Annotated in this window: 58 protein-coding genes, 1 tRNA gene and 2 pseudogenes (1 of these 61 running past the window's edge); 22 read left to right on the forward strand and 39 right to left on the reverse strand. The window is 68.6% G+C overall.

The features are described 5' to 3' along the window. Nucleotides 1-144: 144 nt before the first annotated feature. Nucleotides 145-1,500 (forward strand): FAD-binding oxidoreductase, encoded by a 1,356-nt coding sequence (locus tag HUJ41_RS07135; protein WP_179871972.1) that lies wholly within the window; start codon nt 145-147, stop codon nt 1,498-1,500. Nucleotides 1,501-1,512: 12 nt separating this feature from the next. On the opposite strand, the gene HUJ41_RS07140 is transcribed toward HUJ41_RS07135, so the two are convergent. Both HUJ41_RS07140 and HUJ41_RS07145 read right to left on the reverse strand, forming a co-directional pair. Further along, entirely contained in the window at nt 1,513-2,226 is a 714-nt protein-coding gene (locus tag HUJ41_RS07140; protein ID WP_179871973.1) for a polyamine aminopropyltransferase, read from the reverse strand. 40 nt (nt 2,227-2,266) lie between these two features. Further along, nucleotides 2,267-3,640, reverse strand: coding sequence for an NAD-dependent succinate-semialdehyde dehydrogenase (locus tag HUJ41_RS07145; protein WP_179871974.1), 1,374 nt, complete (start codon nt 3,638-3,640; stop codon nt 2,267-2,269). 227 nt (nt 3,641-3,867) lie between these two features. Between HUJ41_RS07145 and HUJ41_RS07150 the strand changes: the two genes are divergently transcribed. Beyond that, entirely contained in the window at nt 3,868-6,108 is a 2,241-nt protein-coding gene (locus tag HUJ41_RS07150) for a glycoside hydrolase domain-containing protein (RefSeq protein WP_179871975.1), read from the forward strand. After that, on the forward strand, nt 6,105-7,388 hold the full coding sequence (locus tag HUJ41_RS07155; RefSeq protein WP_179871976.1) for a glycosyltransferase family 4 protein: 1,284 nt from the start codon (nt 6,105-6,107) through the stop codon (nt 7,386-7,388). The genes HUJ41_RS07150 and HUJ41_RS07155 overlap by 4 nt, the downstream gene beginning before the upstream one ends. A gap of 25 nt (nt 7,389-7,413) precedes the next feature. On the opposite strand, the gene HUJ41_RS07160 is transcribed toward HUJ41_RS07155, so the two are convergent. Continuing rightward, on the reverse strand, nt 7,414-8,607 hold the full coding sequence (locus HUJ41_RS07160; RefSeq protein WP_179871977.1) for a M20/M25/M40 family metallo-hydrolase: 1,194 nt from the start codon (nt 8,605-8,607) through the stop codon (nt 7,414-7,416). 65 nt (nt 8,608-8,672) lie between these two features. Here HUJ41_RS07160 and HUJ41_RS07165 point away from each other — a divergent pair, with 65 nt between their 5' ends. Next, complete coding sequence (locus tag HUJ41_RS07165; protein ID WP_179871978.1) at nt 8,673-9,473, forward strand: EI24 domain-containing protein; 801 nt, start codon at nt 8,673-8,675, stop codon at nt 9,471-9,473. Here HUJ41_RS07165 and HUJ41_RS07170 read toward each other — a convergent pair. From HUJ41_RS07170 to HUJ41_RS07195, 6 genes are all read right to left on the reverse strand, one after another. Continuing rightward, nucleotides 9,466-9,834, reverse strand: coding sequence for a DUF5615 family PIN-like protein (locus HUJ41_RS07170; protein ID WP_179871979.1), 369 nt, complete (start codon nt 9,832-9,834; stop codon nt 9,466-9,468). The genes HUJ41_RS07165 and HUJ41_RS07170 overlap by 8 nt on opposite strands. Further along, nucleotides 9,831-10,055, reverse strand: a complete 225-nt coding sequence (locus tag HUJ41_RS07175) for a DUF433 domain-containing protein (RefSeq protein ID WP_179871980.1) — start codon at nt 10,053-10,055, stop codon at nt 9,831-9,833. Before HUJ41_RS07175 ends, HUJ41_RS07170 begins: the two co-directional genes overlap by 4 nt. A 48-nt stretch (nt 10,056-10,103) precedes the next feature. Continuing rightward, the gene (locus HUJ41_RS07180) at nt 10,104-11,651 is read right to left on the reverse strand and encodes an SPFH domain-containing protein (RefSeq protein WP_179871981.1); all 1,548 of its coding nucleotides are present in this window, start codon (nt 11,649-11,651) and stop codon (nt 10,104-10,106) included. A 43-nt stretch (nt 11,652-11,694) separates the two neighbouring features. Further along, entirely contained in the window at nt 11,695-12,918 is a 1,224-nt protein-coding gene (rlmN, locus tag HUJ41_RS07185; RefSeq protein ID WP_179871982.1) for a dual-specificity RNA methyltransferase RlmN, read from the reverse strand. Nucleotides 12,919-12,984: 66 nt separating this feature from the next. Next, complete coding sequence (locus tag HUJ41_RS07190) at nt 12,985-13,764, reverse strand: hypothetical protein (RefSeq protein WP_246299185.1); 780 nt, start codon at nt 13,762-13,764, stop codon at nt 12,985-12,987. Further along, nucleotides 13,761-14,402: a SatD family protein gene (locus HUJ41_RS07195; protein WP_179871983.1), complete on the reverse strand. Its 642-nt coding sequence runs from the start codon at nt 14,400-14,402 to the stop codon at nt 13,761-13,763. The genes HUJ41_RS07190 and HUJ41_RS07195 overlap by 4 nt, the downstream gene beginning before the upstream one ends. 77 nt (nt 14,403-14,479) lie before the next feature. Here HUJ41_RS07195 and HUJ41_RS07200 point away from each other — a divergent pair, with 77 nt between their 5' ends. After that, nucleotides 14,480-16,225: a DEAD/DEAH box helicase gene (locus HUJ41_RS07200; protein ID WP_179871984.1), complete on the forward strand. Its 1,746-nt coding sequence runs from the start codon at nt 14,480-14,482 to the stop codon at nt 16,223-16,225. 3 nt (nt 16,226-16,228) lie between these two features. On the opposite strand, the gene HUJ41_RS07205 is transcribed toward HUJ41_RS07200, so the two are convergent. From HUJ41_RS07205 to HUJ41_RS07215, 3 genes are read right to left on the reverse strand one after another with little or no spacing between them, the layout of a single operon-like run. Then, nucleotides 16,229-16,633, reverse strand: a complete 405-nt coding sequence (locus HUJ41_RS07205) for a GAF domain-containing protein (protein ID WP_179871985.1) — start codon at nt 16,631-16,633, stop codon at nt 16,229-16,231. A gap of 29 nt (nt 16,634-16,662) precedes the next feature. Beyond that, complete coding sequence (locus tag HUJ41_RS07210) at nt 16,663-17,178, reverse strand: CinA family protein (RefSeq protein WP_179871986.1); 516 nt, start codon at nt 17,176-17,178, stop codon at nt 16,663-16,665. Then, nucleotides 17,178-17,501: a hypothetical protein gene (locus HUJ41_RS07215; protein WP_179871987.1), complete on the reverse strand. Its 324-nt coding sequence runs from the start codon at nt 17,499-17,501 to the stop codon at nt 17,178-17,180. The genes HUJ41_RS07210 and HUJ41_RS07215 overlap by 1 nt, the downstream gene beginning before the upstream one ends. A gap of 268 nt (nt 17,502-17,769) precedes the next feature. Between HUJ41_RS07215 and HUJ41_RS07220 the strand changes: the two genes are divergently transcribed. After that, nucleotides 17,770-18,015, forward strand: a complete 246-nt coding sequence (locus HUJ41_RS07220) for a hypothetical protein (protein ID WP_179871988.1) — start codon at nt 17,770-17,772, stop codon at nt 18,013-18,015. Between the two features lie 60 nt (nt 18,016-18,075). Here the strand turns inward: HUJ41_RS07220 and argG are convergent, their stop codons facing one another. Both argG and HUJ41_RS07230 read right to left on the reverse strand, forming a co-directional pair. Beyond that, a complete protein-coding gene (gene argG, locus HUJ41_RS07225; protein ID WP_179871989.1) occupies nt 18,076-19,512 on the reverse strand; it encodes an argininosuccinate synthase in 1,437 nt (478 codons plus the stop codon). A gap of 10 nt (nt 19,513-19,522) precedes the next feature. After that, on the reverse strand, nt 19,523-20,221 hold the full coding sequence (locus tag HUJ41_RS07230; RefSeq protein WP_246299186.1) for a CPBP family intramembrane glutamic endopeptidase: 699 nt from the start codon (nt 20,219-20,221) through the stop codon (nt 19,523-19,525). Between the two features lie 552 nt (nt 20,222-20,773). Here HUJ41_RS07230 and HUJ41_RS07235 point away from each other — a divergent pair. The 4 genes from HUJ41_RS07235 (at nt 20,774) to HUJ41_RS07250 (ending at nt 25,839) form a co-directional block, all read left to right on the forward strand. Further along, nucleotides 20,774-22,069, forward strand: a complete 1,296-nt coding sequence (locus HUJ41_RS07235) for a quaternary amine ABC transporter ATP-binding protein (RefSeq protein ID WP_224744405.1) — start codon at nt 20,774-20,776, stop codon at nt 22,067-22,069. After that, entirely contained in the window at nt 22,066-23,031 is a 966-nt protein-coding gene (locus HUJ41_RS07240) for an ABC transporter permease (RefSeq protein WP_179871991.1), read from the forward strand. The genes HUJ41_RS07235 and HUJ41_RS07240 overlap by 4 nt, the downstream gene beginning before the upstream one ends. A 113-nt stretch (nt 23,032-23,144) precedes the next feature. After that, on the forward strand, nt 23,145-24,050 hold the full coding sequence (locus HUJ41_RS07245) for a glycine betaine ABC transporter substrate-binding protein (RefSeq protein ID WP_179871992.1): 906 nt from the start codon (nt 23,145-23,147) through the stop codon (nt 24,048-24,050). A gap of 154 nt (nt 24,051-24,204) precedes the next feature. After that, nucleotides 24,205-25,839 carry a hypothetical protein gene (locus HUJ41_RS07250; protein ID WP_179871993.1) on the forward strand — a complete coding sequence of 545 codons (1,635 nt, stop codon included), beginning with the start codon at nt 24,205-24,207 and terminating at the stop codon, nt 25,837-25,839. Here HUJ41_RS07250 and HUJ41_RS07255 read toward each other — a convergent pair. Further along, nucleotides 25,829-26,407 (reverse strand): HhH-GPD-type base excision DNA repair protein, encoded by a 579-nt coding sequence (locus HUJ41_RS07255; protein WP_179871994.1) that lies wholly within the window; start codon nt 26,405-26,407, stop codon nt 25,829-25,831. The two genes, HUJ41_RS07250 and HUJ41_RS07255, sit on opposite strands and share 11 nt — an antisense overlap. Nucleotides 26,408-26,492: 85 nt before the next feature. Between HUJ41_RS07255 and HUJ41_RS07260 the strand changes: the two genes are divergently transcribed. Continuing rightward, complete coding sequence (locus HUJ41_RS07260) at nt 26,493-26,762, forward strand: DUF7218 family protein (RefSeq protein ID WP_179871995.1); 270 nt, start codon at nt 26,493-26,495, stop codon at nt 26,760-26,762. A 15-nt stretch (nt 26,763-26,777) separates the two neighbouring features. On the opposite strand, the gene HUJ41_RS07265 is transcribed toward HUJ41_RS07260, so the two are convergent. The 7 genes from HUJ41_RS07265 to HUJ41_RS07295 form a co-directional block, all read right to left on the reverse strand. Continuing rightward, nucleotides 26,778-27,782: a hemolysin family protein gene (locus HUJ41_RS07265; protein ID WP_179871996.1), complete on the reverse strand. Its 1,005-nt coding sequence runs from the start codon at nt 27,780-27,782 to the stop codon at nt 26,778-26,780. After that, nucleotides 27,779-29,209: a hemolysin family protein gene (locus HUJ41_RS07270; RefSeq protein WP_179871997.1), complete on the reverse strand. Its 1,431-nt coding sequence runs from the start codon at nt 29,207-29,209 to the stop codon at nt 27,779-27,781. Before HUJ41_RS07270 ends, HUJ41_RS07265 begins: the two co-directional genes overlap by 4 nt. A 363-nt stretch (nt 29,210-29,572) precedes the next feature. Further along, on the reverse strand, nt 29,573-30,064 hold the full coding sequence (locus tag HUJ41_RS07275; protein WP_179871998.1) for an SRPBCC family protein: 492 nt from the start codon (nt 30,062-30,064) through the stop codon (nt 29,573-29,575). Further along, the gene (locus HUJ41_RS07280) at nt 30,061-30,558 is read right to left on the reverse strand and encodes an SRPBCC family protein (RefSeq protein WP_179871999.1); all 498 of its coding nucleotides are present in this window, start codon (nt 30,556-30,558) and stop codon (nt 30,061-30,063) included. The genes HUJ41_RS07275 and HUJ41_RS07280 overlap by 4 nt, the downstream gene beginning before the upstream one ends. A gap of 3 nt (nt 30,559-30,561) precedes the next feature. Continuing rightward, nucleotides 30,562-30,906 (reverse strand): ArsR/SmtB family transcription factor, encoded by a 345-nt coding sequence (locus tag HUJ41_RS07285; RefSeq protein WP_179872000.1) that lies wholly within the window; start codon nt 30,904-30,906, stop codon nt 30,562-30,564. A gap of 56 nt (nt 30,907-30,962) precedes the next feature. Then, nucleotides 30,963-31,610, reverse strand: coding sequence for a hypothetical protein (locus HUJ41_RS07290; protein ID WP_179872001.1), 648 nt, complete (start codon nt 31,608-31,610; stop codon nt 30,963-30,965). A gap of 42 nt (nt 31,611-31,652) precedes the next feature. Further along, a complete protein-coding gene (locus tag HUJ41_RS07295) occupies nt 31,653-32,003 on the reverse strand; it encodes a hypothetical protein (RefSeq protein WP_152583569.1) in 351 nt (116 codons plus the stop codon). A gap of 90 nt (nt 32,004-32,093) precedes the next feature. On the opposite strand from HUJ41_RS07295, the gene HUJ41_RS07300 reads away from it, so the two are divergent. Continuing rightward, nucleotides 32,094-32,795 (forward strand): NAD(P)H-hydrate epimerase, encoded by a 702-nt coding sequence (locus tag HUJ41_RS07300; protein WP_179872002.1) that lies wholly within the window; start codon nt 32,094-32,096, stop codon nt 32,793-32,795. Here HUJ41_RS07300 and HUJ41_RS07305 read toward each other — a convergent pair. Next, nucleotides 32,775-33,152, reverse strand: a complete 378-nt coding sequence (locus HUJ41_RS07305; protein WP_246299187.1) for an HNH endonuclease — start codon at nt 33,150-33,152, stop codon at nt 32,775-32,777. The two genes, HUJ41_RS07300 and HUJ41_RS07305, sit on opposite strands and share 21 nt — an antisense overlap. Before the next feature lie 30 nt (nt 33,153-33,182). After that, nucleotides 33,183-33,977 (reverse strand): transglutaminase-like domain-containing protein, encoded by a 795-nt coding sequence (locus HUJ41_RS07310; protein ID WP_179872003.1) that lies wholly within the window; start codon nt 33,975-33,977, stop codon nt 33,183-33,185. A gap of 146 nt (nt 33,978-34,123) precedes the next feature. On the opposite strand from HUJ41_RS07310, the gene msrB reads away from it, so the two are divergent. Next, entirely contained in the window at nt 34,124-34,567 is a 444-nt protein-coding gene (gene msrB, locus HUJ41_RS07315; RefSeq protein WP_179872004.1) for a peptide-methionine (R)-S-oxide reductase MsrB, read from the forward strand. A gap of 14 nt (nt 34,568-34,581) precedes the next feature. On the opposite strand, the gene HUJ41_RS07320 is transcribed toward msrB, so the two are convergent. Both HUJ41_RS07320 and HUJ41_RS07325 read right to left on the reverse strand, forming a co-directional pair. Beyond that, nucleotides 34,582-35,439 carry an NADH:ubiquinone oxidoreductase subunit 4 (chain M) gene (locus tag HUJ41_RS07320; protein ID WP_179872005.1) on the reverse strand — a complete coding sequence of 286 codons (858 nt, stop codon included), beginning with the start codon at nt 35,437-35,439 and terminating at the stop codon, nt 34,582-34,584. 39 nt (nt 35,440-35,478) lie between these two features. Continuing rightward, nucleotides 35,479-36,165 (reverse strand): TetR/AcrR family transcriptional regulator, encoded by a 687-nt coding sequence (locus HUJ41_RS07325; protein ID WP_179872006.1) that lies wholly within the window; start codon nt 36,163-36,165, stop codon nt 35,479-35,481. 89 nt (nt 36,166-36,254) lie between these two features. Between HUJ41_RS07325 and HUJ41_RS07330 the strand changes: the two genes are divergently transcribed. From HUJ41_RS07330 to HUJ41_RS07340, 3 genes are read left to right on the forward strand one after another with little or no spacing between them, the layout of a single operon-like run. Further along, on the forward strand, nt 36,255-36,962 hold the full coding sequence (locus tag HUJ41_RS07330) for an NAD(P)-dependent oxidoreductase (protein WP_179872007.1): 708 nt from the start codon (nt 36,255-36,257) through the stop codon (nt 36,960-36,962). After that, nucleotides 36,959-37,597 (forward strand): LLM class flavin-dependent oxidoreductase, encoded by a 639-nt coding sequence (locus tag HUJ41_RS07335; RefSeq protein ID WP_179872008.1) that lies wholly within the window; start codon nt 36,959-36,961, stop codon nt 37,595-37,597. Before HUJ41_RS07330 ends, HUJ41_RS07335 begins: the two co-directional genes overlap by 4 nt. Before the next feature lie 9 nt (nt 37,598-37,606). Further along, nucleotides 37,607-38,215 (forward strand): pentapeptide repeat-containing protein, encoded by a 609-nt coding sequence (locus HUJ41_RS07340; protein ID WP_179872009.1) that lies wholly within the window; start codon nt 37,607-37,609, stop codon nt 38,213-38,215. A gap of 41 nt (nt 38,216-38,256) precedes the next feature. Here the strand turns inward: HUJ41_RS07340 and HUJ41_RS07345 are convergent, their stop codons facing one another. After that, nucleotides 38,257-38,712 carry a DUF5997 family protein gene (locus HUJ41_RS07345; RefSeq protein WP_179872010.1) on the reverse strand — a complete coding sequence of 152 codons (456 nt, stop codon included), beginning with the start codon at nt 38,710-38,712 and terminating at the stop codon, nt 38,257-38,259. 68 nt (nt 38,713-38,780) lie between these two features. On the opposite strand from HUJ41_RS07345, the gene HUJ41_RS07350 reads away from it, so the two are divergent. Continuing rightward, nucleotides 38,781-39,335 (forward strand): LysR substrate-binding domain-containing protein, encoded by a 555-nt coding sequence (locus HUJ41_RS07350; RefSeq protein ID WP_218925587.1) that lies wholly within the window; start codon nt 38,781-38,783, stop codon nt 39,333-39,335. Nucleotides 39,336-39,394: 59 nt separating this feature from the next. On the opposite strand, the gene HUJ41_RS07355 is transcribed toward HUJ41_RS07350, so the two are convergent. The 6 genes from HUJ41_RS07355 to HUJ41_RS07380 form a co-directional block, all read right to left on the reverse strand. Continuing rightward, complete coding sequence (locus HUJ41_RS07355; protein WP_348531829.1) at nt 39,395-39,901, reverse strand: nucleotidyl transferase AbiEii/AbiGii toxin family protein; 507 nt, start codon at nt 39,899-39,901, stop codon at nt 39,395-39,397. A gap of 83 nt (nt 39,902-39,984) precedes the next feature. Next, on the reverse strand, nt 39,985-40,611 hold the full coding sequence (locus HUJ41_RS07360; RefSeq protein ID WP_246299188.1) for a helix-turn-helix domain-containing protein: 627 nt from the start codon (nt 40,609-40,611) through the stop codon (nt 39,985-39,987). A gap of 61 nt (nt 40,612-40,672) precedes the next feature. Further along, nucleotides 40,673-42,121: a threonine/serine exporter family protein gene (locus tag HUJ41_RS07365; protein ID WP_224744408.1), complete on the reverse strand. Its 1,449-nt coding sequence runs from the start codon at nt 42,119-42,121 to the stop codon at nt 40,673-40,675. A 128-nt stretch (nt 42,122-42,249) separates the two neighbouring features. Beyond that, nucleotides 42,250-42,741 carry a DUF4411 family protein gene (locus HUJ41_RS07370; protein WP_224744610.1) on the reverse strand — a complete coding sequence of 164 codons (492 nt, stop codon included), beginning with the start codon at nt 42,739-42,741 and terminating at the stop codon, nt 42,250-42,252. Next, entirely contained in the window at nt 42,741-43,898 is a 1,158-nt protein-coding gene (locus HUJ41_RS07375) for an ImmA/IrrE family metallo-endopeptidase (protein WP_179872013.1), read from the reverse strand. The genes HUJ41_RS07370 and HUJ41_RS07375 overlap by 1 nt, the downstream gene beginning before the upstream one ends. Before the next feature lie 242 nt (nt 43,899-44,140). Further along, nucleotides 44,141-44,791: a nuclease-related domain-containing protein gene (locus tag HUJ41_RS07380; protein ID WP_179872014.1), complete on the reverse strand. Its 651-nt coding sequence runs from the start codon at nt 44,789-44,791 to the stop codon at nt 44,141-44,143. A gap of 98 nt (nt 44,792-44,889) precedes the next feature. Here HUJ41_RS07380 and HUJ41_RS12935 point away from each other — a divergent pair. The 5 genes and pseudogenes from HUJ41_RS12935 to HUJ41_RS07400 form a co-directional block, all read left to right on the forward strand. Next, a pseudogene (locus HUJ41_RS12935) lies at nt 44,890-44,994 on the forward strand (DUF2510 domain-containing protein); the annotation flags it as partial. A 78-nt stretch (nt 44,995-45,072) separates the two neighbouring features. Beyond that, nucleotides 45,073-45,294 carry a hypothetical protein gene (locus tag HUJ41_RS12770; protein ID WP_224744642.1) on the forward strand — a complete coding sequence of 74 codons (222 nt, stop codon included), beginning with the start codon at nt 45,073-45,075 and terminating at the stop codon, nt 45,292-45,294. A gap of 34 nt (nt 45,295-45,328) precedes the next feature. Further along, the gene (locus HUJ41_RS07390; protein WP_179872016.1) at nt 45,329-45,646 is read left to right on the forward strand and encodes a nucleotide pyrophosphohydrolase; all 318 of its coding nucleotides are present in this window, start codon (nt 45,329-45,331) and stop codon (nt 45,644-45,646) included. Further along, nucleotides 45,633-47,438 (forward strand): DUF2075 domain-containing protein, encoded by a 1,806-nt coding sequence (locus tag HUJ41_RS07395; protein ID WP_179872017.1) that lies wholly within the window; start codon nt 45,633-45,635, stop codon nt 47,436-47,438. Before HUJ41_RS07390 ends, HUJ41_RS07395 begins: the two co-directional genes overlap by 14 nt. A gap of 627 nt (nt 47,439-48,065) precedes the next feature. Next, a complete protein-coding gene (locus HUJ41_RS07400; RefSeq protein WP_179872018.1) occupies nt 48,066-49,367 on the forward strand; it encodes an ISL3 family transposase in 1,302 nt (433 codons plus the stop codon). On the opposite strand, the gene HUJ41_RS07405 is transcribed toward HUJ41_RS07400, so the two are convergent. From HUJ41_RS07405 to HUJ41_RS07430, 6 genes and pseudogenes are all read right to left on the reverse strand, one after another. Next, nucleotides 49,345-50,142: a UvrD-helicase domain-containing protein gene (locus HUJ41_RS07405; protein WP_179872019.1), complete on the reverse strand. Its 798-nt coding sequence runs from the start codon at nt 50,140-50,142 to the stop codon at nt 49,345-49,347. The genes HUJ41_RS07400 and HUJ41_RS07405 overlap by 23 nt on opposite strands. A 267-nt stretch (nt 50,143-50,409) precedes the next feature. Further along, nucleotides 50,410-51,555: pseudogene (locus HUJ41_RS07410) on the reverse strand (IS3 family transposase); the annotation flags it as partial. Continuing rightward, nucleotides 51,494-51,838, reverse strand: a complete 345-nt coding sequence (locus HUJ41_RS12940; protein ID WP_179872021.1) for a UvrD-helicase domain-containing protein — start codon at nt 51,836-51,838, stop codon at nt 51,494-51,496. The gene HUJ41_RS12940 and the pseudogene HUJ41_RS07410, both read right to left, overlap by 62 nt. Continuing rightward, nucleotides 51,835-53,145 (reverse strand): ATP-dependent nuclease, encoded by a 1,311-nt coding sequence (locus tag HUJ41_RS07420; protein WP_179872022.1) that lies wholly within the window; start codon nt 53,143-53,145, stop codon nt 51,835-51,837. Before HUJ41_RS07420 ends, HUJ41_RS12940 begins: the two co-directional genes overlap by 4 nt. 966 nt (nt 53,146-54,111) lie before the next feature. Then, nucleotides 54,112-54,188, reverse strand: a tRNA-Pro gene (locus HUJ41_RS07425). 93 nt (nt 54,189-54,281) lie between these two features. Then, nucleotides 54,282-54,513 carry the end of an MBL fold metallo-hydrolase gene (locus HUJ41_RS07430; protein WP_179872023.1) on the reverse strand. The gene runs 653 nt beyond the window's last position, so 232 of the gene's 885 nt are visible here — the last part of the coding sequence; the start codon falls outside the window, past its right edge — the gene reads right to left on this strand; it ends in the stop codon at nt 54,282-54,284.

Genomic DNA, 54,513 nt, shown 5'->3' on the forward strand with positions numbered 1-54,513 from the left:
GTCAACCGCGGGGCCGGTTCTCCCAGGCCTCTCCCACGAAACGGTGGGGCGATTGTGCGGTCAGCCCGCGCGTGTCGCCGGTCATAGCAGGCACTCCCTCCCTGCCTGCGCCGACGACGTCGCGCGCTCGCGTACCATCGGCACATGGCCGATCTGCCTGCGCTCCTGCGCGCCGAGCTCGGCGACGCCGTCGTCACGGACCCGGCGGCCCTCGAGGCGGCGCGCGGGGACTACTCGGGGCAGCGCAGCGACTCCGCGCCGCTCGCTATCGTCGAGGCGCGCACGGTCGCCGACGTGCAGACGGCGTTGCGCTTCGCCCACGCGCATCGGCTGCCCGTCGTGCCGCGCGGTGCGGGTACCGGGCTCACGGGCGGCGCGACGGCCTCGGCGGGGCAGCTCGTGGTCAGCACGAGCCGGCTCACGAGCATCCTCGAGATCAACACGGCCGACCAGCTCGCGGTCGTGCAGGCGGGCGTGCTCAACGCCGATCTGAGGCGCGCGGTCGAGCCACACGGACTCCTCTTCGCCCCCGACCCGGCGAGCAAGGAGATCTCGACGATCGGCGGCAACATCGCCACGAACGCAGGCGGGTTGCTGTGCGCAAAGTACGGCGTCACGCGCGAGTCTGTTCTCGGCCTGACGGTCGTGCTCGCCGACGGGTCGCTACTCGCGCTCGGGCACCGCACCGTCAAGGGAGTCACGGGGCTCGACCTCACGGCACTCATGATCGGCAGCGAGGGCACGCTCGGCATCGTCGTCGACGCCACGGTGCGCCTGCTGCCGCTGCCGACGGGCAACCCCGCCACACTCAGCGCGACCTTCGTCGACGTCGTCGCGGCGGCGGCCGCCTCCTCCGGGATCACCGCCGCTCGCCTGCGGCCGGCGGCGATGGAGCTCATCGACGCGCGTGCGCTGCACGGCATCCATGAGCACCTCGACCTGCCGAGGCCCGCGCCGGAGTCGGTGCAGCTGCTCGTGCAGTTCGACGGCGCCTCGGCCGCGGCCGATGCGGGGGTCGCGCTCGCGATCCTGCGCGAGCTCGGTGCGGAGGTCGCCATGACGATCGACGCGGAGGAGGGCGAGAGGATGCTCGCCGTGCGCCGCGCGTTCCACCCCGCCATGGCGGCCCGCGGCTCGGTGCTCATCGAGGACATCGCCGTGCCGCGCTCGGCGCTCCCGGCGATGGTCGCCGAGATCCGCGCCATCGAGGAGCGCTTCGGGCTCGAGATTCCCACCGTCGCGCACGCGGGCGACGGCAATCTGCACCCCAACCTCATCTACACGGGCGACACCGTGCCGGCCGAGATCTGGCAGTCGGCGGACGAGATGTTCCGTGCCGCGCTCGCCCTCGGCGGCACCCTCACCGGCGAGCACGGCGTCGGCACGCTCAAGCGGCGCTGGCTCGAAGAGGAGCTCGGCACGCCGCAGCTCGACCTGCAGCGCCGCATCAAGGAGGTCTTCGACCCGCTCGGCATCATGAACCCCGGGAAGGTCTTCTGACCGTCGGGCGGCTCAGGCGCGTCGGGCGACGTACACGCCGTTGCGCGAGGTGCCTTCGGTGAGCGGGTTCGCGAACTCGACCGTGTGACCCTCGACCGCCTCGAACACCTCGTGCAGCACGGCGAGGAACGACGCCTCGGGCGGGTCGTCCGACCACAGGGCGAAGACGCCGCCTGGGCGCAGGTGGCGCGCGAGCCGGCGCATCCCGTCGACCGTGTAGAGGTCGGCGTGGCTCGCGTCGAGCGTGAAGGTCGGCGTGTGGTCGACATCGAGCAGGATGGCGTCGAGCGCGGCCGGCACGGTCGGCTCGGCGCCGGGCTCCCCGCGCATGACGGCGAAGAAGTCGGCGTGGACGAGCCGCGTGCGCGTGTCGCCGACGAGCGACTCGCTCACCGGCAGCAGGCGCTGCTCGTGCCAGCGGATGACCTCGGGCAGAGCATCCACGACGGCCAGGGTGCCCACGCGCCCGTCGGCCAGTGCCGTGACCGCCGTGTAGCCGAGGCCGAGGCCCCCCACGACGACGTCGAGCGGGCCGGCAGCCTCGACCGCGGCGAGTCCCAGCCGAGCGAGCTCCTCCTCGGCGACCGTGAAGAGGCTCGACATGAGGTACTCCTCGCCGAGCTTGACCTCGTACACATCCGTGCCAGCGGCTGCGATGTGGCGGCGACGCAGCGTGAGCTCGCCCATGGGGGTCGACTCGTAGGCGAGCTCCTCGAAACGCAGCATGCCGCCCAGCCTACGGAGCCGGGCGGCATGCGGTGGACGATCAGGCGATGCGGATCATCTTCTTGTTGACGAACTCGTCGATGCCGAGAGTGCCCAGCTCGCGGCCCGAGCCGGAGCGCTTGATGCCGCCGAAGGGAAGCTCGGCGCTGTCGGCGAGCACGCAGTTGACGTAGACCATGCCAGCCTCGATGCGGTCGGCGACGCGGGCCGCCTGCTGCTCGTCGGTCGTGAACAGGTACGAGCCGAGTCCGAAGGGCGTGTCGTTCGCGAGCTCGACCGCGGCGTCCTCGTCCGCCACGCGGAACACCTGGGCGACCGGCCCGAAGAACTCCTCGTAGTACGCGTCGTTGCCGGGCGCGACGCCCGTGAGCACGGTGGGCGCGAAGAACGTGCCCTCGCGGGTGCCTCCCGTCGCGACCGTCGCACCGCCGGCGACCGCGCGCGTGACCTGGTCCTCGAGGTTCTCCGCGGCCGTCGACGACGAGAGCGGGCCGAGCGGGCCGCTGCCCTCACCCATGGGGTCGCTCGGCGAGACCTCCGCCATCGCGGCCGTGAACTTCTCCACGAACGCGTCGTACAGGTCGTCGATGACGATGAAGCGCTTGGCGCCGTTGCAGGACTGCCCGCTGTTGTCGAGGCGCGCGTCGACCGCCATCTGCACGGTCGCGTCGAGGTCGTCGGTGCTCAGCACGATGAAGGGGTCGCTGCCGCCGAGCTCGAGCACCACCTTCTTGAGGTGCCGCCCCGCCTGCTCGGCGACCGCGGCGCCGGCGCGCTCCGAGCCCGTGAGCGAGACGCCCTGCACGCGCGGGTCGGCGATGATGTCGGCCACCTGCTCGTTCGTCGCGTAGATGTTCGTGTACGCGCCGACCGGGAAGCCGGCGTCGGCGAAGATCTGGTGGATCGCGGCCGCCGACTCGGGGCACTGCGCGGCGTGCTTGAGCAGGATGGTGTTGCCGAGCATGAGGTTCGGGCCCGCGAAGCGCGCGACCTGGTAGTACGGGAAGTTCCACGGCATGATGCCGATGAGCACGCCCATGGGGCTCTTGCGGATGACCGCGGAGCCCTCGCTGCCCTCCGCCAGGTCGATCGGCTCGTCCTCGAGCAGCTCGGGGCCGTGGTCGGCGTAGTACTGGTAGATGTCTGCCGAGAAGTCGACCTCGCCGAGGGCGTCGCCGATCGGCTTGCCCATCTCGCGCACGATGATCTCGGCGAGGTGCTGACGGCGTTCGCGGTGCAGCTCGGCCACCTTCGTGATGAGGGCGGAACGGTCATCCGGCGTCGTCGTGCGCGACCAGTCGCGGTAGGCGGCAGCAGCGCCGTCGACGGCCGCGGCGATGTCGGCGTCGCTCGCGGTCGGATACGTGGAGAGCGTCTCCCCGGTCGCGGGGTTGACGACTGCGTACTTGCTCATGAGGCTCCTCGTGGGTTCGCTCGGTGCACCTCGGGCCGCGCCGATGGGCGCGACGGTGGCGGCGGTGCACGCCTGGACAACAGCCTATGGCGCGGGTGCCGCGCATCGGAAGCCGACTGGCTCAGCATCCCCTGAACGTGCCCGTCGCACGATTCGTCACGAGCCCGTAATCCGGGTGACACAGTGCGCTCGTAGCGTGAGGCCATGGCGAGACCGGGGCGGGCATCGTGATCGAGTGGGTCGACCCGTTCATCGGCACGAGCGAGACGCGGCTTCCCGAGCGCACGGGCCTCGCGGCCTCCTGGTGGTCGCCCAAGCCGCAGATCGGCAACACCCACCCCGGGGCGACGCACCCCTTCGGCATGGTCTCGGCCTGCGCGTACTCTGGCGCCTACCCCACGGGATACGGGCAGTACGACCTCAGCACCGAGGGCCTGCCGCCCCGCCTCTACGACGAGCCCCTCGCGAGCGGCTTCACGCACTTCCAGCAGAGCGGCACGGGGGCGATTCGCAAGTACTACAACTACTTCCGCGTCACGCCCATGCTCGAGCCGCTCGACGCGCTCGGCCGCTCGTGGTCGGTGAGCGACGAGGAGGCCTCCCCCGGCCGCTACGCCGCCACGCTCGGCTCCGGCGTGCGCGCCGAGCTCACGGTGGGGCCCAAGAGCGCCGTGCACCGCTATACCTTCCCCCGGCACCGCGACGCGCGCCTCGTGATCGACTTCTCGCTCGGCGGCCTCGCCATCCCGCACGGCGAGACGATTCCGCTGCGCGCCCAGCTGCACTCCATCGCCCCCGGCGTCGCGCAGGGCGAGATCGTCGTGGAGGGCACGCCGCTCGCCGTGCACATCGAGTGCGATGCGCGGCACTGGCGGCAGCTGCTCTGGTACGACCGACGGCTCATGCACGGCGGCACGCGCCTCGACTTCGACTCGATACGCCCCACGACCCTGCGCTCCTTCGGGCTCATGTGGGCGGGACCCGTGAGCGAGGGTGAGACGATCGAGCTGCGTTTCGGCTTCTCGATGCGCGGCGTCGAGCAGGCCGAGCGCAACCTGCGCGCCGACTGCGGCGACGGGCCCGCCCGCTTCGCCGACCGGCACGAGGCGACCGAGCAGACCTGGCGCGAGCACCTCGGTCGCATCGAGGTCGCCACGCCGAGCGCCGAGCGCCGCACGGTCTTCTCGACGGCGCTCTACCACTCGCTCATCAAGCCGAGCCTCGCCCTGAACGAGAGCCCGTTCTGGCCGGTCGACGGCCCCTTCGCCTTCGACATCAGCACCATGTGGGACATCTACCGCACGCAACTGCCGCTCATCACGACGCTCTTCCCCGAGCGCAGCGTCGAGCTCGCGAACGCCATGCTCACGATCTGCGCCGAGGAGGGAAACTTCCCGATCGGGTACCGCATGGCGAAGGGCAGCGACCGGTTCTCGCGGCAGGCGAGCGCGCTCGCGCACACCTTCCTCGCCGACCTGAACCAGCTGGGCCTGCCCGGCATCGACTGGGACTGGGCCCTCGTGCACATGCACAACGACCTGCGGCGCACCTACGGGGAGGACTTCCTGCAGCGCGGCATCGTCGACCCCGTGAGCCACACCCTCGACCTCGCGTTCGGCTACTGGTGCACGGCCCGCGTCGCGCAGAGCCTCGGCGACACCGCGCTCGTCGAGGAATTCGCCCCGCTCGCCGAGCGCTGGCGCACCGCGTTCGACCCCGCGACAGGGCTACTGCGCGACTCGACCTTCTACGAAGGCACGACGTGGAACTACTCGTTCCGCCTCCTGCACGACATGGCCTCCCGCATCGCCGACGTCGGCGGCGACGACGCCTTCGTCGCGCTCCTCGACCGGTTCTTCGGCATCGGTGCACCGCCAGCGGCTCAGCCGGGCCTCGCGCCGAGCCTCGAGGAGCTCGCGGCGGGGTACGCCCTCGGGCGCTTCGAGGGCCTCAACAACGAGCCAGACATGGAGGCGCCGTGGGCGTACCACTACGCCGGCCGCCCCGACCGCACGGCTGAGATCGTGCACGCTGCGGTGCACCAGCAGTTCGGTATCGGGCCCGGCGGTCTGCCCGGCAACGACGACTCCGGCGGCCTGAGCTCGTGGTACGTATGGGCCTCGCTCGGCCTCTTCCCCGTCGCCGGCCAGAACCTGCTGCTGCTCAGCACCCCCTCGTTCGAGGAGGCGACGCTCGATCTGGGTGACGCACGCTTCGAGATCGTCACGCGCGGATTTCGTGAGCCGCATCGGGATGCCCCACCGCAGTACGTGCAGGGCGTGCAGCTCGACGGCGCGAGCCTCGAGCGGCCCTGGCTCACGGGTCACGAACTGCACCGCGGCGGCCAGCTCGTGGTGCAGCTCGGTGATGCTCCGAGCGCCTGGGGCACGAGCATCCGGCCGCCGTCTCTGCCGCACCCCGCCCACGTACCGACGCCCGCCGACCACCCTCGAAGGAGCACCTCATGACCGATTCGTTGCGCCGCCTCGTCATCGTCGTGCGGGCAGATCCGGTCATCTGCGGCCACTCCGTGGAGGCGCGCAACCTCGCCGAAGCTGCCCTGCTGCGCGGCTTCACCGAGGTGCGCATCGTCACGTGGCCGCTCGAGCAGCTCGAGCGCAGCGGCCTGCCGCTCAAGCCTGCCGAGAGCATCACGCCGTACAGCCCCGGCATCACCGTCGAGCGGCCCGACGATGTCGGCGACTACAAGGTCATCGACGGGCGCTACCTGGCCGGCATCACCGGGCGCCTCGTCGAGCTATTCACCGACGGCGTGCCGACCGTGTGCATGTCGCTCTACCTGAGCCCGCACACCCTCGCGGTCTCCGACGCCGTGCGCGTCGCCTGGAGCACGGGCCTGCCCGTCGACGTGACGACGATCGCCGAGGCGGTCGGCAGCGATGTGACGAACGTCGTGCGCAGCTGCGTCGAGTCCGGCCAGTACGGCGCGGCGGCGCACGTGCTCGCGAGCTACCTCAGCAGCGACCGGTGCGTCGCCGTCTCGGAGTACACGCGCGACCTCATCGTCGACTCGGCGAGCCTCATCGACGAGCGCCACGGCACGAGCTTCGCGCAGCAGTGCCGCGAGCGCATCACGATCTCGTACCCCGCGATCGACACGAGCGCGTACCTCGAGCTCGATGAGGGCGAGCTCGAGCGCCGGCTGGCCGCGCGCGGCCTCGCTCGAGACGGCTACGTGCTGTTCCTCTCGCGCCTGACGAAGGCGAAGGGCGTCGACGACCTCATCGCGGGCTTCGCACGCAGTCGCGCCCACGCGGGGCTCACGCTCGTCATCGCGGGCCGCGGGCCGGAGGAGGCGGCGCTGCGCGAGGCCGCAGCACGCTCGGGGGTCGCCGACCGCATCGTCTTCGCGAACGATGTCTCCGACACCGAGAAGCCCTACCTCATGGCCGGGTGTGCCGCCTACGTGCTGCCCAGCAAGCCGCGCCCCGAGTTCGTCGAGACCTTCGGCATCGCGCTCGCCGAGGCGATGCTCGCCGGGTCGGGCCCCGTCATCACGGCCGACACGGGCGGCATCATCGAGGCGGTCGGCGACACGGCGATGATCGTGCCGGTCGATGACCCGGATGCGATCGCGGCCGCGATCGACCGCGCCGTGCTCGAGCTCACCGCGGAGGAGCGCCGGGAGTGGTCGCGCCGCGCCCGCGACTACGCGCTGCAGTTCGACCGGCTCGCGGTGTTCGACAAGCTCTTCGACGGGCTCGTCGTCGATCGCGTGCCGGGCTGAGCGCCGAGCTGAGCGACAGCAGTCGTCAGCGGCAGACTTGTCGGATCGTGCCCTCGATGACGTCGGTGAGGGCGACCACGGAGGCGGCGTCGGCCCACTCGAGGTCAGCGTGCGCTCCCCCGCCGTCGGCACCGATGACGACGCACGGAATGCCCGCCTCCTGCACGAGGCGCGCATCCGTCCAGAACGGCTCCCCCCGCAGCCGCGCCGGGCGGCCAAGAGCGCGCTCGACCTGCTCCGCCACTGTGGCGACAATCGCCGAGTCGGGCTCGACGGCAAAAGCCGCTCGCGCCACCTGACGGCGCACGGCGCCGAGCGCGCCGGGCACGCGCGCGACGGCGCTCGCGGCGAGGTCGTGCAGCTGCTGCTCGACAGCGTCGAGGTCGTCGCCGGGGAGGGTGCGGCGCTCTACGGTGAGCACGCAGCGGTCGGCGACCGTGGCTTCATCGGTGCCACCGGAGATCGTGGAGACCCGCACGGTGCCGTGCCCCAGCAGCGGATGCGGCGGGGTGCTCGCAAGCTCGGCACGCATGTCGTCGAGCCCGCGCAGGAACGCGCCGGCCGCCGCGATCGCGTCGACACCCTGCTCGGGCATCGAGCCGTGGGCGGCGACCCCGGCGAACTCCACCGTGAACCACGCGAACCCGCGGTGGGCGACGGTCAGCTCGAGGGCGGAGGGCTCGACGACGATGCCCGCCGCCGGTCGCACGCCGGTCGCGGCGAGGTGGGCGAGGGTCTCGAGAGTGCCGTTGCTGCCGAACTCCTCGTCGGCGACGAGCGTGAGCACGGCATCCCCGCGCAGGGCGCCGTCGGCGAGGGCGCGCGCGGCGGCGCCTATGACGGCAGCGACGCCACTCTTCGTGTCGAAGGCGCCGCGGCCCACCACCCGCTCCGCGTCGTCGACCGTCTCGCGCGCGCCCGAGAACGGGTCGCCGTCGTAGCCCGCGACTCCGACGGTGTCGAGGTGGCCGTTGAGCAGGAGCGTCGCGCCGCCTCCGGTGCCGCGCGCGATCGCGACGAGAGAGGGATGCCCGGCTCGGGTTTCGAGGCGTGTCACCTCGAGGCCGTGGTCGGTGAGCCACGCGGCGCACCAGTCGGCGATCGCCGACTCCCCCGCTCCCCCGGGCACGAGGTCGCTGTTGACGGAGTCGATCGCGATGAGCTGCGCGAGCACCTCGAGGGCGTCGAGCGAGGCGGGGGCGGCGGGCGTGTGGCTCACGCGAGCCAAGCGTAGACGGCGGGCCGCCCGAGCGGGCGCAGTGCGGCGCCTCTACTCTGGAGGGCATGGCGAGACGGGCGGGCGGCGGGCGCGGAGCATCCCGTGCTGGAAGCATCGTGCGCGAGTTCCTCGCGGGCGCCTCCCTCGTCTTCCGCGGCTTCGCGACGTGGCGGCGGCGCCCCGGTCTCATGCTGTTCGGCATGCTGCCGGCCGTCATCGCGGCCGCGATCATCACCACCGTGCTCATCGTCATGGGCCTGAATGCACAGGACCTGTCGGCGGTGCTCACGGGCTTCGCCGAGGAGTGGGACGCCGGGTGGCGGGACGCCTTGCGCGCGGTCGTCGCGATCCTGCTCGTGGCGGGGGTCATCATCGCCGCCGTCTACACGTTCACCGCGCTCACGCTGCTCATCGGCGACCCCTTCTACGAGCGGGTGTGGCGCCGCACCGAGGAAGATCTCGGTGGCTTCGCGCCGACGCCGCTGACGTTCTGGCGGTCGTTCGGCGGGGGCATCCTGCTCGTGCTGCGCGCGATCAGCTACGGCCTCCTGACGTTTCTCGCCGGCCTCCTACCCGTCGTGGGCGCGGTCACGGGTCCCGTGACGGGCGTGCTGCTGGGCGGCCACCTCATTCAGCGCGAGCTCACGACGCGGCCGCTCGAGGCGCGCGGCATCGACGGTGCGGCGCGCGCTCGACTCATCCGCGGTTCGCGGGCGCGCGCGCTCGGCTTCGGCGTCGCGACCCAGCTGCTCTACCTCGTGCCGGGCGGCGCGATCGTCGTCATGCCCGCCGCGGTCGTCGGCGCGACCCTGCTCGCGCGCGACGCGCTCGCCCGTGCGGAGTTCGACGACGGCGACGTCACCTGAGGGGCAACCGGCGCACTCGCACGTGTTCTCGAACGATGGAGACAACCGCGCCCTCACTCAGGTCTGACTCGACCGCGGAAAGGTTCGAGATCAAGATCTCCGCCTGGACAGCGGGGGCCAGGTGATCCGACGAACGCAGCAGCACGAGTGACGGAGCACTGCCTCGAGATAGGGCCAGGAGCGTCGCGAAGTCGCTGTCGGCAGAGACGACGACCGCCCCAGTCTCCGCAGCGAACTCGGCTATCTCAATGTCACTCGCCTTGACCAAACCGACATCGCGAACATGAGTTGCCTCGAACCCCGCGGCGGTCAGCGCAACCGACACCGCTGGTGAGAGGTTCGCATCAACGAGCAACTTCATGCTGCGACGAACGGTAGCTCTCGTTGAACGTTGTCGGCGGCAAAGGCAAGAACCGCAAAGATGTCATCGCGCTCAAGGTACGGAAAGTCGTCCAGCACCTGATCGATCGTGCGACCAGCAGCCAACTGGCCCAAGACCGAGGCAACGGTCACACGAGTGTCGCGCACGGTCGGAGCCCCAGCCATGCGGCCAGGATTCACTGAGATGCGGTCGTAGCCCATGCCCGCTATTCTACCGGCACGACGCGAGAGATCGACGGTAGTTGCGCGCTAGCTCGAACCGGAGCCTTTGCCCGCCGAGCGGCGCCCGCTCGAGGTGGAGGCCGCGCCCTTCGCCACTGCAGCACCCGTCGTCTCGCCGACGACCTTGCCGTTGATGAGCTCGCCGATGTCGATGCCGACGAGATCTTTGATGATCTTCGTCGAGGTCGCGAGCTGGCCGGCGACGTTCTCGCCGAGCTGGTTGGTGCCCGTGCCGTCGGAGGAGATGACCGTCATCTGCGAGATGGCGCTCAGCGGCTCGGCGGCGGCGCGCACGATCTCGGGCAGCTGGTCGATGACGCGCTGCTTGAGCAGGGCCTCTGCGCGCTCGGCGAGGGCCTCGGCCTGCGCCCGGGTCGAGTCGGCCTCGGCGGTTCCCTTGACGCGGATCGCCGATGCTTCGGCCTCACCCTCGGCGGCGAGGGCTTCGGCGGCGGCGATGCGGCGAGCCCGCTCGGCGATGCCCTCCGCCTCGACGGCTTCGGCGGCGCTGCGGCGGCGGTTGCGCTCGGCGAGACCTTCGGCCTCGATGGCTTCGGCGGAGGCCTTGCGGGCATCCCTCTCAGCGTTCGCGTTGGCGACGGAGGCGAGGGCGGCCGCGTCGGCGCGCTTCTCGACCGCGTAGGCCTCGGCGTCGGCGACGGCGCGCACCTCGGCGTCGAGCTCCTGCTTGCGCAGGCCGACGCGCTTCTGGGCGGTGACCTCCTGCTGGCTCACGACCTCCTGCTGCGCGATCGCCTCGGCGAGCGGCGCGGCGGCGGCGGCTTCGGCGCGCGCCTTGTCGGTCTCCTTCTGAATCTCGGCGTTGCGCAGGTCGAGGGCCCGCTGGCTCTCGGCGATCTTCTGCGCGGCCGAGATGCGCGCCTCCTCAGAGGCCTGCTGGGCCTGCGCCTCGGCGATCTCCGCGACCTGCTTGACGCGCGCCGCCTCGGCGCGGCCGAGGTCGCGGATGTAGTTGTTGTCGTCGTCGATCTCCTTGATCTGCAGCGTGTCGATCTGCAGCCCCTGGATGTCGAGGGCCTCGCGCACCGCCTCCAGCACCTGCTCCTGCAGGGCCGAGCGGTTGGTGATGATCTCAGTCACGGTGAGCTGGCCGACGATCGAGCGCACCGAGCCGCTCAGCACCTCTTCGGTGGAGGATTCGATCTGGTCCTGCTGGTTGAGGAAGCGCTGCGCGGCGGCGCGCACCATGGGCTCGGAGCCGCCGACCTTGACCACGGCGACGGCGTTGACACGGATCGTGATGGCGTCGCGCGTCTGCGCGGTCGCCTGCACGTTGAGCTGGCGCGAGCGCAGGCTGAGCTTGAAGTAGGCCTCGACGATCGGCTTGACGAAGACGCGCGAGCCGAAGACGACCTTCTGGCCGACGTTCTCCTTCTCGTGGTTCTGCTCGCGCTCCTTCGGGGTGCGCTGGCGCGAGGTGACGATGATCGCCTCGTCGGGCTTCGCCACCTTGATGGAGCGGAGGATCACGACGATCACGATGAGGACGAGCAGAGCGAGCACGCCGATGATCACCCAGAGAGTGAGGTCGCCGCTGAAGGAGTCGAGGGTCATAGTCGACAGTATGTCGGAACCCGAAGACCCGCGGGTGAACAGTTCAGGCGTCGGTCGCGGCGAGCTGCCCGCAGGCCCCGTCGATCTCCTTGCCGCGCGTGTCGCGCAGGGTCGTGGGGATGCCGGCGTCGTCGATGCGGCGCACGAACTCGCGCATGACGGCGGGCTCCGAGCTCGTCCAGATGGAGCCGGGCGTCGGGTTGAGCGGGATCGGGTTGACGTGCACCCAGCCGCGCCCACGCTCGTTGAGCTTCTCGGCGAGCAGGTCGGCGCGCCAGGCGTGGTCGTTCATGTCTTTGATGAGCGCGTACTCGATCGACACCCGCCGACCGGTCTTCTCGAAGTACTCGCGCGCCGCGTCGAGCGCCTCGTCGACCTTCCAGCGCGAGTTGACGGGGATCAGCTCGTCGCGCAGCGCATCGTCGGGCGCGTGCAGAGACAGGGCGAACGTCACGGGCAGGTTCTCGTCGGCAAGCTTGCGAATCGCCGGCACGAGACCGACGGTGCTGATCGTCACGTTGCGCGCGGACATCCCGAGCCCCGTCGGCTGCGGCGCCACCATCGTGCGCACCGCGCTCATGAGGCGGTTGTAGTTGGCGAGCGGCTCGCCCATGCCCATGAACACGATGTTGCTCACGCGCTCGGGAGTCGTCTCGCCGCGCTTCTTGCCGCCGAGCTCCCCCGCCGCGATCGCCGCGTTGGCGCGCACCACCTGGTCGACGATCTCGGCCGCCGACATGTTGCGCGTGAGCCCCGCCTGGCCGGTCGCGCAGAACGGGCAGTTCATGCCGCAGCCGGCCTGGCTCGACACGCACAGCGTGATGCGGCCCGGGTAGCGCATGAGCACGCTCTCGACGAGAGCGCCGTCGTGCAACTTCCACAAGAACTTGATGGTGTCGCCGTTGTCGGTGCGCAGGCGGCGCACCTCCGTGAGCAGCGGGGGCAGGATGCCCGCCACGAGCTCCTCACGGCCTGCGGCCGGCAGATCGGTCATCTGCGCGGGGTCGGACGTGTGGTGCGTGAAGTAGTGGGTCGACAGCTGCTTCGCGCGGAATTTCGGCAGACCGAGGTCGACGACGGCTTTCTCGCGCTCGGCGACGCTCAGGTCGGCGAGGTGCACGGGCGGCTTGCCGCGCTTCGGCTCCGCGAACTGCAGGGCCGGGCGGCCGTCGGGGCCGAGCTTCTGCTGCCAGCCCTCCGCCTTCGGGCGAATCTGCGGTCGCTCGACCGCTGCGCCGTTGTTGCCGATACCGCGTGCAGAAGCCATGCCTTCAGGGTACGGGGCTGAGACTGCATGACATGCATAAGCCCAGAACTGATGAGAGGTGGGTTATCAGGCGTTCTGCGCGGCGACGATGAGCAGGAACCCGAGCCCCGCGAGCCCCCAGCTCGTGAGACTGCCGATGAGGAACTCCTCCGCCTTCGACCCCGTGCCGCGGTCGGCTGAGATCTCGGGGAACCGCACGATGCCCTTGGCTGCGAGCAAGGCGGCGATGAGGGTCGGGGCGCCCGCGAGGGCGAGGAAGACGATGAGCAGCCGCTCGAGCGGGCCGATGATGCGGCCGCCGAGCAGCGGGCTCGGCGCCGACTCGTCGGGTGCCGCGGCGCGAGGCTCGATGCTGCCGATCGTGCGGCTGCCGAGGCGCAGCCGCCAGCCGGAGGCCGCCGCGGGCGCGCTCACGCTCCCGCCCCGCGCGGCGGCGAGGATGGCGCGCGTCACGAGGTTCGCCGTCGTCACGAGCGAGACGCCGACCGCAAGGACGACGAACGCGACGGCGGAGTCCAGGTCGAAGGCCGCCCAGCCGTCGAGCGGCCCGTTCGGCAGGCTCGGCCACGGGCCGGCCCACGCTCCGAGGGCGACGGCGGCGAGCAACACCGCGACCGGCCACCACGGGGCACGAGCGTCGTCGTCGATGCGGAGGGCGAGCATCCAGACGATCGCGACGATCGCGGCGGTAACGACGAGGGCGACCGGCAGACCGAGCGCGAGCCCGGGAGCGACGATGAGGGCGACAGCGACGAGCGCACCGACCACGGGGTGCGCGCTGCCCGGTACGCGTCGGCGCGCGATATCGCCGAGCCCGACACCGAGGAGCAGCAACGCGGCGATCACGAGAGGACCTCCGCGAGGGCGCGATCGGCAGCGACGAGCGCGGCTGCGCCCGAGCGCCGGAGGTTCTGTGAGACGGCCGATTGGCTGATGCGCTCGGCCGCGGCGAGCTCGCTCTGCGTCGCGCCGCTCAAGGTGCCTGCGGCCAGGCGCCGCGCGCGGGAAGACATCGTGTCGATGAGGTGGTCCCGCAGCAGCAGATGCGCGTTGAGCGCGTTGACCCGCGCCGCGTCGGCCGGGTCGCCGACGAGCCAGCTGCGGGCATACGGTGCCGCGCGCTCCTGGTCGCGCTCCACCTTCTCGAGGGCCTCCCGTGCGCGCCACCAGGCCGAGCCGTCGTAGATGGGCCCGCGATCCCCCTCGCCGACCTCGCGCATGTCGCCCTCCCCCAGGCCGAAGCGGCAGTCGACCTCGGGCGGTAGCGCGAGCCGCACGAGCGCGGTCGCGCGCGCGGCGTCGGCCGCCGCCGCGAAGACGGCCTGGAACTCGTCGCCGACCGTGGCCCACAGCGGCACCGCGACGGGAATGTCACGGGCAGCGGCCTGAAAGGCGTCGAGGATGGCGGACTGCGCGAGCGCGCGGTCCGCGAGCGCGCGCGAGTCGACGATGTCGACGAGCAACGCCACGCGAGTCTCGGCCATGTCATAAGTCTAGCAGTGATATTGGCACGAATATAAGCAGTTCCGCGCAGGCGCGGGCACGGCGTACCGTTAGGGGTATGACGCCTCACGAGAACTCCGCCACGACCGAGGCCGATTCCGCCCCGACGACCGTCCCCTTCACCGAGCTCGGGCTCAGCGACGCCGTGCTCGCCGCGCTGCGCGACGTGGGGTACGAGCATCCCAGTGCCATTCAGGCGGCGACCATTCCGCCGCTGCTCGCCGGTCGCGACGTCGTCGGCCTCGCCCAGACCGGAACCGGCAAGACCGCCGCCTTCGCCCTGCCGATCCTCTCGCGACTCGACCTCGCTCAGAAGACCCCGCAGGCCCTCGTGCTCGCCCCCACGCGCGAGCTCGCCCTGCAGGTGTGCGAGGCCTTCGAGAAGTACGCAGCCCACCTGCCCGGCGTGCACGTGCTGCCCGTCTACGGCGGGCAGGGGTACGGCGTGCAGCTCTCCGCCCTGCGCCGCGGCGTGCACATCGTCGTCGGCACGCCCGGCCGCATCATGGACCACCTCGACAAGGGCACCCTCGACCTCACGGCCCTCAAGTACCTCGTGCTCGACGAGGCCGACGAGATGCTCAAGATGGGCTTCGCCGAAGACGTCGAGACGATCCTCGCCGACACACCAGACGACAAGCAGGTCGCCCTGTTCTCGGCGACGATGCCCGCCGCGATCCGCCGCATCTCGCAGCAGCACCTGACCAACCCGCAAGAGATCACCGTCAAGACGAAGACGACGACCTCGGCCAACACGAGCCAGCGCTACCTCGTGGTCTCGTACCAGCAGAAGGTCGACGCCCTCACGCGCATCCTCGAGGTCGAGAACTTCGAGGGCATGATCATCTTCGTCCGCACCAAGAACGAGACCGAGACGCTCGCCGAGAAGCTGCGCGCTCGCGGCTACTCGGCCCAGGCCATCAACGGCGACGTGCAGCAGGTGCAGCGAGAGCGCACGGTCGAGCAGCTCAAGTCGGGCACCCTCGACATCCTCGTCGCCACCGACGTCGCCGCGCGCGGCCTCGACGTCGAGCGCATCAGCCACGTCGTCAACTTCGACATTCCCACCGACACCGAGTCGTACGTGCACCGCATCGGCCGCACGGGCCGCGCGGGCCGCAGCGGCGCCGCGATCAGCTTCGTCACGCCGCGCGAGCGCCGCCTGCTCGACGCGATCGAGCGCGCGACGCGCCAGCCGCTCACGCAGATGCAGCTGCCGACCGTCGACGACGTCAACGCCACGCGACTCGCGCGCTTCGACGAGGCCATCAGTGAGGCGCTCACGAACGAGGGGCTCATGAGCACCTTCCGCGACATCATCGGCCACTACGTCGAGCACCACGACGTGCCGGAGGCCGACGTCGCCGCGGCGCTCGCTGTCGTCGCGCAGGGCGGCGCATCCCTGCTGCTCACCGAGGACGACATGCGCCCGCCCCGCATGGAGCGAGACGATCGGGATGCCCGGGGCGCCACCCGCACGGATCGAGCCGAGCGCGGCGAGCGACCGCCGCGCCGCGGCACCGGCCCCGCGCTCGCCCCCTACCGCATCGAGGTCGGCCGACGTCACCGGGTCGAGCCCCGCCAGATCGTCGGAGCGCTCGCCAACGAGGGCGGCCTCAGCCGCGAGGACTTCGGCGCGATCGACATCAAGCTCGACTTCTCGGTCGTCGAGCTGCCGGCGTCGATGCCGCCCGCGACGCTTAAGAAGCTCGAGGCGACGCGCATCAGCGGGCGCCTCATCGAGCTCAAGCCCGACCGCGGGCCCCGCAAGCCGCGCACCAAGCGCCCCGCGCGCACCGACTGACGATCAGCGCGACGCCCACCATGCGGCCAGCAGCGTCTCAGCGTCGCGGTCGTGCACGCGCTGCCAGTTCTTGCCGCCTCGCGCGAAGGTCTGGCGCACGGCCGGAGGAATCTCCGCATCGTCGAGCGGATCAGCGGCCCACGTGCAGGGGCGCACATGCACGAGATCCACGTCACGCGCTTCGGCGGTGTCGTCACGTCGGTACTCGCCGCTGAGGCGTCCGCAGTGCACCCGGCCCCGAGCATCCCGGGTCACGACGACCGCGCCATCGGGCGCCTCGACGAAGCGCTGCAACCGCCGCGCGAGGCGCTCATCGGCCGGGCGCGCGCCCAGGCCGACGACGCCGAGACGCAGGGCGCGCTCGACCGCGGCACCGTCGTCGACGACCGTCGTATCGCGCGATCGCATCGGCGCCCGGAACACGGGAGACGCGAGCGTCACCGCGCCGCACCGGTCCGCGCGGCCAGCCTCTCCAGGCACGCCAGCACGCTCACGAGCGCGACACGGATGGTCTGCTCGACCACGTCCGCCGGCTCGCCGGAGAACTGCACGGTGCACACCTCGGCGCCATCCGGACCGACAACGGCGAGCATGACCGTTCCCGCAGGGTGACCCTCAGCACCCTCGGGCCCGGCCGCACCCGTCACCGCGACCGCCACCTCGGCCCGCAGCAGCTCCGCTGCGCCGCGCGCCATCTGCTCGGCGCAGTGCTCGCTCACGACAGGCCCTCGAGGCACCCCCAATGCGGAGAACTTCGCCTCGTCCGTGTAGGCGACGACACCTCCCGCGAACCACATCGATGCCTCCCGCGCCTTGCCGAGCGCGGCCGCGATGCGCCCCGTCGTGAGCGACTCAGCCGTGCAGACGCGCACGCCAAGAGCGAGAACGCGGTCGGCGATCTCCGAGGCGATGTCATCGACACCGCGCGTATCTGCGCCCAGCTCGGAGCGCATCACCCCGACCCGACGACGACGATGCTGATCGTCACTCCGAGAGCGATGGTGAGCATCGTGGCGTACAGGCCCGCGAGCGTCAGCAGGCGCACCCTCCGTCGCGACACCACCATCCGCGTGGCGAGCATCGCGAGAAGCAGGGTCGCGGTCGCGATCATGCCCACAGCGGGCAGAGCCCATCCGCCCGTGCTGGCAAGCAGCAGGAACATGACCGTCAGCAGCACGGCCGTGATCGTGGCGATCACGAGCCAGGTCGTCCCCTGCGACGAGGTGAGCGCAGGCTGGTGGCGCATGCGCGTCCCGTCGAACCGGTTCGTCGCCATGGCTCGCCTCCCCACTGCGCGTCGCTCTGCTCGGCTCGCGGCCGCGACCCGATGATGTGCGCTCGAGGCTAGCCTCTCCGGCGTGCAGGCGACACCGCGCCTGAGTGAAAGCTGAGCACTCGAGGCCGCCCCGCGAGGCGGATGCGCCGTACTCTGTTCGCACACGCGGCGTCAAGTCCCTTCTACCCCCGTTCGGGGGGTACTACAGTGTGGGCACACCGTTCCAACCGCGCGGCAGGTGGGTGTCGCGCTGACGCAGGGGGAAACCATGACGATCATCACCGACAGGCGCGAGTCGACGACGACCGCGCGCACGCCGCTCGTCCAGTGGAAGGTCGTGCCGCACTCGCCGGCACTCGTTCTCATCGGGTACTGCGGCGACGTGCCATCCGCCATCATCGAGCGCGACAACGGTCAGCGCTATCGACTCGTCAGTTGCCGCGGAGCCGAACTGGGGTCGTTCGAGACCATCAGCGAGGCCCAGGCCTCGTTCGAAGAGAGACTGAGCAGCTGACGCATCCGGCGGCCGCGTCACGAGGGGGCTCACGGCGCGGCCGCCACTTCTGCCCTCGCCTCAGTCGGTGCCGGTGTCGAACGCCGCACCCTCGCCGGCGGCGTCGAAAGCCTCGCTCAACGCGTCGCGGGCATCCGGATCAGCGGGGTCGAAGACCTCGTCGGCGTGTCCGGCCGTGATGCGGCCGACGAGCTTGGCCGTCGCGCCACCGATCATGCGCTGAGCGGCATACTGCTCGAGACGGGCGCGCGAGTCGGCGATGTCGAGGTTGCGCATCGTGAGCTGGCCGATGCGATCGGTCGGGCCGAAGGCCGCGTCGCCGACGCGCTCCATCGAGAGCTTCTCGCCGGCGTAGGAGAGAGCGGGGCCGTCGGTGTCGAGGATCGTGTAGTCCTCACCGCGACGCAGGCGCACCGTGACCGTGCCCGTGACAGCCGAGCCGACCCACTTCTGGATGGACTCGCGCAGCATGAGGGACTGCGGGTCGAGCCAGCGGCCCTCGTACATGAGGCGGCCCAGACGGTGACCCTCGGCGTGGTAGTTCGCGATCGTGTCCTCGTTGTGGATCGCGTTGAGCAGCCGCTCGTAGGCGAGGTGCAGCAGCGCCATCGCGGGCGCCTCGTAGATGCCGCGGCTCTTCGCCTCGATGATGCGGTTCTCGATGTGGTCGCTCATGCCCAGACCGTGCCGGCCACCGATCGTGTTGGCCTCCATCACGAGGTGCACGGGGTCGCCGTACTCGACGCCGTTGATGGCGACCGGGCGGCCCTCGGCGAACTCGATCGTGACGTCCTCCGTGGGGATCTCGACGGAGTCATCCCAGAACTTCACGCCCATGATCGGCTCGACCGTCTCGAGCGAGACGTTCAAGTGCTCGAGGGTCTTCGCCTCGTGCGTGGCGCCCCAGATGTTGGCGTCGGTCGAGTACGCCTTCTCGGCGGAATCGCGGTACGGCAAGCCGTGCGCGACGAGCCACTCGCTCATCTCGGTGCGACCGCCCAGCTCGGTGACGAACTCGGCGTCGAGCCAGGGCTTGTAGATGCGCAGGCGCGGGTTGGCGAGCAGGCCGTAGCGGTAGAAGCGCTCGATGTCGTTGCCCTTGTAGGTGCTGCCGTCGCCCCAGATGTCGACGCCGTCCTCCTTCATGGCCTGCACGAGCATCGTGCCGGTCACGGCACGGCCGAGCGGCGTCGTGTTGAAGTAGGCGCGGCCTCCGGAGCGGATGTGGAAGGCGCCGCAGGCCATGGCGACGAAGCCCTCCTCGACGAGCGCCTCCTTGCAGTCCACGAGACGGCTGATCTCGGCGCCGTACTCGGTCGCGCGGCCCGGCACCGACTCGATGTCGTCCTCGTCGTACTGCCCCAGGTCGCCCGTGTAGGTGCAGGGCACTGCGCCCTTGTCGCGCATCCAGGCGACGGCGACGGAGGTATCGAGCCCTCCGGAGAAGGCGATGCCGACGCGCTCGCCGACGGGCAGGGAAGTCAGAACTTTAGACACGCCCTCCACCCTAACGGCGGTCGGAAGCGCTCTGCTCCTCCTCCGACTCCTGAGCCGGGGCCACCTCGCGCGGCGCGAACTGGCCGGTGAGCGCCAGCACGACGACGAGCACGAGCGGCACGATCCACCCGCTCCAACCCAGCACGGTCGCCTGGGTCGTGTCGAGCACCTCGCCAGCAGCGACGAACACGATCGAGAAGCCGGCCGCGGCGTTGAACGCGCCGTGCGCGAGTGCGGGCGCCCACACGCTTCCCGAGCGCAGACGCAGCCAGCTGAATACTGCTCCGATCAGGATGCACATGCCGCACATCATCACGACTCCGAGCCACCCCGGCGCGAGCGGGTAGTTGTAGCCCAGAAGCACGAGGGGCGCGTGCCACAGGCCCCAGATGACGCCGGAGAGCAGGATCGCCGGCAGCACGCCGATCGGGAAGGGCAGCGCGGGTGCTCCGGCGGCCTCGAGCTGGGCATCCGTGACCGCCTGGAAGCCGCTGAAGCCCACGAAATCGGCCGGATACAGGCCCAGAAGCGCGCCGATCGGCAGCGCCGCCAGGATGAGCGCGACCGGCACGACGATCGCGAGCGCGAGATAGCCGAGGAACCGGCCGGGGCGCCCGAGCGGCCACAGGCCGAGGGCGTGGGCTCGCCGAGCGGGCTTCTCGACGAAGAACACCACCACGAGCGCGGCGACAGCGGGCGTCGCCATCATCAGGAGCGCGATGAGACCGAAGAACGGGCTCGTGAGGCCGTCGCCGAGTCACAGCGGGAGGGCGACGAGCCAGCTGAGCCCGAAGGCGAGAGCGAGGAACACGGCTACGGAACGCATGGTGACGAGCATGCCGAAGACCGCGCGCTCGTCGCATCCGCCGCGAGACGGAGATGGCGGGCTCGAACGCGCTGAAGAATCACGATTGGATAACGAGAGCGCCGGTCCGCGGAGGCTCGAACGGCCGCTCGATCCGCACGTTGGTGCTGATCTGGTGCATCTCGAGGCCCGGGAGGCCGGTTGGCACGCGGCACGCGCACCCTGTTATCGTCGCCCGCTGTCCCCCGGTGTCGCGTCCGACACGGCCGGTTCGGGATCATCCGCCCCCACGTCCGCGCGCGGCACCGAGATCGATGCCGCACGTCAGGCGCTCGAGAGCGGAAGCCACCGATGGCTTTCCTGCACGGCGCGTGCACCCTGTGTCGCTCTGTGCCTCTCGGCGCTCGGACCACTGATCCAAGACCTCACCCGCATCGCGGCGAGGCACAGGAGACCGTGACTGACGAGATCGCATTGAAGGCCGAGGGTCTGTACAAGATCTTCGGGCGCCGCAGCACCGAAGCACTCCGACACCTGCGTGACGGCGGCGCGAGCGCCGACCTCGACTCCGAGACCACCGCCGCCGTCATCGACGCCGGCTTCGAGGTCACGCGCGGCGAGATCTTCGTCGTCATGGGCCTTTCCGGCTCGGGCAAGTCGACTCTCATCCGCATGCTCAACGGGCTGCTCACCCCGACTGCGGGCACCGTGGAGATCGGCGGGGAGCCCCTGACGGGCATCCCCGCGCGCCGCCTGCGCACCCTGCGTCAGAAGCGCGTCTCGATGGTCTTCCAGCACTTCGCCCTGCTGCCCCACCGCACCGTGCTCGAGAACGTCGCATACCCGCTCGAGATCCGCGGCGACTCGCGCGCCTCGCGCCTCGAGGCTGCACGCAAGACGATCGAGCTCGTCGGCCTCGGCGACTGGGCCGAGTCGATGCCCGACGAGCTCTCCGGCGGCATGCGCCAGCGCGTCGGCATCGCCCGCGCTCTCGTCGCCGACACCGACGTGCTGCTCATGGACGAGGCGTTCAGCGCGCTCGACCCGCTCATCCGCCGCGAGATGCAGGAGCAGCTGCTCGAGCTCCAGGAGACGCTCGGCAAGACCATCGTCTTCATCACGCACGACCTCAACGAGGCGATGTTCCTCGGCGACCGCATCGCCGTCATGCGGGACGGCCGCATCGTGCAGGTCGGCACGCCGGAGGACATCCTCACCGACCCCGCCAACGACTACGTCGAGCAGTTCGTCCAGGATGTCGACCGAGCCCGCGTGCTCACCGCGTCGAGCGTCATGGAGCCCGCGAAGGGCGTTGCGCTCGCGAGCGCCGGGCCGCGCGCGGCGCTGCGCACCATGCGGGACGAGCAGATCTCTGCCGCGTTCGTCGTCGGTCGCGACCGCCGCCTCCTCGGTGTGATCTCCGATCGGGATGCCCTGCAGCTCGTCCGCTCGGGGGCCACCGATCTGGCGAGCGCCGTGAGCGACGACTACTCGGCCGTGGAAGCCTCGACGGCGCTCCTCGAGCTCGTCGTCCCCTCGGTGGAGTCGCCCCTGCCGCTCGCCGTCACGGATGAGAAGGGGCGCCTTCTCGGCGTCGTGCCGCGCATCACGCTCCTCATCGCCCTGGGCGGCGCCCAGGCTCCTACGGAGGAGATCGCGGTGCTCGAGCCGCCGCTTCCCGTCGCGATGGTCGACAAGGCGCTGCAGGACTCGTCCGATGGGCAGACCACCGCGAAGGAGGTGCGCTCATGACCGATCTCTTCCGCATTCCCTTCGGTGACTGGATCGAGGGCGGCGTCGACTTCGTCGTCGACAACTTCGCCGCATTCTTCGGCGTCCTGCGCAGCATCTTCCTCGGCATGTACGACGCCATCGGCTGGGTGCTCGTCACACCGCCGTTCTGGGTCATCATCATCGCCGTCGCCGTGGTCGCGCTCTTCGCGCGCGGCTGGCTCTTCGCTCTCGGGTCGACGCTCGGTCTGCTCTTCATCGTGTCGGTCGACCAGTGGGTCAACGCGATGGATACGCTCGCACTCGTCCTCGTCGCGGCCTTCATCGCGACGGTGATCAGCGTGCCGCTCGGCATCGCGGCGGCCCGCACGACGACGTTCTCGACGATCATGCGCCCCGTGCTGGACTTCCTGCAGACGATGCCCGCCTTCGTCTACCTGATCCCGGCGCTCCTGCTCTTCCGGGTCGGCGTCGCCCCCGGCATCGTCGCGACGATCATCTTCGCGCTCGCCCCCGGAGTGCGACTGACCGAGCTCGGTATTCGCGGCGTCGACAAGGAGGTCGTGGAGGCCGGGCGCGCGTTCGGCTCCTCGCCCGGTCGCATCCTGCGCCAGATCCAGTTGCCGCTCGCACTGCCGACGATCATGGCCGGGGTCAATCAGATCATCATGCTGTCGCTGTCGATGGTCGTCATCGCCGGCCTCGTCGGCGCGGGTGGACTCGGTGGCGAGATCGTCGCGAGCCTCGGGCGTCTCGACACGGCCCTCGGCGCCGAAGCGGGCCTTGCCGTCGTCGTGCTCGCCATCCTGCTCGACAGGCTCACCGGCGCCTTCGGGCGCAAGCAAGGGCTGTATGCGCGCCTCCGGGCCGCGAACGCCGCTCGGCAGCGCACGGGTGCCCGCAACGAGACGCCCGCAGAGTCAGACGACGAGGCCTCGGTGGCCATGGCCGCCGGCCCTCGCCGCTCCCCCGGCGGCAACTGACCCCCAGACCCGCGTTCGCGCACCAGCGCGAGCGTGCGTGCCGCCCTCGGTGACCCGGGGGCGACCACGTGAACGACCGCGGGAGATCCCCGTAGGTCACGAAAGGAGACACTATGACGAAGCGCCGCAACGCGCTCCTGGCCGCCTCGGCGGCCGCCGCTCTCGTGCTCGCCGGTTGCGCCGGCGAGACCGGTGAGAACGGCAGCAACGGCGACGAGGGTTCGCCCGAGTCGCAGGGCTCGATCACCCTCGCCGTCTTCAACGGCTGGGACGAGGGCATCGCGACCTCCGAGCTGTGGAAGGCCATTCTCGAGGACGAGGGTTACGACGTGACCCTCGAGTACGCCGACGTCGCCCCGCTCTTCGCGGGTCTCTCGACCGGCGACTACGACTTCACGACCGACGTCTGGCTGCCCGGCACCCACGCCGAGTACGTCGAGGAGTTCGGCGACGACATGATCGACCTCGGCCCGTGGAACACCGAAGCCGCACTGACGGTGGCCGTGAACGAGGATGCCCCGATCGACTCCCTCGAGGAGCTCGCCGCGAACGCCGACGCCTTCGGCAACCAGATCGTCGGCATCGAGCCCGGCGCCGGCCTCACCGCCGCGATGGAAGACGCCGTCATCCCGAACTACGGCCTCGACGGCATGGAGTTCACGACCTCGTCGACCGCCGCGATGCTCACCGAGCTCGAGGCTGCGACGAGCGCCGGCGAGAACGTCGTCGTGACGCTGTGGGAGCCGCACTGGGCCTACGGTGCGTTCCCCATCAAGAACCTCGAGGACCCTGAGGGTGCTCTGGGCGAGGCCGAGGGCCTGCACATCTTCAGCCGCACCGGCTTCGACAGCGACTTCCCGCAGGTCGCCGACTGGCTCGGCAACTTCGAGATGTCGCTCGACCAGCTCTACGACCTGGAGAACCTCCTCTTCGTGGACAACGACACCGACGACTACGGCCCCCTCGTGGACCAGTGGATCGCCGACAACCAGGAGTACGTCGACTCGCTCACCGAGTAAGTCGTCCCTCCTCACGAACGCCGGTCGCCTTCGGGCGGCCGGCGTTCGCCGTCTCGTGCTCGTTGCACGCGCGAAACCTCTGTGACACGAGCTCGCTTTACGGTTGACGGTGGCGTCGCTGCTCCGAGACGGCGCTGGCCTCGAGGAGGAGCCCGTGACCGGTCCCCGTTTCCCCCGTCGTCGGCGCTTCGTCGTGGCGGTGTGCATGGCGGCACCCGCACTCCTCATGAGCATCGCTCTCTCCCTGCTCCCGGCACCTGCATCTGCATCTGCATCTGCCGAGACGGCAGAGTCAGGGGGAACCATCGTGTACGAGGGCGGCATGCAACTCTCCTCGTCCGACGGTTTCACCGTCGACGTCACCGCTCGGCTCACGGTCGAGTGCGCCAACGACGCCAGCTGCACCGCTCTCGTCGTCATCACCGGGGGCGACTTCGTCGCTTCACCGACGAACGACCAGGCACTGCCCTTCGCGGCGGGTCGCGCCAGCGCCGACCTCCCCTACTACGGAGACATCTGCCAGTTGCGTTTCATCGGCGCCGGCGCCGTGACCGTCGACGCGACACCCGATGTGGCCATCGTCACGAGGCAGTCAGCACCTGTCTCGACGAGCTGCCCGGACGGCTCGACCGCGACCGCGTCCGCCGCCACGGTGAGCGGCACGCTCTCCTACGTCTCCGGGGCCTCCTGCCTCAGCGACGGCACGTGCCCGACACCCACGCCGACACCGACCCTCACGCCGACCGAGACCGCGAGCCCGATGCCGACCACGGCCACCATCGAGCCGGCCGTCGCAACAGAGGCGCGGGACTGGGACGACCCCGGCGTCCTTTCCACACTGCGCCCCTTTCGCAGTATCGGCACCCCCTCTGCCGCACTGTGGAGCGTCACAGGCGCCATCGTCTTGAGCATCCTCATCGCATTGCCCACCGTTCTGCTCGACGCGACGAGCGAGCGAGTGACGGAGCGCGCCGAGCAGCGGCGACGTGCGCGGGGGCTCGCGCCGGCTGACCCCTCCGCGCGCCCGCCGCTCACGGTACTCGGCTGGCCCGCCGCCCTCGCCGGGTTGCTGGTCGCCGCCACCGCCTCGACCTACGTCGACCCCGAATTCGCTTTCGATGCGGCAGGCTGGCGCACGGCAGCGGGCATCGACGCCGGATTCCTCGTCGTCATCGCCCTCGGATGGGCGGTCGTCACCGCCGTCATGCGCTCGATCCGGCCCCAGTGGCGACCTCGCATCGAATTCCGGCCCCTCACGTTGCTGTTCGTCATCACCGCTGTCGCGTTCAGTATCGTGAGCGGCTTCCAGCCCGGCGTGGTCTTTGGTCTCGTCGCGGGAGTGGGGTTCGCGGGCTCGATCAGCGAGCGCGCTCGTGCCGGCTCGGCCCTGATGCTCGCGGGTTTCATGGTCGTCACCGGCGCTGCGGCATGGGCGGGTTACAGTCTGCTCGTACCCGTCTTCGACAACCCCGACCTTCTGCAGCTCCTCGCACTCGAATGCCTCGCGGCAATCACCATCGCTGGCTTCTCGGCCCTGCCCATCGCTCTGCTGCCCCTGCGTGGCCTCCTCGGCCGGGCCGTGTGGCAGTGGAGCCGCCTCGTGTGGGTCGGCCTCTACGCGATCGCGGTGGGCGCCTTCCTCTTCGTGCTGATCCCCCTGCCGGACTCTTGGCAGTGGGTCGAGCTGGACTACCTCGCGTGGGGCATCGGCTACGCCGTCTACTGCGTCGTCGCCGTCATCGCGTGGGCGGTCTCCGCGCGCGGGGCAGGTAGCAGCGCTACGACGTAGCCTTCTTCGCCGCCTTGGCAGCGCGCTTGAACTCCCGCACCTCGGCGAGCGTCTCGGGGCTCGTGATGTCGGCGACCGAGCGGCGTGAGCCTTCCACCGCGTAGTCCCCGGCCGCCTCGCGCCACCCGGGCGCGTCCACACCGTACTGCTTGCCGAGGAGGGCGAGGAAGATGCGCGCCTTCTGCTCGCCGAAGCCGGGCAGTGCCTTCAGCCGCCTCAGAACCTCCGCGCCGTCGGGCTCGCCCCGCGTCCACACTGCCGCGGCGTCACCCTCCCAGTCGCTCACGAGCTGCGCGCACAGGGTCTGGATGCGCGCGGCCATCGAGCCGGGGAAGCGGTGCACAGCGGGCGACTGCGCGCACAGCGCGGCGAACTTCTCGGGGTCGTGCGCGGCGATGGCGCGGGCATCGAACGACCCGAGCCGGTCGCGAATCTTCGCCGGCCCCGCGAACGCGACCTCCATGGCGACCTGCTGGTCGAGGAGCATGCCGATGAGCAGGGCGAGCGGCTCGGTCGAGAGCAGGCGGTCGGCGTCGGCATCACCCGTGATGTGCAGTTCCTTCGTCATGCCTCCATGGTCGCACCTGAGTGCACGACCCGGCAGTCTCGCTAGGGTGCACGCGACCGACCGACCGACCGAAGGAGGGACGACCATGCCCGAGAACAACGACAATCCGAGCCTGAAGAACCCCGAGATGTACGAGAAGCTGCGCGATGACGGCGCGTCGAAGGAGAAGGCGGCTCGCATCTCCAACGCTGCGGCGCGCGACGGCGAGAGCACTGTCGGGTCGCGCGGAGGCGACGCGCCGCCCTACGAGGAGTGGACGGTGGAGGAGCTACGAGACCGCGCGCGGGAGCTCGACCTCAGCGGCTACAGCGACCTGCGCAAGGAGGAGCTCATCGAGCTGCTGCGCTCGCACTAGCCGCAGGACGCGCGACTACACCGTCTGCGGCAGAACGCGCCTCAGGACGTCCGCGAGAGTCACGACCCCGAGCATCCTCTCGCCGTCCATGACGACCGCGAGCTGCACGCTCGCCTCGCGCATGCGCGACATGACCTCGTACACTGGCGTTCCCGCAGCGATCACATAGGCCGGGCGCGCGGTCGCGGCGGCCGGCGACTGCGGCGCGGCGAGCAGCGTGTCGCGCACGTGCACGACATCCGGTGCGCCGCTCTCCGTATCCAGAAGGATGCGCAGGTGGCCCGAGGCCATCGCGACCTCCTGCACGTCGGCGACGGTCGCGCTGGCGGGCACGGACGTAGGCGGGCTGTCGGCCGAGACGAGCGACTCGACCGTGAGCGACTGCAGGTCGATGATGCCGCTGATCTGCCGGCGGAACTCCGGCTCGAGCACACCCGCCTGCGCCGAGTGCTCCACGAGCTGGCGAATCGTGTCGGCATCCTGACCGCCGACGGCCGCGCGGTCGACAGGTTCGACGCCCGTCGCGGCCACCAGCCGGTTGGCGATCGCATTGACCCAGCGCAGCAGCGGCCGGAAGACGTTGACGAAGAATCGCGAGGGAATGCCGATGATGCGCGCCGACACCTCTGGGTGCGCGATCGCCCACGACTTCGGCGCCATCTCTCCGACGACGAGATGCAGGAACGTCACGAGCAGCAGGGAGAGCGCGAAGGCAGTCGCATCGGATGCCCATTCCACGAGTCCCCACGAGGTGAACAGCGGGCCCAGCCACGCGTCGACGGCCGGTTTCGTGACCGCGCCGAGCGCGAAGGTGCACGCCGTGATGCCGAGCTGCGCGACCGCGAGCATCATCGTGAGCTCGTTGACGCCCTTGAGGGCGGCTCGCGCCGACCTGCTCGTGGTGGCCTGCTCCTCCAGACGATGGCGGCGGGCGCCGAGCAGCGAGAACTCGATGACGACGAAGAACGCGCTCAGGGCGATGAGCGCGACCGTCGCGGCAAAGACGACCCAGCCGTTCATCGGCCCGCCTCCTCGGTCTCGCGCGGGTCGTCCGCGTCGTCGGGCGTCGGTGGAGCATCCGCGTCGTCGGAGCGGCCGGGCGTCTCGATGAGGCGAACGCGCACCTCGCTCGGCACGTGGCGATCCACCTCGAGCACGTCGACCTCGAGATGGCGAGTGGGCGGGTGGTCCTCCACGAGATCGGCGCCGTCGATAGGCAGCTCCACCGTCACGGTGTCGCCTGCCGCGGGAAGCTCGCCTCGCGCGGCGATGAGCAGACCGGCGATCGTCTCGTAGTCGCCGCGCGGGAGATCATGGCCGACGGCGCGCTCCACCTCGTCGACGTGCACGTCGCCGTCCATGAGCCAGATGTCGTCGCCGTCGGGCACGACGAGCTCGCTCACATCCTGATCGTGCTCGTCGGTGATCTCGCCGATGACCTCCTCCGCGAGGTCTTCGAGCGTGAGGACGCCCGCGAAGCCGCCGTACTCGTCGATGACGCACGCCAGCTCGTTGCGCGTCGACGTGAGCTGGGTGAGCGCGTCGGGCAGCCGCATGAGGGTGGGCAGCACGATCGTCGGGCGCATGAGCTCGGCGACGGGTGTGTCTCCCCCGAGGGTCGTCTCGAGCACGTCGATGAGGTGGATCACGCCGAGCGGCTGCTCGTCTTCACCGATCACCGGGTAGCGCGTGTGGGCCGTCGCCATGAGCTCGCGAATCTCGGCGAGCGTCGTGCCGGGCCGTGCGATGTCGACCTGCGAGCGCGGGATCATCGCGTGCTCGACGTCCTGCTGCGGGAAGTCGAGGATGCGATCGAGCATGAGCGACAGCTCTTCGGGCAGGTCGCCGCTGTCGCGCGAGTCGCCGATGATGCGCTCCAGGTCGACCGCGGTCGCGCTCGAGTCGACGTCGTGCACGGGCTCGATGCGCAGTGCCTTGAGCAGCAGGTTCGCCGAGGCGTCGAACACGGTGATGAGCCAGCCGAACACAGCGAGGTAGATGGTGGTCGAGCGGGCGAGCCAGCGCGCGAGCGGCTCGGCGTTCGCGATCGCGAGGTTCTTGGGGAAGAGCTCGCCGAAGATCATCTGCACGACGGTCGCGACGACGAGGGCGAGCACCGTGCCGACGGTGATGCTCACGGCCGCCGGCACGCCGACGCCGCCCAGCAGGTGCCCGAGGGACTCGCCGACGAGCGGCTCGGCGACGTATCCGACGAGCAGGCCCGTGATGGTGATGCCGAGCTGGGCGCCCGAGAGCATGAACGAGTTGCGCTTCGTGACGGCGAGCGCGCGCTCAGCGGCCTTGTCACCGTCGGCCGCGCGCGCCGCGAGGCGCAGTCGGTCGACCGACATGTAGGCGAACTCCTGCGCGACGAAGTAGCCGTTCGCGGCGATGATCACGATGATCACGACGACGCCGACGAGCAGCGAGACGATGGCCTCGATCACGATCGGCTCACGAGGGAGATGCGCACGAGGTCGAAAAGGCCTGCGTGACGAGAACGATGGTCAGATCGACTATGGCTCGGGTCGTCAGACGACGACCCTGTTGTCTTCGCGGTGCGATCCACGGGTGTTCGGTGCCTCCAGGCATCGGTGAGTCAGTGCTCTCAGATTACCGAGTCGCCTGTGGCCCTGCTGAGAACTCCCCCGCGCCCGCCGCTGCCCACCCCCGGGCATCTCCACAATTCAGGAGTGGAGTCGCTTAACGGGGCGCTACAACCCGCCGACGGGCGTGTCGCGCGCCTCATCGTGCGCGAGCTCCTGAATTGTGGAGACGCGGGCGGGGGCGGCGGCTGAGGCGCGCGGCGGTCAGCCCTCGGCGAGGATCGCGTCGGCCTGGCTCATCGCCTGACGCATGCCCTCCTCCATGCCCATCGCGGCGAGCTCCTCGAGCGCCTCCAGGCTCGGGAAGGTCGAGACGAGGGTCTGGCGCGTGCGCCCCCCACCCGCCGGCTCGAGCGTCACGACCGCGTGCGTCACGGGCATGTCGGGGTGCGGCCGCCCGTCGTCGTCGGCGAAACCGTCGTCGAAGGCGAGCGTGCGCGGAGCATCCACCGCCGTCACCGTCCACCAGCCGGCCGCCTTCGTGCCGTCCGGCCCGGTCATGTGGTACTCGACGGTGCCGCCCTCCTGCAACTCGTGCCTCGTGAACGTCGCCGGCCACTCGGGCGGACCCCACCAGCGCTCGAGCTTGCGCGGGTCGGCCCACAGCTGCCACACCCGGTCGACGGGGGCGTCGAACTCGGCGACGAACGTGAGGGTGAGCGCCGTGGTGTCTTTCTGCACGTCGATGACGGTCATGAGATGCCTTTCGCGGGTGGGAGCAGGTCGTCGATCTGGGAGATGCAGGCGATGAAGCCCTCGTAGGCGCCGAACTCGCGCGCCCCCTCGAACGCTTCGTCGCTGTCGAACGTGCACACGAGAGTCATGCGACTGCCGTGCTCGGTCGCCTCGAAGGTGACGACGGTGCGGTTGTCCGGCTCGGGCTCCCCGCCCTCGCTCGGCACGAACACGTCGGTGTAGACGATCTCGCGCGGTTCCTCGATGCTGTGGAAGACGAGGTGGCCGTCGAGGCGCTCGCCGTCGTCATCGCCGACCATGCGGTAGAGCACGCGACCGCCGGGGGCGAACTCGAACTCGCTGAACGTCGCCGGGTACCCGGGCGGTCCCCACCAGCGCTCGAGCTTCTGCCGGTCTGCCCACACCTGCCACAGCCGGTCGACGGACGCGTCGAACTCGGCGACGAACGTCATGGTGCGCGCAGAGGCGTCCTTGTCGGTACGCACGATGGTCATGATTCAGGGCCTTTCTTCTTCGAGGATGCTCGCCATGCGGTCCACCCGGTGGCGCCACAGCCGCTCGTACCGGTCGAGCAGCTGCTGGGCACGCCGCAGTCGTTCGACCTCGGCGTGCACGATCTGCTGCCGACCGTCGCGCACCTTGCGCACGAGCGCGGCCTTCTGCAGCACCGCCACGTGCTTCTGCACGGCGGCGAAGCTCATCGCGTAGCGCTCGGCGAGGGCACTCACCGACTGCTCGCGCTCGATCACTCGCGCGACGATGTCGCGGCGAGTGCGGTCGGCGAGGGCGTGGAAGATCGCATCGACGTCCGCGTCGCTGAGCTCGTGCGTTCGTGTAACCATGTGGTTGTACGTTAGCGCTGAGCGCTCACGCGCGCAATACCCGGTGATGAGTGGGGTCAGTCCCTCTCGACGTCGACCTCGGGGGTTGGCGCCTCCGGGGACGACGAGCGCCCTGCGCGGTCACCCAGCACGATCGCGAGCACGCCGAGCACCACGAGCGCGGCGACTGACGCGATGCCGTTCACCGTGACGGCGACGTACCCGAAGACTTCGAGCATCTGGCGCGACATGACGGAGGCGATCGCGGTGGCCGCGAAGAGCAGGGCGATGACGCCGAAGGCGATCGCGGGCGCCCAGTTCCAGGGCCGAGGCACGACCGCGAGACGGCCGATGCGCTCGACGGCGATGAGCGCGAGCGCGAACTGCAGAACCAGGATGACCTGACCGACGACCACGACGGCATCGAGCCGCCCGCCCATGGGCAGGAGGGTCGCGTTCACGACCCAGCTGACGACGAGCGTCGTGGCGAGCGCGCAGAGCGCGATCGTGCCGGTGGGGCGGAGAGCCGTGACGCTGCCGGAGCCTCTCACGCCCACCGCGAAGACCACGAGGGCCGCCGCCAGCAGGAGGGCGCGCACGAGGCCGCCATCCGGCAGGAATCCGCCCGCCCCCGCGTCGAGCACGACGACGAGCAGGACGAGCGACCCGCCCACCGTCCAGGCGCGTTGGGTGTCAAGGGCATCAGTGTTCAGACGATCGCTCATGATCGCTCCAGCGTACTGATCGCGGCAGGCCCCTGCGCGAGGCTACTTCTTGAGCGCCTTGATGATGCTCGTGAACGCTCGCCCTCCGACCCAGAGCACGGGAATCGACACGGCGAGCAGCGCGATGAGGTTCGGCTTGAAGGCCGGCCCGTCGGGCCCCGGCTGGTACACGCCAATCGGGATGCTCGCCCCACCGCCGCCGCCTCCGGCGGACGACTCGCCCTCGTCGTTCTCGGAGCCCGCTCCGAAGCCGAACCAGGTGAGCGCGACCGGCGTCACCTTCGTGCCGCCGATGTCGATCGGCTCGCCGTAGGCGGTGCCGATTCCGAGCTTGGAGACGCTGTCGGCGAGGTGGTCGACGGTCGTGGGCGGGTTCGCAGGTGTCGGAGTCATGCCCCCACTCTTGCCCTGCCCCGCACCCGGGTCAAGGGAGCATCAGCCACTTCGAAGCGAGTGAGCCCGCACGCCGGTAGCCTCGGCGTCATGCGCGCGCAGCCCTTCCCCGAGCACCTCACCGGCTGGACGGCAGAGCAGGTGCGGGAGGCCGAGGCTCGCCTGCTGACGGCCGGCGAACCCCTCATGCTGCGGGCGGCCGCGGCCCTCGCGGAGGTCGTGCGCGACGTGCTGCGCGACCGTGGTGCGCCCGTCGAGGAGGCGCCGGGCATCCTCGTTCTGGCCGGTTCCGGTGACAACGGCGGCGACGCGCTCTTCGCCGCCGCGGAGCTCGCCCAGCAGGGAGCTCGCGTTCGCGTGCGCGCGACGGGCAGCGGCGTGCACGAGGAGGCCGCCGACGCCGCCCTCGCCGCCGGTGCACAGTGGGTCGAGATCGGGGGCGGCTTCGACGACGCCGTCACCAGCAGCGCCGTCATCCTCGACGGCATCATCGGCATCGGCGGCAGCTCGCCCGCCCTGCGCGGCACGGCGCGCACCGCCGTCGCGCGCATCCGCGAGCTTCTCGGTCTGGACGGCCCCGATGAGGATGCTCCTGCCGACCGCCCGGCGATCGTCGCTGTCGACCTGCCAAGCGGCGTGCACTCGGACGACGGCTCGGTGCCCGACCCGACAGTGCTGCCCGCCGATGTGACGGTCACGTTCGGCGCGGTCAAGGCGGGGCTGCTGCGCGAGCCTGCCGCGCGCTACGCGGGGGAGGTGCGACTGGTCGAGCTAGGGCTCGACCGCGCGTGACGGCGCTGCCGGGTCGCTCTCGAGCAGCGCGGCACGCACCTGCACGAGCCGGGTGAGGAAGGCGCGCTCGTCGAGCTTCTTGCGCCGCATCCAGCTCGTGGCCTCATCGTTGCTCTTGCTCGCATTGCACGGGCCGCACGCGGGCACGATGTTGTCGAGCGTGTAGCGGCCGCCGCGCGCAATGGGCTGCACGCAGTCGCGCTGCAGCGGCCGGTCGGTCGCCCCGCAGTAGGCGCAGCCGCCCCACAGCTCGCGCAGGCTCGCCCACTGCGCGGGGCTGAGGTCGTGCTCGACCGCGGCCATGCGGCGCTTGCGGCGTCGCGCAGCCTTCGCCTGGCGTGAGTTCGGGTGCGGCACACCGCCAGGGTACGAAGCACCCGGCTCGATCTACCCGAGCGACACGAGTTCGGTCACGTCGTCGCTGGGCAGCTCGTCGACGACGGCGGTGACGGTGAGGTCGTCGAGCGTCGTGGCCGCACCGTGGATGCTGAGGAATGCAGTGTCGGAGGCGTCCCGCCCGGTCGCGATGCGCACGAGCGACGACCGCGGCGCGAGGGTCGTCGCATCGACGACGCACCAGCGGCCGTCGATGGCGGCTTCGGCGACGGCGTGGAAGTCCATGGGCGAGAGCCCGGGAGCGTAGACGGAGACGAGCCGCGCGGGCACGTTGAGCGCGCGCAGCAGGGCGACGACGAGGTGGGCGTAGTCGCGGCACACGCCCTCACCGGCGAGCAGGGTCTGCACGGCCCCGTCGGTGGGCAGGCTCGACCCGGGCACGTATTGCAGCCGCTCCCCCACCCATGAGCTGACGCCGAACAGCAGGTCGGTGCGGCTGAGGCCGTAGAACTCGCGAATCGCGGTCGGGGCGAGCGAGTCGGACTCGCAGTAGCGGCTGGGCCGCAGGTACACGACTTCGTCGAGGGGCGTCACGGCGAGCGGGTCGGCCCGACCGTCGACGGCCGCGCGGTAGGTCACCCGCACTTCCCCCTCGCTCACGTCGAGCAGGTGCAGGCGCGTACCGTGCGGGTCCACGATCTCGGTCACCTCGAGCGGGCGCCCCTCCTGCGTCACCTCGAGGTGCTCGTCGAGCATCGCGGTGGGCGCCTGCGCGGCGATCGAGAGCACGAGGCGCGCGGGGCCGCTCGCGGTGAGGGCCATCTCGGCGGTGGAGTGTCGACGCATCCGGCGATCATGTCAGGGCTGCCTCCATTGGCTCGGAGGGAACGCGCAGTCTGAGAGTTTCGCCGGAGCGGGAACCACGCAAAGCCCGGCGCGGTTGACTCGAGTAGCGCCGCGGCCCGCGGCACGAGCATCCTCAGGAGGACCCCATGTCGCAGGAGTACCGCGCCACCGCCGACGCCCTCAGCCGTCTCACGCCGATCCAGTACAAGGTCACGCAGAAGGATGGCACCGAGCCGGCGTTCCGCAACGAGTACCACGACAACAAGCAGCCGGGCCTCTACGTCGACATCGTCTCGGGCCAGCCGCTGTTCACCTCGCTCGACAAGTTCGACAGCGGCACCGGATGGCCCAGCTTCACGAAGCCGATCGAGCCCGGTGCCATCACGACGCGCAGCGACCGCACGCTGTGGATGACGCGCACCGAGGTGCGCTCGAGCGGTGCCGACAGCCACCTCGGGCACGTCTTCGACGACGGACCGCGCGACGCTGGCGGCCTGCGCTACTGCATGAACTCCGCCGCGCTGCGCTTCATCCCTGTCGACGAGCTCGAGGCCGAAGGCTACGGCGAGTACCGGCAGCTCTTCGCGTAGGGAGCGGAACGGGTTCAGCACAGACCGAGTTCGACCGCGAGCTCGGTGCGGATGTGCTCGCGCAGTGCCTCGAGCTCGGGATACCGGTCGAAGAAGCGCAGCTTCTGCGCCGCGACCGTCGGCCCGTCGGCGGAGTCCTCGATGACGTACGTCATGAACGACTCGGCGAGATCCTCCCCCAGGTTCGTCGCCGCGTAGTCGCTCACGAAGTCTTCCTCGTAGGTCTCGTAGAACTGCCACGCGAGGTCGGGGTCGAGGTTCTCGACGTCGACCGCGTCGGGGTATCCCGCCCAGAAGGTGTCGTAGAACGTCCAGAGGTAGCTGTCGTCGGCCGCGCATCCTTCGACGAGGGCGAGCGTCGGACACGCCGCGTCGGTGACGAACTCGCCATCGTCGAAGCTGAGCACGTGTGCGTACTCGTGGATGAGCGTCGCGACGAGAAGCTGCGGGTCGTCGGCGACGGCGAGGTTGACGGCGAGGGTCCAGTACTGCGGGTCGGCGTCCTGGTAGACGTAGGCGAGAGTGTCGCTGTCGGGAGCGTCACCGGCGCGGTACTGGATGATCGACTCGCCTGCCGCGTCGGCGCCGACCATGCGCACGAACAGCTGCCACACCTCGGCGGCCGTACCGCTCGCCGCTGGTTCGAGGCTGGCGTCGGCGAGGACGTCGTAGACCTGCACCTCGCCGAAGTCCTCATCCGGCTCGGTCGGAATGCCGGAGGTGTCGGCGTGCTGCGCGGGCTCGTCGAGCGCCCACTCGAGCGCGGCGACGACCGCGCGTTCCGCCGCGGGGATCGCGACCCCGACCCCGACCCCGATGACGACGGCGAGGCTGACGAGCCCGGCGAGAAGAGGGGCGACGATGCGGCTCATGCTGGTGAGACTAGCGGCCGCACAGACGCTCGGCGCGCATCACCCGGCGGACGCGTCGGTGGGCTGCGCGTCGGGCTCGAGCGCGCCCAGGATGAGGTCGAGGCCGACGGCGAACTCGTCGGCGTAGGCGTAGTCGGGTGCCAACGCCCGCTGCGTCATCGCCTCGCTGAGCCAGGGGTAGTCGTCGCCCATGCTCGCGGCGATCCCCTCGGCGACATCGACGAGCTCCTCGTGCCCGTCGAACGGCAGCGACTGCTCCTGCAGGCAGTAGCCGTACAGGTAGCTGTCCAGCAGCGAGAAGGCGTGCAGCGCTCCCGCCACGCTGAAGCCTCCCGCTCTCAACGACCCGAGCACGGCGTCGTGGTGACGCAGGGTCGCCGGGCCCGGTGCGCGACGCGAGTCCATGAGGCCGACCGCCCACGGGTGCCGCGTGAGCACGGCGTGCGCGGAGTGGGATCGCGTCCGCATCTCCCCCGCCCAGTCGCCCGCGCCGGTCGGCAGCTCGATCTGCGCGAAGACCGCGTCGACCATTCCGTCGAGCAGATCGTCGCGATTCTTCACGTGGTTGTAGAGCGACATCGCCTCGACTCCGAGCGCGCCGGCGAGCGCCCGCATGGTCGTGCCGGCCAGCCCGGCGCCGGCGGCGAGCGCGAGAGCGGCATCCACGATGCGCTCACGACTGAGTGGCCGCCGGGGAGTGGCACGGCTGCGCGTGGTGTCTGCCATAGGTGCCTCGAATCCTCGTCTTGCTTTGCTTACATCGTAAGTCTATGCTGACTTACGCCGTAAGTGCCCGTCCGACACGAGGAGACACCATGACCACGCCCACCCTCCGCCGCATCTGCATCGTCGGGGCCTCCGGCAAGCTCGGCCGGTACATGATCCGCCACGCCCTCGACCGCGGCTACGAGGTCGTCGGCGTCTGCCGCGAGCGCAGCGTCGACAAGCTCGCCGACCTCGCCGACCGCATCACGATCGTGCCCGGCGACACGAACGACCGCAGCGTCATCCGCCGTGCCGTCGCCGGCTGCGACGGCGTACTGACCGTCCTCGTGCCGTGGGGCATGAAGAAGTACTCGTCGGGCACCGCGCAGGCCGTGCTGGACTACGCCGAACCGGATGCCCGGCTCGTGTTCTCCTGCGGCTGGCACGTCGCCCGCGATGAACGCGACCGCTACTCGCGCCGCTTCCTCGCCCTCGTGCGCGTCTCCACGATCCTCGCCCGCTTCCTGCGCGTCATCGACATCGACGACCAGGTGGAAGCCGCTCGGCGCGTCTTCGCGAGCAACCGGCGCTGGACCCTCGTGCGCGGCAGCGACCTGGAGGAGGGAGAGAGCCAGGGCCTGCCCGTGTGGAGCCGCCACATCGGCGACCCCGTTCTCGAGAGCAACCTCACCCGGCGCACCGACTTCGCGCTCTTCATGGTCGAGGCCCTCACCGACGACACCCTCATCGGCGAAGCGCCCGCGATCGTCGGCCGCCTCACCCCGAGCGCGCAGGAGCACCTAGCATCGACGGCATGAGCACTCCAGCCCGCATCGGTGTCATGCTTCCCCGCGACCTGCTCGCAGGCCACGTGATCGACTTCGTGCAGCGGGCCGAGCAGCTCGGGTTCCACGAGGTCTGGGTGGTCGAAGACCTCGGGTACCGCGGTGGCATCGCGCAGGCCGCGGTGGCGCTCGGCTGCACCACGAGCATCCGCATCGGGGTCGGCATCCTGCCGGCGGCAGCCCGCAATGTGGCCTTCACCGCCATGGAGATCGCCACCCTCGAAGCCCTGCACCCTGGTCGACTCGACGTCGGCATCGGCCATGGCGTGCCCGACTGGATGGCCTCGCTCGGCATCTGGCCACGCACGCCGCTCACGTTCCTCGACGGGTACGCGCAGTCGCTCTCCGCGCTCCTGCGCGGTGACGCCGTGACGCTCGCGGAGGGCGCCGACCCCGTCGCGCTCGACCCCAGCGCGCTCCCACCGACCGTTCCGCCGATCGTGCTCGGCGTGCGGGGGCCGCGGTCCCTCGCCGACGACGCGCAGCAGGTGCGCGCCCGGCTCGACGAGCTCGACTCGGCCGGCACGACCGACCACGTGCTCATCCCCGTCGGGGACGACCCAGTGGACGCGCTCGATAGCCTGGCAGGAGTGCTACCCGCCGCCTGAGGAGGCCCCGTGACCGAGCCCGCCCCGCCCGACCCCGTCACGACCGAACCTGCCACGGCCGCGAGCTCGCGCCCGGGCATCCGCGGATTCTTCGCCCGCAACCGAGACGACCTGTGGCTCGAGGTGATCGGCGGCGTGGTGCTCGCCCTCGTCGTCTCACTCGCCGTGTTCGCGCTCGACCAGGCGACCACCGCCGAGCGCGAATCGAACGCCGAATCGCTCGGCAACTCCCTCTTCGTGCGCGAAGCGGTCATGGCCGAGAGCTCCGTGTTGCCGTTCTCGAGCCTCAACCTGCGCGGCGCGCAGCTCAGCGGCCTGCCCCTCGCCGGCGCCGACTTCTCCGACGCCGACCTGCTGGACGCCGAACTCAAGCGCACCGACCTCACGGGCGCCAACCTGAGCGAGGCCGACCTGACGAACGTCGACGTCACCGGCAGCATCTTCGTCGACGCCGACCTGAGCGAGGCGCTCCTGCGCAGCACCGAGCTCACCAGCGCCGACTTCACGGGCGCCGACCTCACCGAGGCCGACCTCACTGGTGCGTTCTACGTCGAGGGCGAGCCGCCGGTCGGGCTCCCGCTCGACGGGCTGCGCGTCATGCCCGACACCGACGACTGACGTCGGCTCATTCCGTCCGTCGGCGTCCTCAGCTGGAGTCGTCAGTCGACCTCGTCCTCGTCCTCGTCCTGGTCGACCGGCGCGGCAGAGGTTGGCCGCTCCCCGATCGCAGTACCCGGCGGCCGACCACTGCCGGGAGCGTGCTTCTCGCGCTCCACGACGAGCCACTCGGGCCGCTCGTCGAGCAGCGCGCGAATCTCCTCCGTCGTCATCGAGTCGCTCACTCCCCCACGGGCGAGCGCCGAGTTCGAAACGCCCAGGCGGCGAGCCACCTCGTCGCGCGGGTGCGGCCCCTCGCGGCGCAGCGTCGAGAGCCACTCGGGCGGGTTCTCGTTCATCTCGCGCAGCGTCGAGCGCGACACCGGCTGCGCGCGGAAGTCTTCGGGCATCGCCGGCAGGAACACGCCGAGCTTCTTCGCGGCCGTCGCCGGGCTCAGCATCTGCTCCTTCTTGGGCTTCGGTTGCTGGCGGTTGTCTTCGCGCGGTGCGTCGGTCATGCACCCGAGCGTACTGATGATGGGATGCCCAAGGCTGAGTCGCCCGTCACCGCCGGTAGCCTGAGCCCATGCCCGACCCGCTCATCGTCGCCTTCGTGCCCGGAGTCACACCCGGCAAGTGGGAGCGCACGTGGCGGGAGCGCCGGCCGCGCGGGCGCCTCGAGCTGCGGCCGCACACGCAGGCGGAGGCGCTCGCGGCGCTCGATGACGGCAGCGCGCACATGGCGCTCGCGCGCGACATTGTCGCCGACGACGACCGGCATGCCATCCCCCTCTACCGGGAGGCGCCCGTCGTCGTCGCGCCGAAGGGCTCGCTCGTCGCCGGCGTCGGCGACCTCAGCGTCGCCGACCTCGCCGAGCTCGACGACGTGACCGTGCTTCCCGTCGACCTGCACGGGGGCACGGGCGCCGACGCGGTCGAGCTCGTCGCGGCGAACGTCGGCGTGGCCGTCATGCCGCAGTCGGTCGCCCGCGCGCACTCGCGCAAAGACGTCGTCGCCCGCCCCCTCAGTGGTGCCCCCGACACCGGTATTGCGCTCGTCTGGCCGACGCGCGACGCGCACCCGCTGTGCGACGAGTTCATCGGCATCGTGCGGGGGCGCACGGCGAACAGCTCGCGCTGAGCATCCCGCTGCTGCGTGGCCGGTCCGTTGGCGCGGGAGCATGACCGCCGACAGCTGACTTAGAGCAGACCTTCATCGGCAAACGGCGCCGGTGGCGGCGACTCAGCCGCGGGTAGCCCGACCATAAACACGCGCTCGACTCGCTCGTACGTGCGCGGCGTGAACTCATCCCCCGGATAGAACTCTCCATACAGTTCCTCGGCCTCGTCGACCGAGTCGACGCCGACGATCGTGAGCAGCTTCGCCACGTCGCCGATGTCACGGTTACCTCGGTGCTGCACGGCGTGCAGCTTCATCGCGAGCAGCGCTTCCGGGCTCGCCACACTGATCGTCACGCCGTCGAGCGTCCACAGTGTGCGCCAATGCACGTCACGACCCCACCGGGGGATGAACTGCTCAGCGTCGCTGTTTAACCAATTGTCGGGCCACGCACGCTCTGCCGCGATGTCACGGATTATTGGCGCCAGTTGCTGTTCGGGCGACAGCCGGGCGTCAATGTCGACCGTCGTCGCACGCTCGATGTAGGCGAGGCGAAGCGCAGCACCTCCGATGATCTCGATCGTCACTCCCGTGAGTCCTGCGCTGCGAACACGAGCGACGATCTCACGGAGCCCGTCGATGAGATCATCACGGTCCAGCCGAACGACCATCACGCACTCCGCAGTGCGCCCGCTTCGACGAGAAGGTTGCGGCGCTCGAAGGCCTCCGGCACATCGTCGGGTTGCGGCGTCAGGTCGTAGTCACTGATGATCAACGGCTGGGCGCTGGGCAGAATGCGCTGCTGCTCGTCGACCCATTCGGGTATCGGAAGTGAGCGATCTCGCAGGCGCCAGTCGGTCACGGCCGCGACAGCCGCCGTCCATGTCGGCTCCACATTCGGTGGTGGCGCAGACGCTGCGAGCAGCACGCATTCCACGGGCATGCAGACGGCGAGGCCGTCCGAGTAGTCGAGCAGCGCACGCCAAGCGCGATCACGATCTCCCGCCTCCAGTGCATCGTCGATGGCAAGCGCAGTCTCGGTAGCGTCAGCGAAAATGCTCGGGTAGATGACAACCCGATGACTGGTGGCTACGAGCCAGTTCTGCACAGTGTCGAGTCGCGGGGCCCTGCGCCGCCCTTCGATGAAGGAGATCGCCGACTGACTTGTGCCGAGGCGGCGCGCGAGTTCGCCTTGATCCCAGCCCCTACTCGTGCGAGCACTGCGCAACACGTCAATGAGGTCCATGCGCCTCCTCTCAGGATCTATATCGTAATCGATATACTTGGTGGGCACCACGATTCATCCTGGTTGTGGATGAGGGTCAGCTCACACTGCTGGAAACCGCTGAGCAGGGGGGCTACCGCGCCCCGCGCGCTCGTCGGCCGGCGATCATCGCCTGACGGTCCAACCCGAACGTCCGGCGGGCCGCGAACCCTCCGATCGCGGTTCCCGCAGCGAGTCCGATACCCGTCGCGATGGCGTCCACCGCCGCGGGCAGCGCCTCCATCACCCCGGTCGTCGAATCCACAAGCACGTACAGCGCGCTGTACACGGCAAGACCGGGGATCAGACCGATGATGGCCGCCGTCGTCGTCGCACCTTCGGGAACCTTGATCCAGCGGTAGGTGAGGTAGCCGATGACGCCCGCCGCCACCGCGGCGATGCCCGGCGCCAAGCCCGGCTGATCCACGTACGGCGACACCAGCAGGAACACGGTGAACACGAGAGCCGTCGCGGCCGCCATGAGCGGCACCAGGCGCAGCCGCACATACGACGTGAGCGCGAACCCGCATCCGATGAGCGCCGCACCCACCACCCCGGAAACCAGGCCGATACCGTCGCCGAGAGACGTCGACACCGCCACCGGAATGCCCATCCGCAAGGCGATGCCCAAGACGGCCGAAATGCCCACGGCGAGGCCGAGAGTGAGCATGAACACTTCCATGCCTCGCGCCGTCGCCGTCACGTAGTACCCGTCGATCGCGTCGCGCGCGGCCGCCGTGAGCCCCAAACCAGACAGCAGCATGACGATTCCCGCGATGACGATGACCGTCGGCGCATCCGACCCCGGCAGCTCGATGCCCACCGAGCGCAACCAGAACAGCAGCACCGCGATGCTCGTCGTCGCCACAGCGGCCGCCATCTGAGCGAAGAAGCCGGGCACCGACCACTTGCCCAACTGACGCGTGATGAGGTCAGAGATCACCGCAGACACTGCGGCGACGAACACGAGCACCAGTCCCACATCGAACAGCACCACAACCCCGGCAGCCAGAATCGCTTTGCCCGCGGTCACCACCCAGCGCCGGTACGGGTGCGGGCTCGACAGAATCGTGGTGAGCCGCTCGCGGGCAACCTCAACGGTGGGCCGCATGCCGTCGCCGGTGATCTCCTCGATCAGCAGGTACACGTTCTGCAGCCTCGTGTAGTCCGTGGTGCGCACCTTCACGATCCGCATGACCGACACCGGGTCCTCGTTCATGCCGCGATGCACCGAGACGGTGATCGACGTGAACGTGATGTCCACGTGCATGCCGCTCACCCCGTACGCGTCGCTGATGCGCAGCACCATCGCCACCACGTCGGCCGCCGACGCGCCCGTCGCGAGCATCGCCTCGCCCACCCGCAGGCACAGGTCGATCACGAGGCGCACGTGGCGCTGAGACGGCTGCCCGTCGCCGCCGGCCACCGAGATCACCTGGGTGGGAGCGGTCGACCCCCGCAGTACCCCGTCAGCGATCTGCAGAATCGACCGATTCTTCCGTCGCCAGGGCACCCTGCGTCCGTTGTCGCTGCTTTCACCCACTGCACCAGGGTACGGGCCCGCAGTTCAGCGCGCGCCGCGAGCCGACGAGCTCACATGCGCACGTCGCACGCGGCTCATGACAGCGCAACCCCGCGATTGTTCATAATCGGGATGCTCTGCCTCGCGATTCACGCCCGAACTAGGTGAAGCCCGAGTTCGCGGAACAACTCGAACGGCTCGCGCAGTTCGACTCCGAAGGCGCTACACACGTCTGGGATCTTGATCGTCTTCTTGCCTTCCGGCTGAGCAACTTCGTGGGTGACGACGGTATGCGCGCCTGCGAATGCTTGGGCGAGAAGACGATAGTCCGCTGAGGCGAGGAAGTCGGTTCTCGCTTCCTGTCGGAATCGGGTTTCCCCGGTCATCGCCCATCCTGCGAGCTTGCGAAGCGCGACGATGTCGGCGGCGGTCTCCTCCATCCAGAACTCGCTCGGCAGCTGTCGCGCCCAGTCGCTGAGCTCATCCTCTTGGGCAAGCAACTCTTCTCGCACGGCAACGACGGAACGCAGATCGCAAGTGGCGTACTCCTCCGCGATCCATTCCCAGAAGCCTGGGACGAAGTCAGTGCCGTAGTAGGTGTTCTTGGCGGTGATGAAGATGTTCGCGTCAAGCAGGTGCATCACAAGCCCAACTGTTCGGAGTACTTGCGAAGCTGCTCCGCACTGCGAAGGCCGAGTACCCGAAACGCATCGGTGTAGGAAGTTCCGCCTTCGCGAACGTCAGACAGAACAGCGCGAGACAGTCGCTCCCCCACCCTGAAGGGCTGATTCAGATAGAAGTCGCCGCCGCCGGCGTTCTTCTGGCGCTGATAGCTGAACGCTTCGGCCGCTCTTCTTTCCTCACGCGCATATATGGCATCGAATCCGCTCGTCTCAATGAGGTGAAGGTCGCGCAACCTGATCAGAATGACCAGGGTGCTGCACATGTATCGCCCCGCGAGGCGATCGAGCTCGTCCTCGAAAGGAGGCTCCCGACGAAACTGAGACCTCAGATCTGTGGCGGGTGCGAGCATCTCAGCAGCGAAAGCGTTGCACCAGCTCTCGACCCCAAACCCGTTCGTATTCGGGTCCTCGTCGCTCACTCCCGTCTTGCCCAGCATCACGTGACCGTACTCATGCAGAAACGTGAAGATCTGCCCACTCAGGGAGTCCCCGCTGGCATTGACGAAGATCAGCGGCACGCGGTCGTCGGCCAAGGTAAACCCGCGGAACTCATCACGGTCGAGCATTCGATGGTTGTCGTTTCCCACCATGCTCGTGATAACGACAAGGCCCCCGAGTTCTTCAAACTTTCGACGCAAGTGATTGCGCGCGTTCTCGCGAGTCTTCAAGCGAGCTCGATCAGCAACCTCGAAAGACAAGTGTTTGGCGGCAGCGGTCGCAACAGACCCCGGCTCATCGCTTTCGTGCGCTCGAGGGATCGCCGCATCGCCGAGCCCGAGCTTCAGCGCGTAGTCCGTGAACCATGCCTGACGCCTCACGCTGAGGTCGATGACGTCGAGGAGTTCTTGGCTCGGGGTGACTCGATCGCCAGAACGGCCAAGACGGTAGTCCGGTATCGGAAGCTCCACATCTGGCGGTTCGCTCAGGAAGAAGACGCCAAAGGGGAGGTGGGTGTACCTCGCCAGCTCCTCGACTTGGCGAACCGTGGGTTCCCGGGACTCTGCGAGCCACTCATGCCAGGCCGGAAACTTCTTCTCCAGTGCCTCAGCGTCACGCTTGGAGCGCTCTTGTGCCCAGAGAAGCAAGGAAGGCGCTACTGCGACTCGTGCGCTCATTCGCTGCCCTCCTACCTACTCGCGACTCCCCCATGAGGCTGATCTACAGCCTAGGGTCGAACGATCCGATCGCCAGAGAGTCGAGCGATGTGAAATTGACATCCCCATCTCTCCTGCGAGTCATGATGTTGCCACCAACCCCTGACAGCGCTGCACCCCGAGCGCCGTCCTTATTTGCGTTTAGCGGCCTAAGTGCAAGCAACGGCACTCGCTGCTTTCCCTTGCAGACCGAAGAGGCACCTTCACGCCGCCCGAAACCGCCGCGCCAGTACCTCCACCGTCGCCGTCACGTCACACACCGCTTCCTGCGGCGCACTCAATACCTTCACCAGCTTCTTCGGCCACATCACGTCGACCCCGCGCACTGTGAACGACCCGCCGACGAGCGGCCAGTCGGCGTCGACGAAGCACAGCACCCCGCGCACTGGCACGTCTCCCACCGCCTCCTGCACATGCGCCACCTGCTTGAGTACACCCTCGACGAGCGCCGTCTTGTCGCTCCCCCGCACGAGCAGCTTCTCCACCCGCGGCCGCAGAATGCCACCCTCGACCCGCAGCTCCGGCCGCCTGTCCTGGTACCGCTTCGAGTCGATCACCCACACCCCGCCCGGCGTGACGACAAGGTGGTCGATGTTGGCTTTCGAGCGCGGAATCTTGCGATCATGCAGCACCCGGATGCTCTGCCCCGCGACCGCGTCCACCACAGCCGCGACCCGCTCCTCGCAGATAGCACCCGAACTCCACGCTCGCGTGCTCTGACGCTCCGGCGTCAGCGCCACGGCGATGGTGCCGAGCTTGCCCCAGGATGCCCGGGTCGCCGCCTCATCCTTGGCGCGGCGCCTCTCGTACTCGCGTCGAGCGGATCCTCCGGCGGTGCCGTTCTCGTCAGTCATGGTTCGACGGTAGGAGAAGTCGAGGGGGGCTCGGCAGCCCCCGTCCTGGGCGCGTCTAAGCTGATGAAGATTCTAGGTTCTTCAGTCGAGAGGCAAGTATGTCCACTCTGCCCGTATCGGGCTGGTACGAAGACCCCGAAGATGGCACACGGGAGCGCTGGTGGAATGGTTCTAAGTGGACTGACCTCCGGCGCGAGAAGCCTCTGCCACCTCCGACAGTTCCCGATCATCGCGGGTCAAGTGCGCCGGCATCAAGCAACCCGTGGGCCATCGTTGGAATCGTGATGGGGTTCGTCTCTCTGCTGTACAACCCGGTATTGATTCCTTCCACCCTGGGCATTGTGTTCAGTGCGCTAGGAATTGCACGTGCGAACAGTCTTGGCGAAGCAACAGGGCAGAGAGTTCAGTTTCCGACCGCAGTTGTCGGTCTCACTCTGAGCCTCGTTGGCGCGTTCTTGTTCCTGATCAACGTGAGCGTCTCCCTCAGCAACCTCAGCTTCTGAGACCGTCGGCCACGATGCGCGATAGGTTCTCAGCATGACCGACGCCGCCCGCGACGCCCTCCGCGCGTTCGTGGCCGAACGCGACTGGGCACAGTTCCACTCCCCCGAGAACCTCGCCAAGAGCATCTCCATCGAGGCCGGCGAACTGCTCGAGTGCTACCAGTGGAACGCCGACGCGGACCCCGAAGCCGTGCGCGACGAGCTCGCCGACGTGCTCAGCTACTGCCTCATGCTTGCCGACAAGCTCGGCCTCGACCCCGAACAGATCGTGCTCGAGAAGCTCGAGCGCAGCCGCGCCAAGTATCCGGCCGACAAGGCGCGCGGGCGCAGCGAGAAGTATGACCGGCTCTAGCATCGAGCGGCTCCCCTTCGACCGCGACGCCGTCCGCGTGTGGAGCGCGCTCGACACGCGCCACCGCAACTGGCCGACCGTTTACGTCATCGACGGAGGCGGCACGAGCGGCACCGGGACCGGCAAGCCCACCGCTAAGACCCTCGACGACGTCTACGTCGGCGAAACCGTCAACGCCGCCGCCCGCATGCTGCAGCACCTCGACTCCCCCACCAAGCAGCACCTCACCAGCGTCCGCGTAGTCCTTGACGACCGCTTCAACAAGTCCGCCTGCCTCGACCTCGAGTCGCACCTCATCCGCCTCCTCGCTGGCGACGGCACCTACCGCGTGCTCAACCGCAACGAAGGCATCACCGACTCCGACTACTACGAGCGCGAGCTCTACCGCGAGTCGTTCCGGGACGTGTTCGAGCAGCTGCGCGCCGAAGGCATCTTCAGCCGCAGCATCCCCGAGATCGAGAACAGCGACCTGTTCAAGCTCTCCCCCTACAAGGCGCTCACCGACGACCAGGCGGCCGCCGTCGAAGACATCGTCGAAGGCCTCCTCGACGACGTCGACAAGAACATCGGCGACCTGCTCGTCGTGCAAGGCGAACCCGGCACCGGCAAGACCGTCGTCGCCATCTACCTCATGAAGCTGCTCGCCGACATCGCCGCATCCAAGCCCGACGACGAGCCCGACGCCGACTCCGTCTTCGCCGAATTCTTCACCGACGAGAACCGCGTGCTGCTCAAGGACTTCACCGTCGGGCTCGTCGTACCCCAGCAGTCGCTGCGTAAGAGCATCCAGGCCGTGTTCCGTCGCACTCCCGGCCTCCACCCGCGCCAAGTGCTCACCCCGTTCGATGTCGGCGGCAGCGACACCCACTGGGATCTCCTCATCGTCGACGAAGCTCACCGCCTCAACCAGCGCGCCAACCAGGCCTCCGGCGTGCTCAACAAGAAGTTCGCCGACAACAATGTGCGCCTGTTCGGCGCCGACGACCCCGCCAAAACGCAGCTCGACTGGATCCGCGCCCGCAGCCGCCACCAGCTGATCATGGTCGACCCCGAGCAGAGCGTGCGCCCCGCCGACCTGCCGCCCGAACTCATGCGCGCCCTCGTCGACGACGCCAAAGCCGACCACCGGCACTACCCGCTCACCTCACAGCTGCGGGTCCGCGCCGGCGAGGACTACATCGGCTGGGTGCGCAGCATCCTGCGCCCCGGGCTCCCGCTACCGGATGCTCCGCCTCCCGCACCCCGCACCTTCGAGGGCTACGACCTGCGGTTCTTCGACGACCTCGGCGAAATGCACGACGCCATCCGCGAGCGCGACACCGAACACGGGCTTGCGCGCCTCGTCGCCGGCTACGCGTGGGAGTGGAAGAGTCGCAGCGACCCGACCGCCTACGACATCGAGCTCGACGGCCGCCAGCTGCGCTGGAACACCACCGCCACCGACTGGATCGCCTCGAAGACTTCTCTCGACGAAGTCGGCTCGATCCACACCGTGCAGGGCTACGACCTCAACTACGCCGGCGTCATCATCGGCAACGACCTGCAGTGGGACGAGGATGCTCAGCGCCTGGTCGTCGACCGTGACAGCTATTTCGACAAGAAGGGCAAGGAGAACAACCCGACGCTCGGCAAGACGTATAGCGATGAGGATCTGCTGCGGTACGTGTCCAATGTGTATGCGGTATTGATGACGAGGGGGATCCGGGGGACATACGTTTACGTTTGCGGTCAGCACCTATCTGATCGCCTGAAGGCCCTCTTCGTTCACAAGTTCGATCGCCACTCGCAGTGACCACATCGCGACGAAGAGTCTGACGAATCGCCGAGTACGCTCGGTCGGCCAATTGCTTGACGGTCACTCTCACCCAGCATCCATCATTGCGAGTAGCACCGTACCTCAGCGATCGCGGTCGTATGCTTCCGAAGAGCGAGTAGCGCAATTGCGGAACGTAGTGCGCGCAGAAGTCGAGGCCACTCTCAAAGCTCATCCTCGAGGCCTGCCAAGTCGAGCGGCCTGTCGTCTCCAAGGCGCCCGCACAACCACTTTGCCCGGGTAACGGCAACATAGATGATGCAATGGTCCTCGAAATCCTGCTGAAGACCCCCCTCTAGCATCGCAACTTGAGCCGACGACAAGACAACTCCCACGCGTGACCACTCCTGGCCCTTCGCTTGAAAAACGGTCAGACCGGGAATGAGATCGGTTCTCGGGAGGCGCGCAGCGATCTGGGCGATCTGCTCGACTAGCGCAGCCTCCTTACTTGGGTCGCCTAGTCTGCTGGGCCTGCGCACACCCAAAGACTTAACGGGCTCTTCGCAGTTGAGGGGGTAGGTCGGTAGCGCGTCGGGGTCTGGAGACAGGGTCGAGGTCTTCCAGGATGGAAGTTCTTCAGGCTCACCATCCGAGAAAGACCTCGACGTGCTCAACGCTACCTTCGACCCCGCCGATCTGACTGTCTTCTGCCGTCTCGAGGAGCTCGGACTCGTGGTCGCCGGGCAGCGGATCGAGGCACATCGGGCGGTGTTGGAGTGCCGGATCGTGGAGCCGGACCAGTGGTGCCGGTGGTGCGGGGCGGAGGGTGTCTCGCGCGGCACCGAGGCGAGACGGCTCGCGCATGTCCCGTTCGGCGAGCGGCCGACGACGTTGCTGGTGCGGGTGCGCCGCTACCGGTGCTCGGGATGCGGCAGGTCGTGGCGGCAGGACAGCACCGCGGCGGCTGAGCCGAGGTCGAAGCTGTCCCGTGGAGCGCTCACCTGGGCGCTCACCGCGCTCGTCGTGGACCATCTCACGATCAGCCGAGTCGCAGCTCGGCTCGGGGTGTCCTGGCACACGGCCAACAGTGCTGTTTTGGAGGAAGGCCGTCGGAGGCTGATCGGCGATCCGGCCCGCTTCGATGGGGTCACCGTGATCGGTGTCGATGAACACGTCTGGCGGCACACGAGGTTCGGGGACCGCTACGTGACCGTGGTCATCGACCTGACCCCGGTGCGTGACGGGACGGGTCCGGCGCGGCTGCTGGACATGGTCGAGGGCCGATCGAAGCCGGTGTTCAAGACCTGGCTCGAGCAGCAGTCCCCGGCGTTCCGGGCCGGGATCGAGGTGGTCGCGATGGATGGGTTCACCGGCTTCAAGACCGCCGCCGCCGAAGCCCTCCCCGACGCGATCGAGGTGATGGACCCGTTCCACGTCGTCCAGCTCGCCGGCGACGCCCTCGACCGCACCCGGCAACGCGTCCAACAGCACACCCTCGGCCACCGCGGCCACGCCGGCGATCCGCTCTATGGTGTTCGCCGCGCCCTGCACACCGGGGAAGCGTTCCTCACCGACCGACAGCGCGCCCGCATCGAGGCGGTGTTCGCCATCGACGAGCATGTCGAGGTCGAGACCACCTGGGCCGTCTACCAGAGCATCGTCGCCGCCTACCGGCACCCCGACCGAGCCGCCGGGCGCCGAGCCCTGCAAGCGGTGATCGACTCGCTGCGTCACGGCGTTCCCGAAGTCCTCGTCGAGCTGGGCAAGCTCGGCCGCACCCTGCATCGCCGCGCCGGCGACGTGCTGGCCTATTTCGACCTGCCCGGCACCTCGAACGGTCCAACCGAGGCGATCAACGGCCGACTCGAACACCTCCGCGGCAGTGCGCTCGGCTTCCGCAACCTCAGCAACTACATCGCCCGCAGCCTGCTCGAAAGCGGCGGATTCAGACCCCACCTACCCGCTTGATTGCGAAGAGCCACTTAACGGTGTCGCGCAGTGCATCCAGGACTGTGACAGCATCTTCGCCAGCCATTAGGCGGGCGACCAACGGCTCCATGATCTCTCGCTGCTTCTGCAGGAAAGAGTCACGATCTATTTTGAGCTTAGCTATCGCGCTTTCTCGGCCATGCGCGTTTTCGCCGAGTCGAGACTTCGTGACGACATCAAGTAGAAGCAGAATCGCAGCATCTGACTTGTTTTCGACGTTCCGAAAGGCCAATGGTAGGACGTTGTCCCCGACTCTCCATAGATCTCGCCAGCGTCGCGCCAGTGCAACATCAATGTCTTCACTTGAGATAGGTGGCAAGCTCGCCTTCTCGCCACGTCGGAGAGCGGCAGCAAGCTCTGGCATTTGTGTGCCATGAAATCGGAAAGACTGACTAAGGATTCGACAGTTGAACCGGTCAGTGGTCGCCTCCAACAACTTCGCAACGAGATGAGGCTGCGCGCCCCTCCATTTGTAGAGTGCCTGCCAGGGGTCTCCGATCGTAGTCACAGACGAACCCGAATCGGCCGCAAGTCGAGCGACCTCTATGTCAAGCTCGTCAGCGTCGTACACCTCGTCGATGATGATTGCTCTGTAGCTACTGGAAAGCCAATCGGAGATGAGCGCGCGTAGGTCAACATCTTCAAGCACTGCGCGAAGTACATGTCTGACATCTTCGTGATCCACAATGCCCTGCCCAAGTATGGACTGGTGTTTGGCCTTGGCTCCTACACCCCGTGCTGGCTTGGTGACCATCCGACTAAGTGACACCACTTGTCGTTTCGAGTTTAGGCTCGCGTAGCGCCGCCAATTGCGATCTGGGACGAGGTACGTGAATCCGTCAAGCCCTCGGTAGTCGTCCCGAACGTCGAGACGCTCATGACTCCCAGGCCAGCTGATGATCTTTTCTCTTATGAGTCGATGAATTAGGTCAACATAGACGTGATCAAAGGTGGCAATTCGATGTGGGTACACGAGGCAAGATTCGCCCCAGCGGCTAGTGACTCTGGCCTGACCCCGTGTTTCGGTCCACGCCGTTTGGGAGTCGTCACGGGTTTCGATGCGTGCAGTCCCGAGCATAGGCCGCCGGGGTCCGGTAGCCGAGCGCGGAGTGGCGACGGCCATGGTTGTAGTCCCTTTTCCAGTCGCCGATCACGACCCGGGCATGGTGCAGGCTGTAGAAACTGTTCAGGTTCAAACACTCGTCGCGAATGCGGGAGTTGAACGATTCCACGTAGCCGTTGCGCCACGGCTGGCCCGGCGGAATGTAGGAGATCCCCACCGAGTCGTTCGCCCAGTCGGCGAGGGTTTGGGAGACGAACTCGGGCCCGTTGTCGCACCGCAACACAGTCGGCAGGCCACGGTGGGCGACGATGCGCTCCAGTTCGTCCACGAGCCGGTCGGCGGTGATCGAGCGCTCCACGAGCCCGCCGACGCATTCGCGGGTGTGCTCATCGATGATCGAGGCGATCTTCAGGTTGCGACCGTTCTCGGTGGCATCGAACTGGAAATCCACCGCCCACACCGTGTTAGGCGCGTCAGCCGGGATAGGTTCAGCGGTGGAGGCGCCGACGCGTTTGCGGCGACGACGCACGATCACCCGCAGGCCTTCCTCACGCCAGAGCCGTTGGATCTTCTTGACGTTCACCACCCAGCCCTCACCGACGGCGTCGGCGTGGGCGTTGCGGTAGCCGCGCCGAGGATGAGTCTTCGCCCACGCTCGCAGCCACGTCCGCAATGCAGCGTCTGGGTCGGCGCAGGTCTCCGAGACCAAGGGTCGGCGCCAGGCCGATCTGCTCAGCCCGACCAGACGACACGCCATCCGCTCACTGATGTCGAACACGCTCAGCAAGTGACGGATCGCGGCGCGGCGTCTGCCCGGGCCTAAAAGTTTCCCTCTGCCAGCTCCTTCAACGCCGCCTTCTCCAGCTCCGCCTCAGCCAGCAGTCGCTTCAAGGTCGCGTTCTGTTTCTCGAGCTCTTTGAGCCGTTTCGCGTCTTCTGCTTTCAGGCCGCCGTATTGGTTGCGCCACCGGTAGTAGGTCTGCTCCGACACGCCGAGCTCCCGGCAGGCAGCTGCAACGTCGCCGCCATCGGCCAGGACACGGTCAGCGATGCCGAGCTTGCGAACGATCTGTTCCGGCGTGTGCCGGCGCCTTCTCGTGGTCATGATGAATCCAGTCTTCCTCCCCGACGAGCGGGGCAACAAGACGACTCTCATAACGAACGGACCGAAAATCTGGGGTCAGGCCAACTCGTTGAGCTAGCTCTCGAGCTGCTGCTCGGTTAAACGTGAGCCCCAAGACGCCTCTGTCATCCCCACGTTGGTATCGATGGAAGCCAAAACGCTCCGCAGCGACCGTGGTCTTTCCACTGCCCGGAGCCGAGACGATGTCCACCAGCCGATCCTCGGACGCGGCTGCGAGCACTTGCTCATCTGTGAGATGGATCATTGATCCTGAGCGGAGGAATCCGTGCGCTTGACAGCTCCACCGTCATAGAGCCAATCGAACATAGCCTCCAGTTCGGCCGGAACATGGAATGCGGCCCGATCCGAGTCGATGGCGTCGGCAAGTGCTACTGAGAATGCCCCCTTGTCGACGCCTCGAGCTCTGAAATGCTGATCGATACCGTCAGCCGTGAAAGCGAACGGTCTTGTCAGACCAGCTGTGTCAAACACTGCTTCGAAGAGAGACTCATTTCCAGCCGCGAGAGATGGCTCCAAGGTCGGCATTGACCAGAAGAACTTTGCGGTATCGGCGTCCAATTCGGTGTGCCAAGCAGGTGGCTTAAATGATTTCCCAACGTCGCGGTGATCTGTATCTGCGAGCGCTGCTACGCGGGCAACAATTTCATGCCCAGGAGTGGCAAGAAGCCGAATTGGCCATTTTCCTATCTTGTGACCGACCGGGAATATGGCAAGCGCATCGACAAAGGCGAACTTGCTGCGATCGCCGGCGGCCCACGCCCGACCGATGACCCGCATGAGCATCGCTTCGGTTACACCTTCAACGACGAGGAGGTTTTCAGCGAACAGGGCGGCGGAGCGGTTCGCATCGAGGTGGAGTCGTGTTTGCCGCAAGAGAGACTCCCGCTCCCCAGGAGCGATGGGGACAGATCCAAGTGCACGGGCCACGGGGCGCCCCGTCTGCTCACGACGCAAGACAACGATCTCCGCAGGATCGCAAGCCGCAATGAGTTCTGAAGAGTGCGTGGTGACGATCACCTGGATCTCTGGTCGAGCGCGTACGACTTCACGCAGATAGCGAATCAGACCGTATTGAAGCTGAGGATGGAGGTGCGCTTCCGGTTCCTCAAGCAGAACTGTCACGTGAAATAGGTCCGGGTAGAAAGAGTCCGCGTCTGCTTCGGCGGATTCTGCCGTCTCGGCTAGTCGCGCCCTAGCCGCAGATGCGTCGAAGTCCTCAGAACTTTCGGACCTGCTGACCTGATCCTCCGTCGGTGCAACGCTCGGGCTGGATGCCTCAATCTCCTCTGGTCGGGACAAGTCAGGAATCCCAGCCAGCGTGACTGCAATGTGCAGGAGGTTGACGAATCCAAGGCTTGATACTTCAAGGCGTTTGCCCGCCAGTCGGTCTGGTACGAGAGCAAGCAAGAGTTCAAGCACTCGCGCGAGATATCCATCATCAACTCTCTGGTGTCCAAAGAATGCGAAGTGCTCTCGGACCCCGGCGCTCGCCATCGATAGGTGATTCCCGATTCGCTCTTCAAGGCCCACGAGGAGGTCGTGCTCAGTCATCGAGGTGAGCATCGCGTCGGCAACGGAGCGAAGCGACGCAAGGCCACCGGTCTCGGGGCGCCGTCGCTCCTCAGCACGAAGAAGCTCAAGCAACACGCGTGCGTCGCGTCGCGAAAGGTCATCGATGGGGTTCCTCTGGGCTGGGAGATACACCAATCGCACGTTCTCGTGCCCCTCCGTGGGCGACACGACATGCCCAGCGCGAACCTTGCCGAGTGAACGCTCGAGCGGGCGCCCCCATCTCGGGGCTTCATGGCCCATTTCGTAGAGCGATCGCCCGAGCGCGCCCTCAGCTTCGAGGTCGCCTTCCAACGAGTACTGGACATCAACCGCGCGAGGCGTGTCTCCTAGGGCTGCTCCGTCGATCGCCGGAAGTTGCGGAAAACGATGACGATGCGCCAACACGATGGCTTCGTTGATAGTGGTCTTGCCAGTCCCGTTCGCACCGACGATTAGAGAAAAGCGTCCGGGCAATTCACACGAGATTGGGTCGACAGCCGATGCACGAAACCCGTTAACCTCTACACGACGAAGATGCACCTGGACTCCTCAATCCGATGATTGCCACATTGGTCGTGAAATTGAGCGACCTGGGCTCCTTAATGGACCGACGCACGCAATGGTCTGTGGGGCAACGTCGGCCAATCTGGCCGACGGAATTGACAATAGATCAGTGGACGCTTGCGAGACAGAAGTTCGACCGCGTGTCATCAGCACAGATCTTGCTCGACTGCGAGTGAAACGAACACGCCGACCCGGTACGACAACACAAACGCGAGCAGGTTGGTCTTCGCGAGTTGAAGAGAGATGGCAGGTTGTGGATTTGTCCCCACCGGCTCCCCCACACGTTGCTGCGCAACGCGTGGGGCCCCTCGCGCGGCGTGGGCCCACCTGCTCGCAGGTGCAATGTTGATTAGCCCGACCAAATGAAATGAGGGGCCGTCGTTGACGGCCCCTCATTTCATTTGGTCGGGCTGACAGGATTTGAACCTGCGACCCCTTGACCCCCAGTCAAGTGCGCTACCAAGCTGCGCCACAGCCCGTGGCTGGCCCGACGTGCGTGGGCCGGGAGCAAGCTTAGCGGAGGTGGAGGGGTGGTGCGTGCGGGCACCGCGAGACACTGACGAGCTTCGCCGTCAGGGGGCAACCAGGGTGGGCAGGGTGTTCGGGTCGTGGGCGGGGAGGAGGCGCAGGGTTGGGTTCAGGGACTGGAGGGCCACGAGACGACGTGCAGTGTCTAGCTGAGTAGCGCGGTCTCCCACGTCGGGCACTATGGCGCGCGGGAGCAGGCTGGGGTCGTAGGTGGCGTCTCCTGCGAGGAGGAGAGGCGGAGCATCCCCTCGGCGGATCAGGAGGCTCATCGAACCC

This window comes from Microcella indica, from assembly GCF_013414345.1.
GTDB classification, from domain to species: domain Bacteria; phylum Actinomycetota; class Actinomycetes; order Actinomycetales; family Microbacteriaceae; genus Microcella; species Microcella indica.

Coding starts and splice junctions, on each gene's coding strand:
- HUJ41_RS07135 (WP_179871972.1), top strand. CDS start 145: ATGGCCGATCTGCCTGCGCTCCTGCGCGCCGAGCTCGGCGACGCCGTC.
- HUJ41_RS07140 (WP_179871973.1), bottom strand. CDS start 2,226: ATGCTGCGTTTCGAGGAGCTCGCCTACGAGTCGACCCCCATGGGCGAG.
- HUJ41_RS07145 (WP_179871974.1), bottom strand. CDS start 3,640: ATGAGCAAGTACGCAGTCGTCAACCCCGCGACCGGGGAGACGCTCTCC.
- HUJ41_RS07155 (WP_179871976.1), top strand. CDS start 6,105: ATGACCGATTCGTTGCGCCGCCTCGTCATCGTCGTGCGGGCAGATCCG.
- HUJ41_RS07165 (WP_179871978.1), top strand. CDS start 8,673: ATGGCGAGACGGGCGGGCGGCGGGCGCGGAGCATCCCGTGCTGGAAGC.
- HUJ41_RS07170 (WP_179871979.1), bottom strand. CDS start 9,834: ATGAAGTTGCTCGTTGATGCGAACCTCTCACCAGCGGTGTCGGTTGCG.
- HUJ41_RS07175 (WP_179871980.1), bottom strand. CDS start 10,055: ATGGGCTACGACCGCATCTCAGTGAATCCTGGCCGCATGGCTGGGGCT.
- HUJ41_RS07180 (WP_179871981.1), bottom strand. CDS start 11,651: ATGACCCTCGACTCCTTCAGCGGCGACCTCACTCTCTGGGTGATCATC.
- rlmN (WP_179871982.1), bottom strand. CDS start 12,918: ATGGCTTCTGCACGCGGTATCGGCAACAACGGCGCAGCGGTCGAGCGA.
- HUJ41_RS07195 (WP_179871983.1), bottom strand. CDS start 14,402: ATGGCCGAGACTCGCGTGGCGTTGCTCGTCGACATCGTCGACTCGCGC.
- HUJ41_RS07200 (WP_179871984.1), top strand. CDS start 14,480: ATGACGCCTCACGAGAACTCCGCCACGACCGAGGCCGATTCCGCCCCG.
- HUJ41_RS07205 (WP_179871985.1), bottom strand. CDS start 16,633: ATGCGATCGCGCGATACGACGGTCGTCGACGACGGTGCCGCGGTCGAG.
- HUJ41_RS07210 (WP_179871986.1), bottom strand. CDS start 17,178: ATGCGCTCCGAGCTGGGCGCAGATACGCGCGGTGTCGATGACATCGCC.
- HUJ41_RS07215 (WP_179871987.1), bottom strand. CDS start 17,501: ATGGCGACGAACCGGTTCGACGGGACGCGCATGCGCCACCAGCCTGCG.
- HUJ41_RS07220 (WP_179871988.1), top strand. CDS start 17,770: ATGACGATCATCACCGACAGGCGCGAGTCGACGACGACCGCGCGCACG.
- HUJ41_RS07230 (WP_246299186.1), bottom strand. CDS start 20,221: ATGATGGCGACGCCCGCTGTCGCCGCGCTCGTGGTGGTGTTCTTCGTC.
- HUJ41_RS07240 (WP_179871991.1), top strand. CDS start 22,066: ATGACCGATCTCTTCCGCATTCCCTTCGGTGACTGGATCGAGGGCGGC.
- HUJ41_RS07245 (WP_179871992.1), top strand. CDS start 23,145: ATGACGAAGCGCCGCAACGCGCTCCTGGCCGCCTCGGCGGCCGCCGCT.
- HUJ41_RS07255 (WP_179871994.1), bottom strand. CDS start 26,407: ATGACGAAGGAACTGCACATCACGGGTGATGCCGACGCCGACCGCCTG.
- HUJ41_RS07260 (WP_179871995.1), top strand. CDS start 26,493: ATGCCCGAGAACAACGACAATCCGAGCCTGAAGAACCCCGAGATGTAC.
- HUJ41_RS07265 (WP_179871996.1), bottom strand. CDS start 27,782: ATGAACGGCTGGGTCGTCTTTGCCGCGACGGTCGCGCTCATCGCCCTG.
- HUJ41_RS07275 (WP_179871998.1), bottom strand. CDS start 30,064: ATGACCGTCATCGACGTGCAGAAAGACACCACGGCGCTCACCCTCACG.
- HUJ41_RS07280 (WP_179871999.1), bottom strand. CDS start 30,558: ATGACCATCGTGCGTACCGACAAGGACGCCTCTGCGCGCACCATGACG.
- HUJ41_RS07285 (WP_179872000.1), bottom strand. CDS start 30,906: ATGGTTACACGAACGCACGAGCTCAGCGACGCGGACGTCGATGCGATC.
- HUJ41_RS07290 (WP_179872001.1), bottom strand. CDS start 31,610: ATGAGCGATCGTCTGAACACTGATGCCCTTGACACCCAACGCGCCTGG.
- HUJ41_RS07295 (WP_152583569.1), bottom strand. CDS start 32,003: ATGACTCCGACACCTGCGAACCCGCCCACGACCGTCGACCACCTCGCC.
- HUJ41_RS07300 (WP_179872002.1), top strand. CDS start 32,094: ATGCGCGCGCAGCCCTTCCCCGAGCACCTCACCGGCTGGACGGCAGAG.
- HUJ41_RS07310 (WP_179872003.1), bottom strand. CDS start 33,977: ATGCGTCGACACTCCACCGCCGAGATGGCCCTCACCGCGAGCGGCCCC.
- msrB (WP_179872004.1), top strand. CDS start 34,124: ATGTCGCAGGAGTACCGCGCCACCGCCGACGCCCTCAGCCGTCTCACG.
- HUJ41_RS07320 (WP_179872005.1), bottom strand. CDS start 35,439: ATGAGCCGCATCGTCGCCCCTCTTCTCGCCGGGCTCGTCAGCCTCGCC.
- HUJ41_RS07325 (WP_179872006.1), bottom strand. CDS start 36,165: ATGGCAGACACCACGCGCAGCCGTGCCACTCCCCGGCGGCCACTCAGT.
- HUJ41_RS07330 (WP_179872007.1), top strand. CDS start 36,255: ATGACCACGCCCACCCTCCGCCGCATCTGCATCGTCGGGGCCTCCGGC.
- HUJ41_RS07335 (WP_179872008.1), top strand. CDS start 36,959: ATGAGCACTCCAGCCCGCATCGGTGTCATGCTTCCCCGCGACCTGCTC.
- HUJ41_RS07345 (WP_179872010.1), bottom strand. CDS start 38,712: ATGACCGACGCACCGCGCGAAGACAACCGCCAGCAACCGAAGCCCAAG.
- HUJ41_RS07350 (WP_218925587.1), top strand. CDS start 38,781: ATGCCCGACCCGCTCATCGTCGCCTTCGTGCCCGGAGTCACACCCGGC.
- HUJ41_RS07370 (WP_224744610.1), bottom strand. CDS start 42,741: ATGCACCTGCTTGACGCGAACATCTTCATCACCGCCAAGAACACCTAC.
- HUJ41_RS07375 (WP_179872013.1), bottom strand. CDS start 43,898: ATGAGCGCACGAGTCGCAGTAGCGCCTTCCTTGCTTCTCTGGGCACAA.
- HUJ41_RS07380 (WP_179872014.1), bottom strand. CDS start 44,791: ATGACTGACGAGAACGGCACCGCCGGAGGATCCGCTCGACGCGAGTAC.
- HUJ41_RS07390 (WP_179872016.1), top strand. CDS start 45,329: ATGACCGACGCCGCCCGCGACGCCCTCCGCGCGTTCGTGGCCGAACGC.
- HUJ41_RS07395 (WP_179872017.1), top strand. CDS start 45,633: ATGACCGGCTCTAGCATCGAGCGGCTCCCCTTCGACCGCGACGCCGTC.
- HUJ41_RS07405 (WP_179872019.1), bottom strand. CDS start 50,142: ATGGTCACCAAGCCAGCACGGGGTGTAGGAGCCAAGGCCAAACACCAG.
- HUJ41_RS12940 (WP_179872021.1), bottom strand. CDS start 51,838: ATGATCCATCTCACAGATGAGCAAGTGCTCGCAGCCGCGTCCGAGGAT.
- HUJ41_RS07420 (WP_179872022.1), bottom strand. CDS start 53,145: ATGACTGAGCACGACCTCCTCGTGGGCCTTGAAGAGCGAATCGGGAAT.